At 72.0% G+C, this 56803-nt stretch carries 51 protein-coding genes and 3 pseudogenes; 24 read left to right on the top strand and 30 right to left on the bottom strand.

The features are described 5' to 3' along the window. Positions 1 to 600: class I SAM-dependent methyltransferase (locus tag QK442_RS32250; RefSeq protein WP_282697649.1), on the top strand; the 600-nt coding region annotated here is incomplete at its 5' end. A 305-nt stretch (positions 601 to 905) separates the two neighbouring features. Here QK442_RS32250 and murF read toward each other — a convergent pair. Beyond that, positions 906 to 2270: a UDP-N-acetylmuramoyl-tripeptide--D-alanyl-D-alanine ligase gene (gene murF / locus QK442_RS32245; protein ID WP_282697648.1), complete on the bottom strand. Its 1365-nt coding sequence runs from the start codon at positions 2268 to 2270 to the stop codon at positions 906 to 908. Beyond that, positions 2267 to 2908, bottom strand: a complete 642-nt coding sequence (locus tag QK442_RS32240; RefSeq protein ID WP_282697647.1) for a C39 family peptidase — start codon at positions 2906 to 2908, stop codon at positions 2267 to 2269. Before QK442_RS32240 ends, murF begins: the two co-directional genes overlap by 4 nt. A 225-nt stretch (positions 2909 to 3133) precedes the next feature. Between QK442_RS32240 and QK442_RS32235 the strand changes: the two genes are divergently transcribed. After that, positions 3134 to 3601 carry an NUDIX domain-containing protein gene (locus QK442_RS32235; protein WP_282697646.1) on the top strand — a complete coding sequence of 156 codons (468 nt, stop codon included), beginning with the start codon at positions 3134 to 3136 and terminating at the stop codon, positions 3599 to 3601. Between the two features lie 174 nt (positions 3602 to 3775). Then, positions 3776 to 3955, top strand: a pseudogene (locus QK442_RS32230) (hypothetical protein); the annotation flags it as partial. Positions 3956 to 4011: 56 nt separating this feature from the next. Here the strand turns inward: QK442_RS32230 and QK442_RS32225 are convergent. The 24 genes and pseudogenes from QK442_RS32225 to QK442_RS32110 all read right to left on the bottom strand — a co-directional run bounded on the left by QK442_RS32225 (position 4012) and on the right by QK442_RS32110 (position 31516). Continuing rightward, positions 4012 to 4353 (bottom strand): MazG nucleotide pyrophosphohydrolase domain-containing protein, encoded by a 342-nt coding sequence (locus QK442_RS32225; protein WP_282697645.1) that lies wholly within the window; start codon positions 4351 to 4353, stop codon positions 4012 to 4014. A 55-nt stretch (positions 4354 to 4408) separates the two neighbouring features. Next, on the bottom strand, positions 4409 to 5134 hold the full coding sequence (locus QK442_RS32220) for an NUDIX domain-containing protein (RefSeq protein ID WP_282697644.1): 726 nt from the start codon (positions 5132 to 5134) through the stop codon (positions 4409 to 4411). 162 nt (positions 5135 to 5296) lie between these two features. Continuing rightward, complete coding sequence (locus tag QK442_RS32215) at positions 5297 to 5791, bottom strand: GFA family protein (protein ID WP_282697643.1); 495 nt, start codon at positions 5789 to 5791, stop codon at positions 5297 to 5299. 30 nt (positions 5792 to 5821) lie between these two features. After that, on the bottom strand, positions 5822 to 6916 hold the full coding sequence (locus tag QK442_RS32210) for an NUDIX domain-containing protein (RefSeq protein ID WP_282697642.1): 1095 nt from the start codon (positions 6914 to 6916) through the stop codon (positions 5822 to 5824). Between the two features lie 70 nt (positions 6917 to 6986). Then, the gene (locus tag QK442_RS32205; protein ID WP_282697641.1) at positions 6987 to 7748 is read right to left on the bottom strand and encodes a PIG-L family deacetylase; all 762 of its coding nucleotides are present in this window, start codon (positions 7746 to 7748) and stop codon (positions 6987 to 6989) included. A 134-nt stretch (positions 7749 to 7882) separates the two neighbouring features. Further along, positions 7883 to 8485 (bottom strand): NUDIX domain-containing protein, encoded by a 603-nt coding sequence (locus QK442_RS32200; protein WP_282697640.1) that lies wholly within the window; start codon positions 8483 to 8485, stop codon positions 7883 to 7885. Continuing rightward, entirely contained in the window at positions 8482 to 9330 is an 849-nt protein-coding gene (locus QK442_RS32195) for a methyltransferase domain-containing protein (protein WP_282697653.1), read from the bottom strand. The genes QK442_RS32200 and QK442_RS32195 overlap by 4 nt, the downstream gene beginning before the upstream one ends. Continuing rightward, positions 9327 to 9827, bottom strand: coding sequence for a hypothetical protein (locus tag QK442_RS32190; RefSeq protein ID WP_282697655.1), 501 nt, complete (start codon positions 9825 to 9827; stop codon positions 9327 to 9329). Before QK442_RS32190 ends, QK442_RS32195 begins: the two co-directional genes overlap by 4 nt. A gap of 94 nt (positions 9828 to 9921) precedes the next feature. Next, positions 9922 to 10197, bottom strand: a pseudogene (locus QK442_RS32185) (methyltransferase domain-containing protein); the annotation flags it as partial. 458 nt (positions 10198 to 10655) lie between these two features. Next, positions 10656 to 12059 (bottom strand): MFS transporter, encoded by a 1404-nt coding sequence (locus tag QK442_RS32180; RefSeq protein ID WP_282697639.1) that lies wholly within the window; start codon positions 12057 to 12059, stop codon positions 10656 to 10658. Further along, complete coding sequence (locus QK442_RS32175; protein ID WP_282697638.1) at positions 12043 to 13083, bottom strand: phosphotransferase; 1041 nt, start codon at positions 13081 to 13083, stop codon at positions 12043 to 12045. The genes QK442_RS32180 and QK442_RS32175 overlap by 17 nt, the downstream gene beginning before the upstream one ends. A gap of 76 nt (positions 13084 to 13159) precedes the next feature. Beyond that, on the bottom strand, positions 13160 to 14629 hold the full coding sequence (locus tag QK442_RS32170; protein WP_282697637.1) for an NUDIX domain-containing protein: 1470 nt from the start codon (positions 14627 to 14629) through the stop codon (positions 13160 to 13162). A 69-nt stretch (positions 14630 to 14698) separates the two neighbouring features. Continuing rightward, positions 14699 to 16729: an ABC transporter ATP-binding protein gene (locus QK442_RS32165; protein WP_282697636.1), complete on the bottom strand. Its 2031-nt coding sequence runs from the start codon at positions 16727 to 16729 to the stop codon at positions 14699 to 14701. A gap of 211 nt (positions 16730 to 16940) precedes the next feature. After that, complete coding sequence (locus QK442_RS32160; RefSeq protein ID WP_282697635.1) at positions 16941 to 17810, bottom strand: endonuclease/exonuclease/phosphatase family protein; 870 nt, start codon at positions 17808 to 17810, stop codon at positions 16941 to 16943. Continuing rightward, positions 17807 to 18964: a hypothetical protein gene (locus tag QK442_RS32155; protein WP_282697634.1), complete on the bottom strand. Its 1158-nt coding sequence runs from the start codon at positions 18962 to 18964 to the stop codon at positions 17807 to 17809. Before QK442_RS32155 ends, QK442_RS32160 begins: the two co-directional genes overlap by 4 nt. 75 nt (positions 18965 to 19039) lie before the next feature. After that, positions 19040 to 21115 (bottom strand): methyltransferase, FxLD system, encoded by a 2076-nt coding sequence (gene fxlM / locus QK442_RS32150; RefSeq protein WP_282697633.1) that lies wholly within the window; start codon positions 21113 to 21115, stop codon positions 19040 to 19042. A 17-nt stretch (positions 21116 to 21132) separates the two neighbouring features. Continuing rightward, positions 21133 to 22401, bottom strand: coding sequence for a lanthionine synthetase C family protein (locus QK442_RS32145; protein WP_282697632.1), 1269 nt, complete (start codon positions 22399 to 22401; stop codon positions 21133 to 21135). Then, a complete protein-coding gene (locus tag QK442_RS32140; RefSeq protein WP_282697652.1) occupies positions 22398 to 25337 on the bottom strand; it encodes a lantibiotic dehydratase in 2940 nt (979 codons plus the stop codon). The genes QK442_RS32145 and QK442_RS32140 overlap by 4 nt, the downstream gene beginning before the upstream one ends. Before the next feature lie 239 nt (positions 25338 to 25576). After that, a complete protein-coding gene (locus tag QK442_RS32135) occupies positions 25577 to 25750 on the bottom strand; it encodes an FxLD family lanthipeptide (protein WP_282697631.1) in 174 nt (57 codons plus the stop codon). Positions 25751 to 26579: 829 nt separating this feature from the next. Then, positions 26580 to 27482: a hypothetical protein gene (locus QK442_RS32130; RefSeq protein WP_282697630.1), complete on the bottom strand. Its 903-nt coding sequence runs from the start codon at positions 27480 to 27482 to the stop codon at positions 26580 to 26582. Further along, the gene (locus QK442_RS32125; RefSeq protein ID WP_282697651.1) at positions 27479 to 29317 is read right to left on the bottom strand and encodes a glycoside hydrolase family 15 protein; all 1839 of its coding nucleotides are present in this window, start codon (positions 29315 to 29317) and stop codon (positions 27479 to 27481) included. The genes QK442_RS32130 and QK442_RS32125 overlap by 4 nt, the downstream gene beginning before the upstream one ends. A 59-nt stretch (positions 29318 to 29376) precedes the next feature. After that, on the bottom strand, positions 29377 to 29574 hold the full coding sequence (locus QK442_RS32120; RefSeq protein ID WP_282697629.1) for a DUF5999 family protein: 198 nt from the start codon (positions 29572 to 29574) through the stop codon (positions 29377 to 29379). Positions 29575 to 29773: 199 nt separating this feature from the next. Further along, positions 29774 to 30508, bottom strand: coding sequence for a hypothetical protein (locus QK442_RS32115; protein ID WP_282697628.1), 735 nt, complete (start codon positions 30506 to 30508; stop codon positions 29774 to 29776). A 543-nt stretch (positions 30509 to 31051) separates the two neighbouring features. Next, positions 31052 to 31516: an ATP-binding protein gene (locus tag QK442_RS32110; protein ID WP_282697627.1), complete on the bottom strand. Its 465-nt coding sequence runs from the start codon at positions 31514 to 31516 to the stop codon at positions 31052 to 31054. A gap of 276 nt (positions 31517 to 31792) precedes the next feature. On the opposite strand from QK442_RS32110, the gene QK442_RS32105 reads away from it, so the two are divergent. From QK442_RS32105 to QK442_RS32065, 9 genes are all read left to right on the top strand, one after another. Further along, positions 31793 to 33244, top strand: a complete 1452-nt coding sequence (locus QK442_RS32105) for a helix-turn-helix transcriptional regulator (RefSeq protein WP_282697626.1) — start codon at positions 31793 to 31795, stop codon at positions 33242 to 33244. Between the two features lie 33 nt (positions 33245 to 33277). Continuing rightward, positions 33278 to 34180 (top strand): phosphotransferase, encoded by a 903-nt coding sequence (locus tag QK442_RS32100; RefSeq protein WP_282697625.1) that lies wholly within the window; start codon positions 33278 to 33280, stop codon positions 34178 to 34180. Positions 34181 to 34345: 165 nt separating this feature from the next. Next, complete coding sequence (locus QK442_RS32095) at positions 34346 to 34843, top strand: ISAs1 family transposase (protein ID WP_282697624.1); 498 nt, start codon at positions 34346 to 34348, stop codon at positions 34841 to 34843. Beyond that, positions 34767 to 35216, top strand: coding sequence for a transposase (locus QK442_RS32090; RefSeq protein WP_282697654.1), 450 nt, complete (start codon positions 34767 to 34769; stop codon positions 35214 to 35216). Before QK442_RS32095 ends, QK442_RS32090 begins: the two co-directional genes overlap by 77 nt. 411 nt (positions 35217 to 35627) lie before the next feature. After that, positions 35628 to 36863, top strand: a complete 1236-nt coding sequence (locus tag QK442_RS32085; RefSeq protein WP_282697623.1) for a site-specific integrase — start codon at positions 35628 to 35630, stop codon at positions 36861 to 36863. Positions 36864 to 37043: 180 nt separating this feature from the next. Next, complete coding sequence (locus tag QK442_RS32080) at positions 37044 to 38324, top strand: alpha/beta fold hydrolase (protein ID WP_282697622.1); 1281 nt, start codon at positions 37044 to 37046, stop codon at positions 38322 to 38324. A gap of 44 nt (positions 38325 to 38368) precedes the next feature. Continuing rightward, positions 38369 to 39001, top strand: coding sequence for an MBL fold metallo-hydrolase (locus tag QK442_RS32075; protein WP_282697621.1), 633 nt, complete (start codon positions 38369 to 38371; stop codon positions 38999 to 39001). 58 nt (positions 39002 to 39059) lie between these two features. Further along, positions 39060 to 39839, top strand: coding sequence for an exodeoxyribonuclease III (locus QK442_RS32070; RefSeq protein WP_282697620.1), 780 nt, complete (start codon positions 39060 to 39062; stop codon positions 39837 to 39839). A 103-nt stretch (positions 39840 to 39942) separates the two neighbouring features. Then, positions 39943 to 40380, top strand: a complete 438-nt coding sequence (locus QK442_RS32065; protein ID WP_282697619.1) for a DUF6278 family protein — start codon at positions 39943 to 39945, stop codon at positions 40378 to 40380. Positions 40381 to 40786: 406 nt separating this feature from the next. On the opposite strand, the gene QK442_RS32060 is transcribed toward QK442_RS32065, so the two are convergent. Continuing rightward, positions 40787 to 42301 (bottom strand): CocE/NonD family hydrolase, encoded by a 1515-nt coding sequence (locus QK442_RS32060; RefSeq protein WP_282697650.1) that lies wholly within the window; start codon positions 42299 to 42301, stop codon positions 40787 to 40789. Between the two features lie 267 nt (positions 42302 to 42568). On the opposite strand from QK442_RS32060, the gene QK442_RS32055 reads away from it, so the two are divergent. Next, positions 42569 to 43810, top strand: a complete 1242-nt coding sequence (locus QK442_RS32055; protein WP_282697618.1) for a cytochrome P450 — start codon at positions 42569 to 42571, stop codon at positions 43808 to 43810. On the opposite strand, the gene QK442_RS32050 is transcribed toward QK442_RS32055, so the two are convergent. Further along, positions 43776 to 44510: a hypothetical protein gene (locus QK442_RS32050; protein ID WP_282697617.1), complete on the bottom strand. Its 735-nt coding sequence runs from the start codon at positions 44508 to 44510 to the stop codon at positions 43776 to 43778. The genes QK442_RS32055 and QK442_RS32050 overlap by 35 nt on opposite strands. Before the next feature lie 114 nt (positions 44511 to 44624). On the opposite strand from QK442_RS32050, the gene ggt reads away from it, so the two are divergent. Beyond that, entirely contained in the window at positions 44625 to 46439 is a 1815-nt protein-coding gene (gene ggt, locus QK442_RS32045) for a gamma-glutamyltransferase (RefSeq protein ID WP_282697616.1), read from the top strand. 6 nt (positions 46440 to 46445) lie between these two features. Here ggt and map read toward each other — a convergent pair whose 3' ends face one another. Continuing rightward, on the bottom strand, positions 46446 to 47213 hold the full coding sequence (gene map / locus QK442_RS32040; RefSeq protein WP_282697615.1) for a type I methionyl aminopeptidase: 768 nt from the start codon (positions 47211 to 47213) through the stop codon (positions 46446 to 46448). Between the two features lie 52 nt (positions 47214 to 47265). Between map and QK442_RS32035 the strand changes: the two genes are divergently transcribed. Further along, positions 47266 to 47517, top strand: a complete 252-nt coding sequence (locus QK442_RS32035; protein WP_282697614.1) for a helix-turn-helix transcriptional regulator — start codon at positions 47266 to 47268, stop codon at positions 47515 to 47517. A 127-nt stretch (positions 47518 to 47644) separates the two neighbouring features. Beyond that, on the top strand, positions 47645 to 47944 hold the full coding sequence (locus tag QK442_RS32030) for a hypothetical protein (RefSeq protein WP_282697613.1): 300 nt from the start codon (positions 47645 to 47647) through the stop codon (positions 47942 to 47944). 22 nt (positions 47945 to 47966) lie between these two features. On the opposite strand, the gene QK442_RS32025 is transcribed toward QK442_RS32030, so the two are convergent. Beyond that, positions 47967 to 48626 (bottom strand): NAD(P)H-binding protein, encoded by a 660-nt coding sequence (locus QK442_RS32025; RefSeq protein ID WP_282697612.1) that lies wholly within the window; start codon positions 48624 to 48626, stop codon positions 47967 to 47969. A gap of 66 nt (positions 48627 to 48692) precedes the next feature. Between QK442_RS32025 and QK442_RS32020 the strand changes: the two genes are divergently transcribed. The 8 genes and pseudogenes from QK442_RS32020 to QK442_RS31985 all read left to right on the top strand — a co-directional run bounded on the left by QK442_RS32020 (position 48693) and on the right by QK442_RS31985 (position 56310). Then, a complete protein-coding gene (locus tag QK442_RS32020) occupies positions 48693 to 49094 on the top strand; it encodes a helix-turn-helix domain-containing protein (RefSeq protein WP_282697611.1) in 402 nt (133 codons plus the stop codon). An 11-nt stretch (positions 49095 to 49105) separates the two neighbouring features. Then, complete coding sequence (locus QK442_RS32015; RefSeq protein ID WP_282697610.1) at positions 49106 to 49486, top strand: PPOX class F420-dependent oxidoreductase; 381 nt, start codon at positions 49106 to 49108, stop codon at positions 49484 to 49486. A gap of 140 nt (positions 49487 to 49626) precedes the next feature. Further along, a complete protein-coding gene (locus tag QK442_RS32010) occupies positions 49627 to 50889 on the top strand; it encodes a UL36 very large tegument protein (protein ID WP_282697609.1) in 1263 nt (420 codons plus the stop codon). A 218-nt stretch (positions 50890 to 51107) separates the two neighbouring features. Beyond that, a complete protein-coding gene (locus QK442_RS32005) occupies positions 51108 to 51947 on the top strand; it encodes a nitrilase-related carbon-nitrogen hydrolase (RefSeq protein ID WP_282697608.1) in 840 nt (279 codons plus the stop codon). Continuing rightward, positions 51944 to 53224, top strand: coding sequence for an aspartate aminotransferase family protein (locus QK442_RS32000; protein WP_282697607.1), 1281 nt, complete (start codon positions 51944 to 51946; stop codon positions 53222 to 53224). The genes QK442_RS32005 and QK442_RS32000 overlap by 4 nt, the downstream gene beginning before the upstream one ends. Before the next feature lie 66 nt (positions 53225 to 53290). Then, positions 53291 to 53767, top strand: a pseudogene (locus tag QK442_RS31995) (amidohydrolase family protein); the annotation flags it as partial. An 89-nt stretch (positions 53768 to 53856) separates the two neighbouring features. Further along, positions 53857 to 55248, top strand: coding sequence for a dihydropyrimidinase (gene hydA, locus QK442_RS31990; protein ID WP_282697606.1), 1392 nt, complete (start codon positions 53857 to 53859; stop codon positions 55246 to 55248). Positions 55249 to 55293: 45 nt separating this feature from the next. Then, on the top strand, positions 55294 to 56310 hold the full coding sequence (locus QK442_RS31985; protein WP_282697605.1) for a TIGR03842 family LLM class F420-dependent oxidoreductase: 1017 nt from the start codon (positions 55294 to 55296) through the stop codon (positions 56308 to 56310). Positions 56311 to 56803: the final 493 nt, after the last annotated feature.

Below are 56803 nucleotides of genomic sequence, written 5' to 3'. Positions count from 1 at the left end.
CTGATCGACCCCGTCCCCCGGCACCTCGACCAGGCCGCCGTCCATGCCCTCGGATGCACCACCGAACTCGGTGACGCCCGGCACCTCACCGCCGCCACCGGTTCCTACGACGCCGTCCTGCTGCTCGGGCCGCTCTACCACCTCACCACCCGCGCCGACCGCGTCCGCGCCCTCGAAGAAGCCGTCAGAGCGGCGAAGCCCGGCGCCCTGGTCGCTGCCGCCGGCATCAGCCGCTACAGCCTTCTGCAGGACTACACCGTGCACGCCGAGCTCACCCCCGAGCTCCTCCACGGCGAAGTCGCCACCGTCCTGCGCAGCGGCTCGTACGACGGCAGCCGCGGCTTCACCACCGCCTACTTCCACACCGCCGCCGAACTCGCGGCCGAGGCCGCCGACGCCGGCCTGACCCGGATCACCGTGACCGGGATCGAAGGCCCCGGCTGGGCCTACCTCCGCGCCGCCGAACGCACCGCCGGCGAGGCCCTCCACGACTCGCCGCTGCTGCCCGGCGCCATCGAGACGGCATGGCTTGCCGACGAGCATCCCGAGTTCGCCGACGCATCCGCGCACCTTCTCGTGACCGGACGGACCGAAGAATGAACCGCCCACGGGGCGACTTGCGGCGACGGGCGTCGTTCACTTCGGGCTGCCGGCCGGGCCAGGGGGGGGCACGGCGTCGGCCTCGGCAGGCGCGCGGCATGGCCGGTGCCAGCGGGACTCGTGCGTTACGCGGGACCGGGCGAGTTGGCCGCGTCCGACGGATACCGGGCTTCCGCCCGGCGATCCCTGCGTCGAACGGCAGACGATCCGGTCGGTGACGTTCTGGCGATCGTGGTCCGGTCGGGGCCGGCGGATGGCCAGCGGCACGCGCCTGGCTGAGGTGCTGCCGGGTGCCTGCCGCAGGTTCACGGGAGGAGCTGGGCGGCGATGGATTCCAGGTGAAGGGAGTTGGCGCCCTTGATGAGGAGGACGTCGCCGGGAACGAGGAGGTCGCGGACGGCGGCGGTAGCGGTGTCGGGGGTGTGCCGGTCGGGGGTACGGCCGGTGGCGGCTTGATAGGCGGTGGTGAGGGTGTGGGCGCCGTCGCCGGTGCCGATGACGATGAGGTGGGCGAGGTCGGCGCGGGCGGCGGCGTCGGCGACGCGGTGGTGCCAGGCGGGGGAGTGGCCGCCGAGTTCGGCCATCTCGCCGAGGACGGCGAGGCGGCGGCGGTCCTGGCCGACGTCGGTGAGGGTGTCGAGGGCGGCGAGGACGGACTCGGGGCTGGCGTTGAAGGCGTCGTTGATGACGGTGACGCCGTCGGGGCGGGTGGTGACGGCCAGGCGGCCTCCGGTGGCCATCGTGGCGCCGGACAGGGTGGTGGCGACGGTGTCGAAGGGCACGCCGGCGGCGAGCGCGGTCGCGGCGGCAGCCAGCGCGTTGGTGACGTTGTGGCGGCCGTAGACGGAGAGCTGGACCGGCGCGGTCCGGCCTTGGTGGTGGAGGGTGAAGGCGGGGCGGCCGTCGTGTGTGGTGATGCCGGTGGCGCGGACGTCGGCGCCGGGGGCGGTGCCGAAGAAGAGGGCCGGGCCGGGGTGGTCGTGGGCCATGACCGCTACGAGGGGGTCGTCGGCGTTGAGGACGGCGGTGCCGGTGGGCGGGAGGGCGCGCACGATCTCGGCCTTGGCCTCCGCGATGGCTTCGCGGGAGCCGAACTCGCCGACGTGGGCGGATCCGATGCCGAGGACGGTGGCGATGCTGGGCCGGGCCACCTCGCACAGGGCCTTGATGTGGCCCTTGCCCCGGGCGCCCATCTCCAGCACGAGGTAGCGGGTGTCGGGCCGGACGCTGGTGACGGTGACGGGGAACCCGATCTCGTTGTTGAAGGACGCCGGGGTGGCGACGGTGGGGGCGTGGGCGGCCAGGAGGTGGGCGAGGAGGTCCTTGGTGGTGGTCTTGCCCGCCGATCCGGTGATGCCGATGGTCAGGCCGGTGTAGCGCTGGTGGACGGCGCGGGCGAGGTCGGACATGGCGGTGAGGACGTCGGGGACGAGGACGGCCGGGACGTGGATCGGGCGCTGGGCGAGCGCGGCGAGAGCGCCTTGTTCGACGGCGAGGGCGGCGAAGTCGTGGCCGTCGCGGGCAGCGCCGGTCAGGCAGGCGAACAGGGCGCCGGGGGCGGGGTGGCGGGAGTCGAAGGCGAGCGGCGCGGTCACCACGGTGTCGGGGTCGGCGGTGTCGAGGGTGCCGTGGGTGGCGGCGGCGATCTCGGCGAGGGTCATGGGGATCATCGGACCGGCTCCTTGGTGTGTGACAGGACGACGCCTCGGCGGGCGTAGAAGCGGGGGAGGTCGGCCCAGGGGACGCGGTGGGCGTGCTGGCTGTGGCCGGGCAGGCCGGAGGGGTTGTTGATGTAGAGAGCCTCGGTGTCGGCACCGACGGAGAGGACGAGGTGGCCGCCCCGGGAGGGCGGCTCGGGGGGAAGCGTGCGGATGGTCTTGTGGACGGAGATGACGACGAGGGATCCAGCGTGGACGGCGTCGGCGATCTCGGTCTCGTCCAGGTCGGTGTGGATGGTGGCGGTGAGGGCGGTCCACCGGCGGGTGACGTACTCGGCGAAGGGCCGGTAGACGAGGCCGTGGACGGTGTCGCCGTCGCGTACGTAAGCCCCGGCGTCGCTCAGCTCGGACACGAGCTCCATGACGGGCGGGACGTGCTCGCCGAAGTGGTCGAGGGCCATGCGCAGGCAGGCGATGCCGCAGGTGCGGTCGGCCCAGAAGGCGTACTCGTCACGGTCGGCTGCGCCGGACTTCTGCCACAGGGGGTCGTCGCGGACTGACCTTGTCCCGGCGATGAAATCCGGGACAAGGTCCGGTGACTCCCACTGTGCGTAGTAGGCAACTTGATGGATCGTCGATCGCTCGGACATAGCGATCAGTGTGGCCCACAGCACCTGCGCCGGCCTGCGGTACGCGCGGCAGTGGCTACTGAACGGGCGGGCGACTGCAACTCCGACGTCTTGTCGATGCGGCAGCGTACTTCTATGAAGAACCCGCCGACTGCGGTGGGCCCACTGAGCTGCAGAGGTGTCCACCGCCACCAGGCGGCCCTTCGCCCGTTCTCTCCTGTACCGCCACCAAAAGGGACAAACGGCATGATCGAGATCGTCAAACGCAACGCCCGCGCCATCCTCCTTGACGGCGACGAGCTCGTCCTCATCAAGCGCACCAAGCCGGGCAGGGAGCCGTACTGGGTGTCCGTCGGCGGAGGGGTCGAGGCGGACGACGCGACCATCGAGGCGGCCCTGCACCGGGAGGTGTTCGAGGAGCTCGGCGGCAAGCTGAAGCGCGCCGAGCTGGTCCACCTGATCACCGACGAGCTGGAGGGCGGCGTCGGGGTACAGCACATCTTCGCCGCGCGCCTGGAGTCGATGGACCTGGCCGCGCGTACGGGGACGGAGTTCTCCAAGCCGGAGCGGGGCGGGTACGAGGTGGTCCGGGTGCCGTTCACTGCCGAGGCCGTCCGCGAGCTGAACCTGATGCCGCCGGAGCTCGCCGACTTCATCGCCGCGAACACAGACGCGATCACCTCCGTCCTCGACACCCCGATCCGCGAAGTGTGAGCGAGAGGAATTCCGTCTGTGGCTTTGTACGCGAGTCACCGCGTACAAAGCCACATGGCGCTGTCCCATCAGGACAGGGTGGCTTTTCACGGCCTGTCCGGAGTCGCGCAGGCCCAGCTTCCGGAGTACGCGAGTACCTGAGCGACACCGGTCGCTCTGCGGCTGATTCGGCACATGCCTCATGGGTCAAGCCCATGGGATGACGTGAAGTGCTTCCTTGACCCGAACTTGATGGGGTTGTCGTCGGACGTGAGTGTCCTGAATACCTTGGTGGAGGACTGGCAGGCGGTCTTTGACCCGGCGGATGTCGAGTGTCCGGACCTGCGGGTCTGGCCGACTGCAGATGTGTTGTCGACACGCTCGCGCTCCAGCAGGGCGACCGTCTCCGGGTGCCGCGGTTCGCGTACGGCTCATGGGGTGGGCGGATCGTCCACGAGCTGGGTGGTGATGCTGTTGCGAAGTTCGGCCATGGTGCGGCTGAAGGCCTCGAGAAGGTTCACCTCGTGCAGGTGCGCCAGGATGAGTACCGACCACAGGCAGTCGGCCAGTTCGTGCTCGAGCGCGGCTCGTCCGCCCGGCATGTCGCGGGCGCCGTCCGCGGCCATGACGAGTTTGGACAGGTCGCCCACGTCTCCCATGAAGCCGGTCATGAACTCGCCGCGCGTCCAGACCCGTCCTCGTTTTTTCTGGTTGAGCTCGTCGTACAGGGCGTGGATGTCGAGGGCCTGACGCTTCATCTCGGTGAAATCCATGACGGTGTGCTCCTTCGTGGGGTCGACTGTTCGCAGGTAAGGGTTTTGGCGAGGGTCAGTCCGTGAAGTACCGGTCGCACACCTGCGGCAGGTAGTCCGTGGTTGGACCGAGAGCGTCGGCCACGGCCGGGGAGGAGACGAAGGAGATCTCGTCGAGCTCCGGCCCGCCTGCCCCGGGGTAGGGCGGGACGTCGGCCTGTCCGGCGTGAAGGCGGCGCACGAGCGCGGCGGACACGTGCGGGCACAGGAAGTGGAAGCCGAGACCGCCGAACCGGCGGCTTCGGGTGAGCGCCCACAGCCGCAACCGGTCGTCGGAGACGAGAAGACCGGTCTCCTCGGCCAGTTCACGGGCAGCGTGCCGCCGCACCCCTGCCAGGTCCAGGAGTTCCCCGGCCGGAGGCGGTTCGACCGCGCCGCCGGGGAGAGTCCACCGGCCGGGAGCCGCGGTGGCAGCAGACCCGCGCCCGACGACGAGACCGTTCTCGGTGGGCACCAGGGCGGTGACGTACACGGACCCGGGTACCCGCTCGGCTGGCCACAGCCGGCGCAGGGCCCGGCTCCGGTACGTCATCCGCGCCCACCGCACCACCGTCCCGGCCCCGGTACGGTCGACGCCGAGACCGACGACCACGGGCCCGTCGAACGCGGCGGGGTTGAGCGCACGGGTCTCCGCCCACAGACGGTCCACTTCGCCCCGCTCCCACGGAGTGAGGCGCGGCGGCGGATGCTCGACGAACCTCACGTCGGGATCGAGGAACTCGGCGGCGGCAGGATCGGACATGCATTCGCCTTTCGGGGCGGTACAGCGGTGACGGAGCCTGTGGGTGCGGCCGTCCCCTTCGCAGAGGGGACGCCGCGTTGAATGGACGGCTACCAGGCGCCGGGACCGGCCGGTTCGGCGCCGGGCTGACGGCGCAGAGTGCCCGGCGGTGGTTTGAAGGCGTCATGGTGAGGCAGGTGCCGGGCAGAGCGGATCGGGAGCGAGGATGATGGTCATCCAGGGAACAGCCTCCTGCCGGTGGGAGTGCCCGACGGGGTCGGTGCCGCTGCGGTCGTCGAGGCTGAAGCCGGTGACCATGATCATGTCGGAGTCGTCGGCGATCGAGGCGAGGTGCGTCCCGCAGCGTGGGCAGAAGCCGCGGCGAAGGGTGGGCCAGGTCGCGTACCACGTCGGCTCGCCGCCGGGGCCGGTCCACGTCAGCCCGTTCTTGCCGAAGCCGACCCACAGGACTGCGGGGCCGCCGGAGATACGGGTCTCATGGGGGCATGAACACAAGTGCGGGTCGATCGGATCGCCGAGGACCTGGTAGGTGATGTGACGGCATTGGCAGTGCCCGGTCCGGGCGATCTCGGGTCGGGCGGACTTGGGCACGAGTTCGGGGGTGCGCGCGGTCTGGGCCTGAGCGGAGGACGGGTCGGGAGTAGGCGCGGTGTTCATCAGCTTCTCGATTCGCTGGAGGTGGGGGTGCTACCAGGAGGTGGGGCCGGGGAGTTCGGTGACGGGCTGGCGAGCGGACCGGGGAATGCCAAGCAGGGCGCGGGCCTGGTGGGCTGCCTGGAGCTGCTCGGTGGCGGACGGACCCCAGTCGAAGAGCTCCAGGGCCTGCTCCGGGGTGGCCAGGATCCGGATGTATGTGCGGCCGGTGGCCGGATCAACGGGGGACGGGCCGAGGTTCGTCAGAGCGGCGGCGTAGCGGACGCGGGCGCAAGGTGTTTCAGGATCGGACAGGTATCCGAGGTACTGGATGCCGGCCAGTTCGGCGGCGGCCTCCTCACGGGCCTCACGGACGGCGGTGGCCACGGGGTTGGCGTGCTCCTCGGGCTCCGGTGTGCCGCCGGGCAGGCAGGCCGTACCGGTGTCCGGTTCGAGGAGCACGAGGACACGCCCGTCCGGGGCGAAGCACCAGGCCCAGGACTGGCGGACCGTGAGGCCGTCGGGGACGGGGCGTGGGTGGAAGGGGAAGTGGTGGCGGGCTCGGGCGGTGCGCAGGACACCGACCCGGTCGAGGACGGTGGGGGCGATCGGGAGCCCGTCCTCCAGAAATACGGGGCCGGCGCCGGCGATGCGGGCGCGGAGCGCGGACAGGGCGCGGCGGGCGTCACCCGGAGACATCAGAGCGGGCAGGTCGGCCGGTTCGGCGAACTCGACGGTCTCGATCTCGCCCGGGCGGGGCCGGATCGCCGCGATCTGGTCCTCGTCCCAGACGCCGCCGTCGAAGACGTGCAGGAGCTCGCCGGGAAACTTCATGGCGGGGGGCGTGGGGCGGCCGGCGGGGGAGACCCAGTCGACAGCCAGCCCCTGGGTGACGGCCGCCGTGACGCCGAGCTCCTCTTCCAGCTCTCGGGCGGCGCCCTGGGCGGGGGACTCGCCTTTGTCGACGGCACCGCCGGACAGCAGTCGGGCGGGGCGGTAGGTCACGCGCTGGAGCAAGACCTGACCGCGCTGGTTGGTGATCAGGATGGAGGTGCCGGCCCACAGAGCGTGCGAGGCGCGCAGCGCCCCGTACGCCTCGTCCCTCATCGCAACGCCGGGGTGTTCGTCGGGCGCGGAAGTCGTGGTCATCTCTGTTCTCTCCGATCGGTGAGTGCTTGCCCGTGCGCGGTGAAGGGGTGGCCGGCACGGGGCCGGGGCGTCAGACGGTCAGCCGGTCCGGGGCGCTCTTCGTGGGGCCGGGGGTGAGGCGGGTGAAGTGCTCGGTCTGGATGATCCGGACGCGGTCGGCTTCGGGGACGCGGTCGAGGATGCCGGGCAGGGGCCGCACACGTGTGACTTCGCCGCGGTGCGCGAGGATCGCGCGCCACTTCACATCGGCCCACGGGGTGACGTCGACGCTGGTGGTCACGTACGAGTCCGGCACTGCGAGGACCGTCTTCCCCACGCCTTCGAGCAGCGGGCGGAGCGGGCCGACGCCGGACTCGGGGTGTGTGGCGGCATACAGCGCGGCCGGCTGCCACGGGGGGCCCGCTTCGGGATGCAGGTGGGCGAGGCCGGCGGCTTCGACGGCGAGCAGGGTGATCTGGTGGGTGCGTACGTGGTCGGGGTGGCCGGTCAACTGGCCGACCGCGTCGTGAGTGACGACGATCTCAGGCTTGAAATCCCGGATGTGGGCGACGAGGCGGCCGATGGCCTCATCGAGGGGAGCGTCGATGAGCCGGTGCTCACCGGGGGCCGACTCCGCGTTGCGGGCGTCGCCGTAGCCGAGCAGCCGCGGGACACCCGCGCCCAGGACAGCAAGGGTCTCCGCGAGTTCTGGCGCTCTTCGGCTGGCGGGGGCCCAGGTGGCGGTGACAACCGCTGTGCGGGCGCCGGCGGCGTGATGCTGGGCGAGGACGCCCCCGGCGAGAAGGGACTCGTCGTCCGGGTGGGCGAAGACAGCGAGCAGGCTGGGCTGCACGGGATCTCCAGGGCGGTCACGGTAGGGGGATGGGGAAGCCGGTGAGGTGCTAGGCGTGGCGGGCGAGGTGGGGAGCGAGGTCCGGGTGGCCGCCGCGCCCGGCGACCTGGAGGAGCTGGGTGAGCGCGACGAGTTCACCGGTCCGACCGTGCGGTGATCCGGCCCACCGCCTGCTCGGCGAAGGCCCGCACCTCCTGCGGGACCGTGCCGGGGCTGCCGGGTTCGGGGACCAGGACCAGCCGGTCGGCGTCCGGGTGATAGGCGATCGGGTCGCCGGGTTCCTGGAAGTGCACGGCCATCCGCGCACCGGCCCGGTAGGCGTCCAGCCCGGCCCGGCAGTACGCCACCATCGGCTCCGGCAGCTTGTCGAGCGCGAACCAGTCCATGGCGTCGCACACCTGGTGCTCCATGACCTTTGGGGTGCCATCCCAGCGCCTCACCTCGAAAAACACCCCAAGCCGGGCGGAGCCGGCGGGGGAACGGTGGTGCACCGTGACGGCCGCGCGGACATCCGCCGGATCGACCACGACACCCGCCTCCTCCCGGGTCTCGCGCACCAGGGCCGTGACGATGTCCTCCCACGGACCGTCCAGGTGCCCGCTGACCAGATGCCAGCAGCCGGCCGCGTACACGTCGCCGGCCCGTCGGGACAGCAGTACCTCGGGCCCGGCCGGGCTGTCGCGCAGGGCGATGAGGTGGACGTCGAGCGGCTCGGTGTGCCGCTGGGTGCCGGTCACGCGGCACCGCCGGGGCGGCGGGCGAGCAACACGGTGAACTCTGCGTCCTCCTTCAAGACGCCGCCGCGAGCGTGTTCTTGGAGGAGCCGGAGCGCGGCGGTCTCAAAGGCGTAGTGGTGGCCGGCGAAGAGGTCGGGCCGGGCGAAGCTGGTGGTGCGCAGGTAGCCGAGGACGTCTTCGGGTGTCCAGGTGCGGGCGACGGGGAAGCGGTGCTCGGTCACGTCGCTGAACGCCGAGTCGGCGAGGTCGTCCTCGTAGGGGCGGCCCGGTCCGGTGTAGGTGCCGCGGGTGCCTGCGCGCCGGTCGTCGCCGAGGTAGGTCTGGATCAGCTCCCGAAGGGCGGCCGTCCAGTCGGCCTGGTGGGTCCAGAGGCTGCCGTCTCCCATGATCGCCACGACGGCGTGCGGCGCGGCCACCCGGTCGGCCATGTCCAGGACTTCCGGGTGGGACATCCAGTGGAAGGCACGGCTGCAGGTGATCAGGGTGGGCGCTCGTCCGGGCGCGGAGGGGGCGAAGGTGTGCGCTTCGCCGGTGAAGGCGTTCACCGTGCAGGACCCGCGGACCGGTTCGAGCGCAGTGAGGGCCGTCTGGAGCATGTGCTGGTGCACGTCGACCAGATCAATGTGAACCAGTCGGCGCAGAACGGGCAGCAGCGCGCGGGGCACCTGTCCGGTGCCGGTGCCCAGGTCCAGCAGGACGGGGTCGGGTACGCCGTGCTGCGTGGCGGCCAGGAGGTGCACTGCGGCGTCCGGCAGGCCGGGACGGTAGCGGGCGTAGTCGGCGGCGGATCCGAACAGGGCATCGTCCGAGGTTGCCGCAGAGGCCGGCTGGTCGGGGCGGGTCATCGTGAATCTCCAAGAGCGTGAGGAAGTTGCCAGGTCAGGGCGCCGTTCGGGCTGGTGGCCTGCTGGACGTCGTCGGTGTCGAGGTGGAGCCGGTAGGCGGCCGGTTCGCCGGCCGCCCGCCAGCGGGCGGCGGCGTCCTGGATCTCCGCCCAGATGTCCCGGGGGCCGCAGGCCGTCACGTCCCACCGGCGGTGGCCAGCGGCTCGCACGCGCATCCACGACCCGCACTCGGGCGCGCCGATCGTCAGGTCCTCGGCGCCGAAGTGGCGCACCAGCCCGGGGTGGAGGTAGTCCAGGGCCAGCCACATGCCGCGCGCCGTGTCCGCCGGCGGCGCGACCCGGGTGCGCTGCGTTGACCCGTCGGCGGTGGTGATCGTGTCGCGGAAGGAGGCGGACAGGAACAGCCGGTCGAATCCGGTACCGGCGCGGTGCCCGAACTCGACCGCGCGCAGCTCCGCCTCCACCGTCCCGTCCGGTCGTTTGCCGATCACGGCCATGCCCGGCCATGCCCGGCCACGACGGCGACGACGTCCCCAGCGTCATCAGGGCGCGCCCGCCCGGCGCCAGCTGATCCACCAGAGCCGTCGGTACGCGGCGGACGGCGAAGGAGACGAAGGCCCGGTCGTACGGGCCCGCGTCGGGCCAGCCTGCGGTGCCGTCCCCGGTCACCACGGTCGGCCGGTAGCCGAGAGCGGCCAGGTGCTCGCGGGCGGCCGCGGTGACGTGCGGGTCGATGTCGAGGGTGACGACCCGGTCGTGGCCGCACACGAAGCAGGCCACCGCGGCGGTCACCCCGGCGCCGGTCCCGACGTCCAGGACGCGCTGGCCGGGTCGCAGGTCCAGGAGCTGGAGCAGGTCCGCGGTCATGCCCATCGTGCTCGACATCGCGGTCATGGCGCCGCCGCGCCGCGACCCGGTCGTACGGCCGAGAATCGGTTCGCCGTCGTGCTGGATGGCGACGCTGTCCCCGCTGTGGAGCAGCTCCAGCAGCTCGTCCCGGTCGGCCGGGCGGGTCCAGTCCAGCAGATCCCAGCGTGGCGGGGTCTCGTCCGGGGCGCTGCGCCGCACGTACGCCTGGGGCATCAGGATCTGGCGCGGCAGCGCGAGCAGAGCCTTGCGCACCGGGCCGGGGCGCAGCTCTCCGCTCTCCTCGAGCCGGGCGACCATCGCCGCCCGGGCGTCTGCGGCCCCGGAGGTGTCGTCGGCGGACTGCGGCGGCAGGAAGGGCGCGGTGGGCAGGGCGGGGTCGCTTCGCCCGTCGTGCTCCAGGGGTTCGGATGGGGCGGGCACGGCAGACGTCGCTACGGCGGCGTGCGGCACCTTGTTCACGGGGCATCTCCTCCGGGCGAGCGGTCGTGACGGTCGTCTTCCGTACGTGCGGGCGAGGGCACGGCCGGGGACGCCGTCCGCAGGGCGAGCGGCGATGACACAGGGGGTTCGGGGGCGCCGGGCCGGGCCGGGGGTGGGTCCGGCATGTGCCGCAGCGCGCGCAGCGGGGAGCGGACGAGGACGACGAGGGGGACGAGCAGCAGGAAGGTCCCGGCGGTCAGCGTGGGCCGCACCCCGATCCACGTTCCGAGTCCGCCGGCGAGCAGAGCGGCCACGGGGCGGGCGCCGGCCGTCAGCCACGTGCTCACGGCCTGCATCCGCGCCTGCATCCCGGCCGTGGTGATGATCTGGCGGATCGATCGCTGGGTGGTGCCTGCGGCACCGGCACAGGCCAGTTGCAGGAACAGCGCCGCTGCGATCGCGACCTGCCATCGAAGACCGGGGGAGGCGAGCAGCAGCGGGATCTGGGTGAGCGGGGTGATCGCGAGCGCGGTCAGCATCATCGGGCCCGGGCCCCACCGGCGGGCGAGGGCCGGGGCGGTGAGCGCCCCGGCGGCCGCGCCCAGGGCGCCCAGGCCGAGAACCACCCCGAAGGCGGTCGCGCTCATCGCAAGGGACCTGAGCAGGTACAGGGCCCACAGGGTGTTGAGCAGCCCGAGCGCGAAGGAGGTCGTGGCGTTGACCAGGGTCAGGGTCAAAAGCCGCTCATCGCCGCGCACGTACCGCAGGCCCTCGCCGATCTCCTCGCGCAGCCGACGGCTCTCCCGGCGGGCCCGGACGGGTTCGCGGGCCTGGATGCGGGCGGTGCATCCGGCGCTGACCAGGAAGGAGGCGACGTCTCCGAGTAGGGCTCGGGCGGGGCCGAGCACCGCGGTCAGCGCGGCGCCGAGGTGGCTTCCGGCGGTCGCGGCGATCGCGAACAGCGCCCCCACGCGGGCATTGCTGCGCTGGATCAAGGGCCGGTCGACGAGGCTGGGCAGGAGGCTGATGGCCGCCGCGTCGTGCAGGACGCTCGCCGCTCCCTGCACCACGGCGACGGTCATGAGCTGCGTCAGGGTCAGCGTGCCCAGCGCGGCCGACACCGGCACCGTGGTGAGCACCGCGGCACTGGCCAGGTCACCGGTGATCATCTGCCGGCGCTTGGAGTACCGGTCGGCGAGCGCGCCGGCGTGCAGGGCGAGCAGCGCGGGCGGGAGCTGCCCGAGGAACGCCAGCCACGCGACCTGGGCGGCCGTGGCGTCCAGGTGGAGCACGGCCAGTACCGGCAGCGCCATCTGGGTGATCGAGCTGCCGGCCACGCTCGCGGTCTGGCCGGTCAGGTACCGGCGGAAGTCCCGGTGCCGCCACAGCGAGGTACTGGAAGAAGCGGGCGTGGACGGGGACTCAGCGCAGGACGTCACGGAGCACCTCCTCGGCTTCCTCCAAGCGCTCCCACAGCACGCCCGCGGCCTCGTGCCGGGCGCGCCCGTACGCCTCCAGCGCCGGGGTGAGCGCGGCGGGGTCGTTCAGCGGCTCGGACAGGGGATAGACCGAGCAGGCCAGGTACCCGGCGGCGACGCGCGGCACGGCGAGGAGGTCCTCGGCCGCAAGCTCCGGGTTCGCGGCCCGGTAGGCGCCAACGGCGCGGGCCAGGCCGGGGATCCAGTCGTCCGGGCGGGTCAGCACGGTGCGCGGGTCCAGCGCGATCCGGCCGAGCTCCCAGGCGGCACTGCGATGCCCCGGGGGCCGGAAGTCGATCACCGCAGCGACGCTCTCATCCCGCAGCAACAGGTTGGGGGAGGCGAGGTCTCCGTGCACGACCTGCGCCGTCAGCGAGCCGGGCAGCTTCTCCAGGCGGGCCGCCACCTCAGGAAGAGCGGCAAGCCGCTGTTTCGCGGTCTGCGCGCACCAGGCGGCGAACCCTCCCGGAGCTGGCGGCACGGCGGCCCACCGTGCGAGGAGTTCCTCCAGCCGTCGCCCGGCCCGCGCGACGTCGCACACCTCGCGGGCCGCCACAGGGCGCGGCGGTCCGGCGGGGTGGCGGGCCAGCGCCCGGTGCAGACGGCCCACGGCCTCGCCCACCGCATCCCACCGGCCACCGAACAGCCCGCCCACGGCCGTCTCCGCGCCCGCGACGTACTCCGCCACGGACACCGACAGCCCGCCGGCCGACGCGATCACCTCGCCGGACATCGACCGCCACACGGCCGGCACCGGAACCCCGGCGGCCCTGGCCGCCCCACCCAAAGCCAGGGCCCGGCGCTCCTCGGCCAAGTTGGTCCCGCGCGGGTACGCCTTCACGAACCACCGCCCGCCTTCGCGGTCCTCGGCCAGGTAGTTACGGGTCACCGTTCCCGCCGGGCCCTCGACAACCGCGGTCGGCGTGATCCGGTACAGCAGCGTCAGGATCCCCGCCACGGCCATGCCGTCGGACTCGGCACTCATCCCGGCGCCCCCGACGGCGTCGGCCTGTGGACGGACGGGACTTGCTGTCCGTTCCCGATAGGTGTGCTCACCCTGCTCACCAGCCCAACTGGGAGTAGGGGCGGCCTTCGGCGATCGCGGCGATGGCCGTTCGGGTGTAGGGGACGATCCGGTCCGGCAGCTCATGCCGCGGCCACCACTTCCAGGTCAGGCATTTGTCGGGCTCAAGGACCTTCGGTTCCCCCTCCCACTGGCGGGCTTTGAAGACCAGCTGCATCAACGGCAGCGCACCGAGGGTGTCGACAACATGGACGACGTGTGCCAGTTCCACGTCCGCGGGTTCGATGATGAGACCGGTCTCTTCCCTTGTCTCGCGGACCAGGCAGGTGAGGGCGGACTCCTGCTCGCACCGGCCGGCGGGGTAGTGCCAGGTGTTTCCCGCGTACTTCGAGTTGGGGTGGCGCAGCCCGAGGAGCACCCGGCCTTCGGCGTCTTCGAGGTGGAGGTGGACTCCGATGCCGTTGAGCACGGTCCGGCTGCCACCGTCCCATACGGCGGGAGCCGCGGCCTGCTTGTTGTCCGGGGGATTCTCGGCCGCGTGCCGGAGAATGAGGTCTCGCGTCGCGGGGCTCAGGCGGAGCCGGTCCAGTACGTCGGGGGTGAACCACCGCAGCAGCACGCCCTCGCGCAGCCGGAGCCGGTCGGGGTTGCCGCGCCAGCGGCCCTGAAAGACCTGGACCGGGACGCTGAGGCCGTCGATGCTGGTGGCCTCCTCCACGGCGTACCGCTCCAGGTTCTCCAGGCGGATGTCGGGGACCTCCTCGGACAGCTCCCGCAGCAACGTGCCCTCAAGATCCTCGTCGTCGTGCGTGCGGCCCCCGCCGAGCAGGGCGAATGCCCCCGACTGCCAGATGATGCCGGGCTTGTGGTCGCGTAGATGGAGCAGGTAGCGGCCGGCCCCGTCGTGGATCAGTGCGGACGCGTTCACCGGCTCAGGCCGGCCGTCCAGCCGTGCCTGGAGGAGCTTCGTGCGCAGTGTCGGCGAGGTGACCTCAGGCATGGCGAGCCATTGGGCGCCGGACACCTCTTCGTTCTGCAGGGTGATCGCGGGCGGCTCGTCGCCAGCGAGGTAGAACACATAGCGGAAGTCGTAGTGCTGGTGGGCCAGTTCACCCTTCGAGGGGTTGGCGTCGATGCCGTGGACGTCGATGTCGACCGGCGAGCCGAGCGTCTGCCGGGCCAGGCACAAGGCCCCGGGCTGAATCCCCGCCTCCTCCGACACCTCGCGCAGTGCCGCGGCGAGCAGTGTGCGGTCGCCGGGCTCGACGTGGCCGCCGGGTGGAAGCATGAGGCCGTCGGTGGCCCGGTGTCGGATGTGTAGGACCCGGCGCCGGCGGTCGATGATGACGGCGCTGCACGTGACGTGACCGGGCAGCGTCGCCCGGGCGGTCACATCGCCGGTCCCCTCCAGTACGGTGAGCAGCCCGGCCAGGGCGTCACGCTCGTCAGGGTGGCGGCCGAGATACGCCTCGACGGTCTTGCGGATCGCGGAGGAGCTGGGTGACATGGGCGTCGTCTCGCCTTCGATGTAGGTGCGGGGTGCTGCGGGACCGGGCTGCGGAGGGCGTGCTGTGGGTCAGCTCGCCGTCTGGTGGTCGGACGGCTGGGCGCCGCGCGGGCCGGGAAGACCGGCCGCGGGCGCGAGCCCGTACTGGGCGGCCTGGGCGGTGAACATGCCCTGGTACAGGCCGCCCACGTGGGCCATGAGCTCGTCGTGGGTGCCGTCCTCGACGACGCGTCCTTGGTCGAGGACGTAGATGTGGTCGGCGTTCATGGTCGCGGCGAGCCGGTGCGTGACGAGCACGACCGCGTGCCCCTCCTCGGCCAGGGACCACAGTCCCCGGAACGAGGCGATCTCCGCATGGGGATCGAGGGCACTGGTGGGTTCATCGACCAGTAGGAACGGCGCCTGCCGGTACAGGGTTCGAGCAGATCCCAGCTTCTGCCACTGTCCGCCCGAGAGCTGGACACCGCGCTCGTAGCCCTTGAACACGATCGAGTCCCAGCCGTGCGGCAGGCCCTCGACCAACTCGAGCACGCCCGCCTCCTCGGCGGCCTTGCGCACACGGTCCATGTCCCGGGGACGGTCGCCGGCGCCGATGGCCACGTTCGCGGCGGCCGTCATCTCCCACTGCGGGAAGTGCTGATCCAGTATTCCGACGGCGCGGAAGACCTGGGCGCGGTCCGCCTCGCGGAGTTCGACCCGCTCACCCGACTCACCCACCCACCACACGTCTCCCTCGGCAGGGAGCAGAAGGCCCGCCAGTACCTTCGTGAGCGTGCTCTTCCCGGAGCCGTTCGCACCCACCAGGGCCGTCACCTTCCCCCGGGGCACCCGCACGCTCACGCCCTTCAGCGAAGGGCTGTCGGCCCCCGGGTAGGTGAAGGAAACTCCCTCCGCCCGCACCTCGAGCGGCGGGTCAGGCAGCGGCTTGCCGGAAGAGGGGATCGCGTTCTCCCCGGCGATCTTGATGGCGTCCTCGGTGTCGGTGAGGAACAACAGCTCCTCGTACAGCCGGTTGACCTGCTGCACCAGCGACGTGAGACGTGCCGTCGAGGTGCGGATGGCGATCACCGCCGTACCGCCGACAGCGAGCGGCAGACCACCGGACGCAAGCAGCCACCACAACACCCCGTAGCAGGCCAGCGACGCCACCCCGGCGAACGCTCCCGCGACCAGGTCCGTGGAAGCCTGTGCCCGGGCAAGGCGCCGTTGCTCCGCCTCCGTCTGCCGCGACATCTCCTCGTAGCTGGACAGCAGCTTCGTGCCGGCGGCGTGCACGCGGATCTCCCCGGCGGCATGCGGGCGGGTCAGGCAGGCCAGCAGGGAGCCGATCGCCCGCCGGTGGTCGATCCAGTTCAGACGGGACAGGTACTCACGGCGCGCGGAGCGGACCGCTCCCCACCCCTTGGGCAAGGCGATCGCCAGCAGCATCGGCAACAACGCCCAGTGCAGCGACGCCAGCACGACCGCGGCCGCCACCATGCCGATCACCACATTGCCCACGCCCACCGACAGCCGGAGCATGCTGCGGGCCGAGTCCGTTCCGAACCGCCCCGCCTCCAGGATCCGCTGGACCTCCGGCCGTTCGGTCGCCTCCACCTCCACACCGGTGACGGCCGTGTAGTACCGGGTGGAGACCGCCCGCTCCACCTGCGGTTCCAGCCGGCCCGACATTGCCGTCGACCACGCCGCCAGCACCGCGGTCGCCACCGCCGCGACGGCGAGCACCGCCAGCGACGGCAGCGCCTCGCGGAGCTTGTCCGCGGTCGGACCGTCGGCGAACAGCTGCGTGAGGACGCTGTTGACCGCCACCAGCCCCCAACCCGCCGTCACGCCCTGCCCGAGCTGCGCCGCCACCACCCCGGCGAGCGCCCGCCGGTCCGTCTCCCAGCCGGTATGCAGCACCATGCCCACCATGCGGGGCAGCGCCGCCGCCATGCGTCCGAACCCCAGCCGGGTCAGCGGCCCTTCGTGGCGGACGAAGGACTGGTCGTAGCGCAGCCGGCCGCCGTACAGCTCACGCTCGGCGTCCGAGATACCGGCCGTCGATGCGGCCTCCGGCGGTTTCGTGGTCTCATCGTTTTCTGGTTCGACCCGCGTCAATGTGTTCCCCCTCGGAGGTGTGATGGTGGCGTCGGCGTGTTCAACGACGCCGCCGCCATTTCGAACACGTGCTCTTTCGGACGGGTTGCGCACGCCGGGATTGAGCGCTTATCCGAAGGTGCGCAGTGCACCGACCCTTGCCGCGCAAGAGCACGAGGGCGAGACCGGGTTGGCCGAAACGCCGATGCTCGGTCGCTGCGGCCGTACGCGGTCAGCAGGAGTTCGCGGCCGATGTCTCCCCTCGCTTGTCCGAAGAGGCCGGCAGGCTCAGGTACAGCGTCATGACCGCGTGGTCGGTCAGACCTGCTTCGCGGGCCTGGTGGTGGTAGTCGCAGGCGAGAACCTGGTCCGCGTGGGGCGTGGAGACGAAGAGGTGGTCGAAACGGAAGCCGCCGCCGGTGCGCCCGTACCAGGAGTGGGCTCTCTTGTCGGGGTGCAGGTGGCGGAAGGCGTCGGTGAGGCCGGCGGCCTGGAAGGAGTCGTAGAAGGCGTACTCCCACGCGCCGAACACCGTGTGCGGGGGCTGGTGGCCGCGTTCGATGACGTTGAGGTCCCCGGCCACGATGACGGGCATGTCCGGGAAGACGGCGTCGAGCTTCGGCAGGGCCTCGGTGCCCGCCTCCTGGAAGGCGCGCTTGGCGACGTTGTGTTGCGCCTTGGGCCCGCGGGAGGGGACGTACAGGCCCAGGACGCCGATGTCGTGGCCGCCGGTGGTGACGCGGGCGGCCGGGGCCCGGTGGGGCGTGACGGCGACGGGGCTCTGGACCGGGTGGGCGTCGGCGGTGCGGCAGGCGATGACCGTGCGGTAGTCGGCTTCGGCCGGCTGCGGGGCGATCAGGGTGGCGTACCCGCGCTCGCCGAGCGCGGTGACGAGCGCGTCGCCGCCGTGGGTGGAGGACACCTCGGTGAAGACGGCGATGTCCGCGTTCGCCTGGGCGGCGACCCAGGCGGCCTGACGGCGGGAGCGGTCCGGGGAGGCGTGCTGGGCGTTGAACAGCAGCAGCCGCACGGCGTCGTCGGCCGGAGCGTGCGCGGGTTCGTCCAGGGTGATCAGGGAGAGCTGCTCGGCGGGGGCGCTCATCGGCCGGCGCCCTTCTCGTCGAGGAACGCCTCGCTCTGGGGCGTCTGCTGAGCGGGTCGTAAGGGCGCCACGCTTTCACGGATCACTCCGCTGCTGGCCCGAAGCGCCTGGACCAACCTGGCGGCCAAGGTCGGAGGGAGCCCTCCGTCGTCCAGCCCGCACGCGTGGACCAGGTCGCGGGCAGCGTTCGCTTTCCCGGGGGAGATCAGGTTGGTGAACCGGGGGTTGGCCAGGCACTCGCGGGCGGCGTAGCCGTCGGTCGCGGCCATGGTCCGGCGGTGGAGTTCCTCGGCGACGAGGCGTGCCGCGGGGCTGTCGGACGGGTCGAGGAGGTCCAGGACGGTCAGCCCGAGGCGTGTGTCGAAGACGGTCGTACCGATATCGGGTTCGCGCTGCACGTAGCTGTTCACCAGCTCGGGGAGCAGGTCGTCGACGGGGCGGTGGGCGGCTCGGCGGCACATCACGGCCAGGCAGGTGGTGATGGCGTTTTCCCAGGGTTCGCCGGGTTTCGTCTCGGCGACGAGGCCGGCGGCGTGGCCGGGGTCGGTGCCGAGGGCGGCGAGTACGGCGACCTGCCGGCCGTCCAGCATCCGCAGTCCGAGGCCGTGGTGTTTCTCGATGTGGGCCAGGGCCTCGGTCCAGCGGCCGGCGGTGGTCAGGGTGCGGGTGCCGTCGGCGAGGATCACCCGCCACAGCCAGGCGTGTACCTCGTTGCGGTCGGTGTCGCTGGTGGTCAGCTTTGCGGGGATGCGGACGCCTTCGAACTCGGCGGGGGCGGCGTTGCTGACGGCGTCGAAGAGGTTGAGGAGGCGGTGGCGGCCGTCGTCGGTGTTGCCGGCGCGGATCTGGAGGCGGGCGAGGTTGACGACGGGTTCGAGGGCTCGGATCGCGGTCATGCCGGGGAGGGGGGTGGCGTGGAGGTAGGCGGCGGCGTGCTGGTGGCACCACTGGCGGGCGAGGTCGGGCAGGCCGAGGTCGGAGGCGAGGAGCGCGGCCTGGTTGTAGACCGCGGACGCCAGGCCCTGGTCCGCCTTCGTCCGGGCGGTGGCGGAGAGCTCGACCAGGGCGCGCACGCGCTGGTCGAGCGGCAGGCAGGCGGGACGGAAACGGGAGATGAGGGGGAAGCGCCGGGCTATGGAGGCGTACGGGTCCATGGGGACTCCCAGGGAAGGGAACGCGGTGAGTTGGGGGTGCGGGCCCGCCGCCGGTCGGCGGGCCCGCACCGGGGGCTACTGCCAGGTGACGAGGACGCGGTTGAGCGGCGTGTCGAGGACGAACATGCCGGGTCGCTGGTCGATGGGGGGCGCGTCGAGCGGCAGGAGCTCGAAGGAGGCTTCCCGGCCGCGGTACTCGCGGTCCCAGGTGCGGATGGCGTCGGCGACCTGGGAGGCGAGTTCCTCGCTGCCGGGGCCGTGGCCGACGACGCCGAACTCCCAGAGCTTGCCGCCCTCGGGGGTCTTCTCGTCCAGCAGGCGCCGGGTGAGGTAGGTGAGCGCGCCCTTGTCCACGGCGGCCGTGGAGGAGGGGTAGGGGTCCTCGGTGAGCACGGTGCCCTTGGCGGTCTGGGGGAACAGCATGCGGATCAGGCCGGAGGGCAGGGAGCAGGAGACGAAGAGCTCCATCCACTCCGGGCTCTCCATGGCGCGGACCTTCATCCCGGTCCACTGCTCGGTTTGCGGCTGTTCCAGGACGCCGGCGAGGGCTTCGGCGTCGATCTGCTGCCCGGCGGGGGCCTGGAGGCGCACGGTGCTCTGCGTGGAGAGGGGGATGACGCGGCGGTCGTCGTCGGCGATGCCGCGCCGCAGCGGCATGAAGGTGTTCATCTGCGAGCCGGACGAGATCCAGCGGCCGTCGCGCTCTTGGTAGACGATGGAGCGCGAGACGCTGCCCTTGAGGCGCTGGGGGGTGACGAGCCGGCCGCCGGGGGCGAGCTGGTCGAGCCAGGCGGGCGGGATGCCGTGTGCGCCGACGGTGGCGATGATCCGGTCGTAGGGTGCGCCTTCGGCGTGGCCGAGGGCGCCGTCGCGGGTGAGGGCCTGGACGTTGGTGAAGCCGGTGTCGGCGAGGTGGGCGCGGGCGCCTTCGACGAGGTCGTCGTCAACGTCGATGGTGGTGACGTGTCCGTCCGGGCCGACGAGGTGGCCGATCAGGGCGGCGTTGTAGCCGGTGCCGGCGCCGAGTTCGAGGATGCGCTCGCCGGGCTGGGCCTGGAGCTGGTCGAGCATGAGGGCGACGACGCTGGGCTGGGAGGCGCAGGAGATCGACGTGCCGTCGGTGTCGTACTTGATGTTCACCGGCGCGTTGGCGTAGGCGTTGGTGAGCGGCGCGTCGGGGACGAACCGGTGCCTCGGGACCGTGCGCAGCGCGTTTTCGACCTCGGGGGTGCGGGCGTGGCCTTCGGCCTTGATCTGGTCGACCAGGGCGTTGCGCAGGCGCTCGGCGTCGGCTTCGGATGTGGTGAGCGTGTCGGTGTTCACCGCGCCGACGCTATCGGCGGCGGGGGTGTTCGCCTGGGTGGACGCGGTGTTGTCACTCGATCCCATGACTGCCTCTCGTGCGATGTGGAACAGGGTGTGCTGGTCTGCGGCAGGCAGGCCGGCACGGTTGGCGTGGAAGATCACGTGGTGGGTGATGACGGCGCGCAGACCGCGGGTCAGTGCGCCCTGCGCGGCGAGGTGGGCGAGGGTCGTGCCCGCCCGTTCGAAGGCGGCGATCCACTGCGCGTGGCCGTCCAGCGGCCCGCCGGACCGGCACAGGCTGCGCGCCTCGGTGGTCATCAGCTTCCGCATCGCCGGCAGCAGAGTCTCGGACAGGCCGGGTGCCGGGGTGCCGGGGCGCAGGGCGGCGGCGTTGCTCCACACGTCGCCCTGCTCGAACCAGTCGAGGTTCGCGGCGCGCATCATGCTGCTCAGCAGTAGGACGGCCGTCTCCGGGCGGTCCAGGTGTCCGGGGCCTGCCTGGTAGGCGAGGAGGTGGCGGCTGTCCTCGTGGAAGAGGTCGTGCGCGGCCGCCATGGCAGGTCGGCCGCCGAAGGCGTCCGTCTCCGGCTCGTAGATGCCGGTCGTCCAGGAGGACGCGATGCCGTCCGCGACCAGGTCGTCCAGCAGCGCCGTGACGGCCGGGGCGGGTTGGTCGGCCAGGTACCGCAGGGGCCAGGGCTGCTTGTTCATGAACCACCAGCCGCTGAGCTGCCGGTCGGCTTCCGCCTCGCGCAGGACGGGGGTGAGGCGGTCGGTGATGGCGGCGCGCGCGGTCTGCCGGTCGGGGAAGGTGATCTGGTGCTGCTGCCAGTGGTCGGCGGGCATCAAGGTCCTCTCGGAGGTCAGGCGATGAGCAGGAAGGCGTCCCAGTGGGTGTGGGGCGGGGCGGTACCGGAAGCGGCGAGGAGGCCGAGCCCGATGCCGGCGGCGCCGTCGAGGAGCCCGGCGCCGGCGGGGCCATCGACGAGTGCCGCGCCCGCGTCCTCGGGTTTCGAGCCGAGCGGCAGCAGGGTGGCCAGCAGGTCGGGCAGGACGGCGCGGAGCCGGTTCGCGGTTTCGGGTGCGGCGTCGGCGGCGGTACGGACGGTGAGGTGGGCGAGTCCGGCGAAGCCGTGGCACAGGCCAAAGTCCGTGGTGGCCCACAGCTGCTCGGGGTCGGTGAGAGCGTCCAGGAGGGCGTTCTCGGCGACCGCTCGGCGGGCGGGATCGCCGAGCGCGAGGGCGGCGAGCTGCTGGGCGCGCGCTATGCCGGCGGTGCCGTAGCACCACGAGGGACGCCGGGGAGCGGCGGGCGCGAGCCGGTTGGTGCGCAGCTCGTCGCGGGTGACCCAGTACGGCCAGGTCCGGCCTTGCGGGGTGGCGGTAGCCCAGCGGTCGAGCCAGGCCAGGATGGTGCGCAGGGCCTGGCGGTGGCCGCTGACCGTGGGGCCGCGGCGGGCGCAGAGCGCGAGCAGGGCCAGGACGGAGCCGATGCCGTGGGCCATGCCGGTGTTGCCGTGGCCGCCGGGGAAACGGTCGTCCGGCCGCCCGGAGGGCCCGGTGAGCGTCCACCACCCCGGCAGGGTGTCCCCTTCGTGGGTGATCGGTTCGGTCAGGCGTACGCAGTAGTCGAGGACCGATCGCAGGGCCGGGCCCGCCGGGTCGCGGCGCAGGAGGTAGCCGCCGAAGCCGGTCAGCCCGCGGATCGCGTCGAACTCGGCGAGCGCCGGGAGCTGCCCGGTGTCGATCCGGCGGTGCGCGGCGTCCAGGCGGCGCTGGACGTCGTCGAGGATCTGCCGGTCCAGCAGGGCGAGGTCGCGTGCGTAGGCGCCGGGAAGACCTTCGGCGGCGCAGGCCAGGACGTGCGCGAGCGCGGGGGCGCCGTAGAAGGGGTGGCTGTCGGCGCCGATGGTGAACGGCCGGCGGGTGGCGGCCGCGAGCCAGTCGTGGGCGCGCTGCCAGGGCCCGAGGCCAGCCGCGGCCCGCTCGATGTGCAGCAGAGCGATGCCGATCGGCCCGAGAGCAAGGTGCTGCCGGACGGTATCCGTGCTCACCATGGCGGGCGCGGTGTCGGGGTGGGCGAGCCGGTCGGCGATGCCCGCGGACAGGCCGAGGGCGGTGTCGTGGTTCACCGGGTCCTCCCGGGGCGGGCGTTGAAGGCCAGGGCGGTGGTGCGGGCGAGGTGGAGGCAGATCTCCTCCTCGGGGAAGTTGACCGCGACGTGCCGTACGAAGTGGGTGTGCAGCAGGGAGGTCAGGACGTCGTCCAGGGCGATGCCCTCGGTGTCCGGGCCCGGCAGGTGCTCGCGGTAGGCGGCAAGCGCGGCGGCACGGTCGGCCCAGCCCGCCACGATCGCCTCGCCGCCGGGGACGCTACGAAGCGCGGCCCAGTCGTCGTGCGGGTCGGCCAGGCGGACGGCCTCGGTGAACTGCGGCCTCGGGATCGGCTCCGGCGCCCGGTGCGGGATGTGGTCGATCAGCCAGCGCGCGCCGGCCTGCGCACTGCCGAGGAACGCCGAGGTGATCGCGAAGGTGTGGGCGGCCACCAGCGTGCGCTGCTGCGGGCGCCGGGGCTGGGAGAGCTGGGTGACGACGGCCCGTGAGTCCGCCCGGAACACCTCCTCGGCGGCGTCCCACGCGCTCCCGGAGCCCCAACGGCCCATCTCCCGGTAAGAAGTGGGGTACCGCAGATCCGCCAGAAGCCCGGCCGTGCGCAGTTCGTCGGCCCACGCACTCACCGTACGGGCGGCGTCCGCGAAGCCATCCGGGTCCGGCAGGGCGATGCGCAGGCGAAGGTGCTGGTCGGGGTCGCGGAAGCGGATGAACCACCACGGCGGCGAGCCGAGCTCCCGGATGAGTTCGGGGACGTGCTGGGCCAGCACGGCGTCCTGGCGGCGCAGGTCCCCGTACAGGGCGGCCAGCAGCACCGAGGACGCGCCCGGCGTCTGCGTCTGCGCCCGCGTGAGGGTGCGGGCCGGACTGGGCTGGGGCAGCGGCGGCCACACGGCGGACTGTGTCGCCTTGAGGGGGACGATGATGTCGTGGGCCCGGCCCTGGCTCCAGCCGTACGCCTGCGGCCCCGGCGCCTCGGTGAGCACCACGGCCGAGGCGCGGTTGAGGCGCCGGCGCAGCAGACTGCGGTGGGCGGCCTGGGCGAGGTCGAGGGAGAGGAGCCGGTCGCCCTGGACGAGCTGCACGTGCTGCGGCAAGCGCCGGCGGCTGCGCCACTCGCCGAGCGCGAGGTTCCATTCCGCCGTGGGCCGGTCCCGGCCGGGCAGGTCGGCCGCTTCCAGCCGCCACCGGGCCGGGCAGAGCACGATGCGGCCGTAGCGCAGGCGCGGGAGGAACGGCGCCGTCGCGGCAACTCCCCAGTCGAAGGTGGTCACCTGGGCGCACTGGCCGCGCGACAGCTCGGTGAGCAGCCGGGCCAGCGGCGGGGTGTGCTCGGTGAGGTTGAGCGCGTGCATGCCCACGGCCTCGATGCGACGGCCGAGAGCCGGGGCCGCCAGGTACATCCGGCGGCCGTCGCACGCCACCGAGAGATCGGCCGCAGTGAGCACACCCTCCTCGGGCGGCCGGTGCTCTTGCAGGCTGATCAGCAGCGGCAGGACGCGGGGGGTCCGGGTGACGTGCGCGGTGTCGGCAAGGAGCGGGGGGAAGGAAAGCTGGGCGGGGTCGGTGCCGAAATCGGCGGTGGGCAGGTCGGCCAGCTCCGCGACCAGCGCCTTACGCGCGGCGGGATCCAGGACACTGGCGAAGCGGCCGGTGCTCACCCCGGCGCCACGGGACACGCTCGTGACCTCCACGATGAACCGGCCGCGCTGCACCTCTTCGACGCTCGCCGCGTGCAGCCGCACGCCGACCTCCAGGTGCGGCGGCACCCGCGGATCCTTCGGCCCCACGCCCAAGGCGTCCACCATCTCGTCGGTGAGCACCACCTCGTCGTGCCCGTCGAGCGCGGCAGTCTGAGCGAGACGGACCAGCACGTCGTCGCGAGGGGAGATCCGACGTCGGCGGGCGTCGGCCGGAGCCCCGGGGTAGCCGTCGGGGTAGCCGATGCCGCTGTCGGCGACGACATCGAGGAGGGGCACCATCGTGCCGATGCCGTACCGCTCGTAGAACCGCTGGTGGTACTCACCCAGCCCGCGCCCCCCGTACGGGCGGGCGCTGAGCCGGGTGAGGACGGTGGCGGCCCGCTCGACCTCGCGCGCCACTTCGTCGGGGAGCCGGAGGTGTGCGTCGAGGCGGAGGTCGAGCGCCAGCGGGTGGCGGCGAAGGCCCGGTACCAGCCGCCGCATCCGGGCGGCCACCGCCTCCCGGTCATCCGCCGAGGCGCACTTCGGTAGCGCCGCGTGGACGGCGCGGAGCTCGTCGATCGTCCCGGCGAGCGGGGCGAGGGTGCCGGCCTGGGCCGCGTCGAGCTGGGCGAGGACGTAGCCGAGGGCATCGGTCTCGGTGGCTGGCGCCTGAAGGTTCGTGATCAGCACGCGCCGCCGGATCAGCCCTGCCAGCAGGCCATGGACCCGCTCGGGCATCACGCCGGGAAACTCCGCGCCCAGCTTCCCGGCCAGGTCCTCGAACCGGACCGGTGTCCCCGCTGTGGCAAGGACACTACGCACCGGGGCGGACAGCTCGATCGACGCCTCCACCGCCCGCTGCCCGTCGTCCTGATACGGGACGATCAGGTGCCCGTCCCGTACGAAGGCCGTGCTGTTCACGACGACGGACAGCCACGGCAGCAGCTCCCCGCTCTTCTCCAGTTGCTCGACCAGCCGGGACAGCCACTCGGCGCCGGCCCGCGCGACGACCACATGGCCCGCGCCCCAGACGGCATCCGTCCGGTCGCCGAAGGCGGCGGTGGTCACGCCGGCGAACAGGCCGAACGGCGTGGCCCGGTGCCCTGCCCGCAGCAGGTAGCGGGCCAGGGAGAGCCCCACGCGCCGCACGTCCCGCCCGGAGGGAGCCCGGGACGTGCACAGGGCCTCGACCTGGGCCTCCAGGTCCGCACTGGCGTGCCGTACGGCCTCGGCCAGAGCGGCGTCACTCCAGACGGCGCGCACCCACGCCAGCCGACCGGCGGTGACGTCTTCCTGGCCGGCGGCACGCAGGGGCCGGTCGTCGAAGTCCGGGAAGGGGATCTCGGCCGTGGTTGGTCGTGCGACGGCGCGAACGAGGGCGATCGCCCCGGCCCGGAATGCCGGTGGTGCAGTCACGAATGCCTCCTGGAGCCGAGAAGAGGTAAGGGGGGACGGTGCCGCCACACCATCGGCGTGGCGGCACCAGCCAGGGTCGAGCCGGATGGCCCAGCTCAGGCGACGTTGGTGGTGCAGGCGCCGCAGGTGGTGCCGCAGTTGTCGTCGGTCAGGTTGGTCAGCCCGGCGGCGTCGGAGACCTCCAGCAGGCCGACGTTCAGGGTGAACCCGTCCTCCTGAGCCACGGACTCCTGGACCTGGGTGGTGCTCTGCGCGATGTTGCGCGTCATGTCAACTCCTCGTCGATAGTTGGGTGTTGCTGACTTGGTGGTGCTGCCAGAAGCGGGAGGCCGGAGCGTAGCCGGAGGGCTGGCTCCGTCCGCCGGGTTCTGGCCAACCCGATGCGAAGCCGCGGCGGGAAGCTCTTCCGATCTCACCTGGACAGGCGGGCCGGGGCGGAGGGGCGGCGGCGCAGGGGGCACGCCGTCGGCGCCTACCTCGTAACACTGCTGCTCGCCGGACGGGCCGGCGGAGGGAGGGCCGGACCCCACAGCCGGGCCCCGCCTCGCCGGGGCTGAGGACCGGCACCGGCCCGCCCGGCGCGGTGAACAGCCGTAGCGGCCTGCCCTGGCGGGAGCGGCCGATGGTCTGCAGCGAGCAGAGGTCCGGGCGCCTGTCCGCCAGACCGTGCCGGGCTCGGGCAGGGGCGGCGGCCGGGCGTTGATGAAGTTCGCCGCGGGGCGGGGAAGAACGGCAGACGCAGGAAGGCTCTCCGAAGAGCAAGACGGGCCGGAGGAACGGAGCGCGAAGGCGCTCTGCGTGGCGGTGGAGGAAGCGCTCACGCCGTCCACCCCCGCCCGGATCCACCGGAGCCAGGTACTGCTGTGGCACTGGCCGGCGAGAGCGCCGGCTGCTCTTCGGCAGGTACTTGGTCCGGGACCGCGGTGGCCGGGCCGAGACCGCGGACAGCGCCGGTCTCGTGCGCGACGACGTCCCCGATCAAGACGAGGCCGGCCAGGTTCGCCCCGATCAGGACGAGGCCGGCGGCACGGCCGCCCTGCGGCTCCCGGCGCCGATGCCGACGGCTCTTCGCCGGGTTGGCGGGTAAGGAGAAGAGGGTCATGGCGTTCCTCCGTCGGACAGGAGGTTCCAGGCGAAGCCGAGCGCGACGAGGTGGGCCTCGGTCCGGGCGCCGCACCGCAGCCGCAGCTCGTCGACGTGGTCGAGGAAGCGGCCAGGGGGACGCAGTTCCTCGGGAAGCTCGTCCTCTCCGGCGAGGCCGGCGAGGACTTGCAGGACGATGAGGTCGAGCGGGGCGAGGTCGGGGGCGAGCATGGGGGTCGGCGGCGGCGGGAGATGACCGCCGGTGAGAAGGGCGGCGGCCTTCCGGGCGGCGGTGGGCGCGCCGAAGAGACGGCCGAGGCGGTTCAGGTGCTGGCGGACGGTCCCGATGGGCCGGTCCAGCGACTGGGCGATCTGTTCGTCCGACTCCCCGACAAGAAGCAGTCGGCCCACCGCCAGCAGGGCCGGGGACAGCGGGCGCGGCCGGACCAGGGCGGCGATACGAACCGGCGCCGCGGTGGCGGGGAGCGCCCTGCCCGCAGCGGGGGCGCGGACGGCCGGAGGAAGCGGGCCGGTCAGGATCCGGTGCAGATCGTCGGCGGAGGTGACGCCCCGGCCGGGGAGCGCGGCCCAGTGGACGTCCCGTCCGCTGGTCGTGGCCAGCGGGGGGATGCCTATGGGGGTGCCGTGCGGCATGACGCGGGCCCCGGTACCCCAGCGGCCGGGCGGGACGGACCCCGGCTCCAGGAGGAAGTGCCAGGTCTTGGTGGTGTGGTTGGCGAGGACCGGACCCGAATGCGGTCCCAGAGCGGCCAGTGCCGGCTGGGCGAGGTCGGCGTGGACGCGGACGGCGTCGAAGTCCTGCCCGCAGGGGACGGCGATCGTCTCGCTGGTGCGGGGCAGCCAGCCCGGCATGTCCCACAGGCCGAGGAGCGAACGTGCCTGGGTACGGGGCGTCACGATTCCGCTCCCGTCGGGCCGGGCGCGGCGGCGTCACCGGTGGTCGCGGCGCGGATCCTCGTCGTCGCGTTCAGGTGGGCGATGTGGCTGAACGCCTGGGGGAAGTTGCCGAGCTGACGGCCGACGCCCGGGTCGTACTCCTCGGCGAGCAGGCCGAGGCCGTTGCGTACGGCGAGGAGGCTGTCGAGGACGGCGTCGGCCTCGACCGGGCGGCCGATCAGCGCGAGGCACTCGGCCAGCCACCCGGTGCAGATCAGGAACCGGCCCTCATCACCGGGGAACCCGTCGGGGCCGACCGTGTTGCCGGTGGTCCGGTAGCGCAGGACGAAGCCGTCATCCGTGGCCAGGTCGCGCTGGACCGCCTCGACGGTGCCGATCACCCGCTTGTCGTCGGCGGGCAGGAAACCGGAGAGCATGGCGTGCAGAAGGGAGGCGTCCAGCTCCGGCGAGCCGTAGGACTGGGTGAAGGTATTGCGCTCGGCGTCGTAGCCCTTCTCGCACACCTCGGCGTGGATCGCCGCGCGCAGCGCCCGCCACCGCTCCAGCGGCCCGTCGGCGTGGCCGGCCTCGATGAGCAGGACGGCGCGGTCGACGGCCGTCCAGGCCATGATCTTGGAATGGGTGAAGTGGCGCCGGGGCCCGCGCACCTCCCAGATGCCGGCGTCGGGCTGGTCCCAGACCTCCTCCAGCTCCGCGGCGAGGGCGACGACGACGGCGCCGATCCGCCGGACCCAGCTGGGGTCGGCGAGCGCGACCTCGTAGAGCACCTGGGCGAGTTCGCCGTAGACGTCGACCTGGAGCTGGGAGGCGGCGCCGTTGCCGACGCGGACCGGCGCCGAGCCCTCGTACCCCGGAAGCCAGGGAAGTTCCCGCTCGGGCAGCTTCGTCTCGCCGCCGACCCCGTACATGATCTGCCGCCGTCCGCTGGCGGTGCTGCCGGCCTGCACCATCCAGCTGACCCAGGCGTGGGCCTCGCGCAGATAGCCGAAGGAAGCCAGGGCGCCGATGGCGAGGGCGCCGTCCCTCAGCCAGGCATAGCGGTAGTCCCAGTTGCGGACACCGCCGATCTCCTCGGGCAGGGAGGTGGTCGGCGCGGCCACGATCGCTCCCGTCGGGGCATAGACGAGCGCGCCCAGGGTCAGCAGGGAACGGACGACCGATCCGCGATCCGGTCCGGTATAGGCGCAGCGGACCGCCCAGTCCTCCCAGAAATCGAGAGTGAACTTCAGCAGCACGTTGCCGACAGGCGCCGACGGAGGGCTGCCCACGCCTTCTTGCCAGGCGAGGACGAAGGCGAGCGTCTCGCCCTCGGTGACGGTGAAGTCGGCGACGAGGTCGGCACCATTGAGGTGGACGGGTACGTCGGCGTCGAGCCACAGCCGGGCGGCGCCGTGCTCGCCGGGGAGGTCGATGGCGTGGCGCCCGTCGAAGCCGGTGATGCGGGAGACGGTGTGTCCGTAGTCGGGGCGGGCCCGCAGCAGCGACCGCATGGTCACCCGGCCGGCGAGTCCGGTCACGCTTCGCACCAGGCGCGGTGCTCCACCGCCGGGCACCATGAAGTCGGAGACGACAGCGGTGCCGGTCGCGGTGGCCCACCGGGTCTGGAGGATCAGCGAGTTGCCCGCGTACCTGCGGTGGGAGGCGGGTACTTCGGCGCCCTCCATGAGCGAGGCGGGGGCGATCTGCCAGAAGCCGTGCTCGGCGGTGCCCAGGAGGCGGGCGAAGACGGCGCCGGAGTCGAACCGCGGCATGCACAGCCAGTCGATGGAGCCGTCCCGGCGGACCAGGGCGCTGCCGCGCTGGTCGCTCAGCAGGCCGAAGTCCTCGATCCTCACGCCGGGTACCGGCGTCCGGCCGACCGTGCGCTGATGGGGGAGAACGGCGGCGGGGGCGGTCACGCGGCCACCGCCGGGGCCATACCGCGGTGCGGCGCGATGATGCGGCCGTCGGGCAGCAGCTCGCCGGTGTCCTCGAAGAGCACGACCCCGTTGCACAGCAGGGTCCAGCCCTGTTCGGGGCGGCTCGCGATCGGCTTGGCCGCTTCCCGGCCGGGGGAGCTGGCGTTCGGGCACGCCTGGGGGTGATCACACATGGTGGGTCCTCAGAAGACGGGTATAGGGAAAGGGGGCCGGGGGAGCCGGTCTCATCAGGCGGTTCGGTTGCGGTAGCCGACGGGCCCGGCGGCCGGTCGCCGACGAAATCGCGTGTCCGACGCTGACCGGTTTCGCACCTCCGCGGGTCGCAAGAGGGGGTGCCCGCCCGGCAGCCGCTGTCAAAGAGCTGGGAGGTCCTTACGGCGTCTCCCGCAAGGTGCGGGCGAGCGCGTTCGTCAGCAGTTCGGTCTGCTCAGGCGTCAGCGGCCCGACCTCCAGGATTTCCTCGTGGCATGTGTTGCACAGCGCGCCGCGGGAGGGGTAGGCGGTGACCTGCACGGGCTTACCACCGAGCCGGCTCTTCAACAGCTGAGCGAAGCGGTCGGCGAGCCCGTATAGGGCGATGCCGTGGGTGTGCAGTTCCTCGTCGGGCTCGCCGAGAGCGATGCACACCTTGCGGACGTCGTCCAGGGTGAGACGAAGGTCCCACACCTGTCCGCCGCTAGCGTCGACTTGGTCGGCGTAGAGGAAGGAGTGAGCGGACAGCAGCCGCACCAGCTCGCGCACCAGGACGGTCAGCCTCGGCATCTGGTCGAGAACCAGGTGCATCAGCCGTTCCACGTCCTCGGCGCGGACCAGGGTTGTGACGACACCAGGAGAGAACGGGTCGGTGCGTCGTTCGACCTCGGCTGTGATCCCGGCCGCGGCCAGTACCTTGCGGACGGCCCCGAGCGAGCCTTCGTCGTCAGCGTCCGTGCGGGGAATCCCGAGGATCTCGCCGCGGTCGGACAGCACCTTCACGCGGGCGGAGAGGTCCCGCGTCACGATGTGGCGACCGGGGGCGTGAGCCATCACGTCGCGCAGACGCTCTGTGGCGTCCTGGAGCTGCGCACCCTGATGCTGCGGTGCGGGGATGTCGGGAGAGTCGGTCATGGCAGGCACCGTGGTTCGGGAAGCGGGACGGAGGAGTCGGGAGAGACGCTGTCCGCCGACCGCGAGGAGCCCGAAGACCACCAGCACGATCAGGCCGACCGGACTCGGAGGAGCCACGTAGCTCTCCTTCGCGGGGATGGACGATGGATGGTGTCCCTCCGCCGGGCGATCGGATGCACACGGGGGATGCGTCACCGGGCATGCCCGGCGGAGGGGGTGCAGGGGAAGGTGGGGCCGGCCGCCTCTGTTCGGGGTCGGGACGGACCACTCGGCGGCCGGGGCACCGCACACTCCTGTTGGCGCGGTACCGCCCCTCACCCGCTTGATACGGATCGCCGGACGAGGGGCCCCGGTCTGGAGTTGCCAGCCGCGGAAACCAGCGGTGGCGGACAGTTCGCCCTCCCGGGCAGCCTGCCTTCGTCCTCGCGTAGAGGCGGTCGACCGAGCCCGGGCTCGGCATCACGTCGTCGATGCCGTCGCTGGCCACGGATCGCGCGAGCGAGGTCTGGAGCCGCTTCAAGGCGGCCTCGTCGGCACGTGCGATCAGCACGCCCGCTCCTGGGGGTGAGTCGAAAGGCGGGCCCAGGTGGTGCGGTTCTCGTTGTGGGTGCCCCAGTCGCAGGCCAGCCGCGTTACCAGGAGAAGGCCCCGGCCCCCCGTTTCCGTTCCCCCGGCCGTCTTGAGGCGGGCTGGCTTCGAGTTTCCGTCGGTGACCTCGACCAGCAGCGCGTTGCCGGTGTGCTCGATGCGCAGTCCGACAGCCTTCTGGGCGTCGACGCCGCCGCCGTGCAGGATCGCGTTCGTCATCAGCTCGGACACGATGAGGACCGCGTCGTCCGCCACCGCCGCGGGGATACCGCCCCACCGCTCCATCGCGCCCGCCGCGACCCGTCGCGACATCTTGACGTACGCCGGCTCGCTGGGCAGGAACACCTCGACGGTGTTCCGGAGCGGTGCGGCGGGCGACGACGAGCGTCCGGCGTTCTGGGGGAAGTGCTCCTGTGCCATAGGGGACTCCTCAGGAGTGTGAGGCGACGGCAGTGGTCGTGAGCAAGCTCGAGCTGGGCGCGGAGGTACCCGCAGGCTCACGGACCAGGACCTTCAAGTGCCGTGGCCTGCGAGCGGCGTGTTCTCGGGAAGCCCGAGGAGGGCAAGAGTTGCCGTCGTGGGCCAGGGGCGGCAACCGTGACGGTTCACGTAAACGTGGCGGGTCTGCGTGACGCTTCACGTATTTCCGGGGCCGTGCTCGACGGAGTCACGATTTCTTGACACGGAGCGGACAGCATGTCGCTACGCTGGTGGGCGAGTTCGAAGGGAACCGACTTCATGCGACGTGGTCCTGAACCTCATGGCCCCTCCTGCGCGAGGCGGTTACGCGAGAGCGGTACCGAACGCGGACACACAACCGACGAGATCGCCCGCACGATTCACGCGCACTGCTTCGTCTCCCCCCTGCGCGCACAGCGTCTGGCCAGGGGCCTGACCCTTGCCGAAGCGGCAGACCGGATCCGCGAGCTCGTCTCCGACCTGGAAAAGGCCCCCCGCGTCACCGTGGAACAGCTGCGGCTCTGGGAAACGGGAGGACATCAGCCGATTCGCTCCACCGTGCTCGTGCTCGCCGCCTTCTACGGCTGCTCGCCGGGCGATCTGGGTCTGGACGAGACCGAGACGGTTGCCGCAGTCGCCCTCCGGGCAGAGCCCCGGCACGAGCACCGCGCCGAGGTCATCGCCATGCCCGTCACCGGCGAGCGGATCCCGACGGCCGCCGACCATCTCTCGCACAGGGTCGACGCCGCGCGGCGTGCGCTCGACCGCACCCTCGCCTCCGCGACGGTCACCTCCAATCAGCTGGACCACATCGACGAAATGGTCCTTTGGGCCAGCCAGGAATACATCTCCACCCCGCCGGCCCTGATGCTTACCCGCCTTCTGGACCTCCTTGCGGAGGTCGAGGGGCTGGCCGCATGCCGACAGCCGGCCGCAGTCCAGGTCCGGCTCTCGGAGCTGACCGCGATGCTCTCCACGCTCACCGCCGACGCGCTCATGAAGCTCGGCGACCTCACACGGTCGCGATCCTGGTACGCCACAGCGCGTACCGCTGCGGACGACAGCGGAAACGCGGAGCTTCGAGCGCGTGTCAGGGCTCAAGCCGCGATGTTGCCTTTCTACTACGGTCCGATCGCCCAGGCGGTGAATCTGTGCCGGGAGGCCAGGGTGATCAGCGGCAAAGCGCGAACCAGCGCCACGCACGCCTTCGCGGCAGCAGCGGAGGCTCGGGCCCTGGCCAAGCTTGGCGCCGAGGCCGAGGCCGATGACGCCCTGCGCTACGCGACGAAGGCATTCGAACAGTTCGGCGGGGACTCGGCGGACGACGCCTTCGCCTTTCCGGCGCGCCGCTACCTGCTCTACAGAAGCGGGACGTTGACCGCTCTCGGGCGCACACGTGAGGCACGCCAAGCCCAGGAGCAGGCACTCGTCCTCTACCAGGACAAGACAGGAATCGATCCCGCCCTCCTCCGGCTTGAAGCAGCCATCTGCTACGCGCGGGACCGAAGCCCTGACGAAGCGTTCCAGCTGGCCGGCGCCACGTTCCTGCGGATGGACCCCGCCCACCGCACACCCATCGTGGAAGAACGAGCCCGCGAGGTCGTAGAGGTCCTTCCACCGGCGATACGGACAAGCCGAGCGGCACGCGAGCTTCTCGAGATCATCGAGCTTCCGCCAGGCCGGATGTGACAGAACGCTCCCTCGTCGGTAAGCCTGTGCGACATGACAATCACGCCGGCCCCCGGTGGGTTCGACGAGTCCGAGATGTACCAGGTACTAGAGCGCGCCTGCGCGAAGGCCGGCCTCGACAGCCGCGATGCGCGCCTCCTGCGCGGGCACACCAATGCGGTCCTCCTCCTGAAGAAGGAGCAGGTGGTGGCCAAGATCGCCCGGAAGGGAACCGACGTCGAGAGCGTCGCGCGCACAGTCGCCTTCGTACGATGGCTCATCGAAGCAGACTTTCCCACCGTCTCTCTCCACCCCTGCGATCAACCGCTGATCGTCGACGGGCACGCTGTCACCTTCTGGACCTACCTGCCGCAGCCCGAGTACCCCGTGGCGGCCGGGCAACTGGCCGGACCCCTCAAGGCGCTCCACTTGCTGCCCCCACCCCCGATCACCCTTGCCGAGCACGACAACATCCGCGCGATCCGCCGCTCTCTGGCCGCGATCACATGCCTCCCCGCCGCAGCCATCCGATACATGGAGGAGGAGGCGGATCGACTCGAAGAGGAATTGCGGCACGTCCGGTTCGCCCTTGCCCCCGGGCTGATACAAGGCGATCCTCAGCACCGGAACGCGCTGCACACCACCGACGGAGCTGCGGTGCTGTGCGACTGGGACACGGTCGCCCAAGGCCAGCCGGAATGGGACCTCGTCACGGTCGAAGTCCACTGCCGGCGGTTCGGCTACGGTCAAGCCCACTACCAGACATTTGCGGACACCTATGGGTGGGACATCACGAAAACCACTGGATACCCGGTTCTGCGTGATATTCGCGAACTACGGATGATCAGTACTAACGCGCGGAAAGTTCGACATGCTCCCAGAACTTTGAGTGAGATCCAGCGGCGGATCGACGGTCTGAGGAGACGGGATGGGCAGCTCTCCTGGAGCATCCTTTAGGGCTTGCTGGGAAACAGGAAGTGGCTTCCGGCTGTGGGGCTCGTTGTTCTGGTATGGGAGACCGGAGGGGAACGAGGACTGGGGCTTCGGCGTAGTCGTGTGACGCCGGTTTCGTGGCGATCTGTCATCGAGCAGTCCAAGGAGGTCCCGGGCCTGCCGGCGCACGTGCTGGACCAGGTCGGCGCCCGTCCCGATCTGATCCTGCCCGGACGGGCCCTGCCCGCCGAGACCACCGTCCGCCGGCTGCTGGCCCACATTGACGGCGACGTGCTGGACCGGGTGGTCGGGCGCTGGCTGGCGGATCGCCATCCGAAGCCGACGGGGACGGCCGCACTGCGTGGTCTGGCCGTGGACGGCAACAGCCTGCGCGGCGCGGCGAAGGCGGAAGGCTGGAAGATCCACCTGCTCGCTGTGCTGGAGCGCACCACCGGCCTGGTCCTGGCTCAGTTGGACGTCGGCGAGAAGACCAACGAGATCACCTGCTTCCAGCCGCTGCTGGACACCGTCGCCGGCCTGGTCGGGGCCGTGGTCACCAGCGACGCGATGCACACTCAGCGTGAGTGCGTCGACTACCTGCTGGGCCGGGGTGCCCACTACATGCAATCGTCAAGGGTGTCGGCCACGGCCGCTCGGAGATCCGGCGGAGCAAGGCCGCCGCCGTGAACAAGCTCCTCTTCCCCGGCTCCTGCCAGGCCGTCCAGATCAAGCCCGCCGCACCGACCGCAAGGCCGGCAGGGCCACCGTCAAGACGGTCCACGCCGTCACCAGCCTGTCCGCCGAGCAGGCGACCCTGGCCCAGCTCGCAGAACTCGTCCGCGACCACTGGACGATCGAGGCCCTGCATCGCGTCCGGGATACCACCTTCGCCGAGGACGCCTCGCAGCTGCGGACCGGCAACGCGCCGCGCGCGATGGCCACCTGGAGCAACCTCGCCATCGGAGTCCTCCGGGCAGCCGGAGTGAAGAACATCGCGGCCGGTTTCCGCTGCAATGCCCGCGATCTCCGTCGCCCGCTCGCACTCCTCGGCCTCGAGTGATCACAAAACGGGCGTCACGCGACTGCGCCGAAGCCCTGTGCAGTCCCCCTTGCATGCAGGGTGAATTCGCCCACGGCAGACGCGTAACTCCCGTCCCGGACTGGAAGGTTCTCCGAAAGCATGTCAACGTACAGCGTCCCGGAAAACATCGAGTCCGTTTTACTCCGGGGCGAGACGAACGGGAAGGGGTATCGCAGGCGCAGGCGCAGGCGCAGGCGCAGGCGCAGGCGCAGGCGCAGGCAATGCGCGGCGCGGAACATACAGCAAAATTCCCGGTTAGCCTAACCGGGAATTTTGTGGATTATGGACCTCGCGCGCTCCAACCGCTTGGCGGTGGACCTGGAGCGAATTGCGACGTGAGGACGCTGTCCGGCAGGACGGCCGAGCCGGTGAACAGGTGATCAGTCCGTCATGGGCGTTTTCGCCGCTGAAGGAGGAGGAGTAGCACTGTCCGATCCGATCAAGAAGCTCCCGCCGAACGCAAAGGGGGAGGTTCGATACCGGTTCGTGGTCGATGTAGGGATCAACCCCGAAACTGGGAAGCGTAGGCAGCTGACCCGGACGTTCGCCAAGCTGAAGGAGGCGCGGGAGGAATACGCGCGCCTTACTCACCGTCGCGATGAAGGCAGCTTGGTGGCGCCCAGCAAAATCACACTGAACGAGTGGCTCGACCAGTGGCTGGCCATGAAGGCGGAGGACCTGGAAGAAACCACCATCTACAACTACCGGATCACCCTGGACCGAGTCCGGGGAAAACTGGGTGCGATCCGCCTCCAGGAACTCACTGAAGAGGCGGTGGAGGATTGGATGCGCTGGGCTCTGAAGCACGGGCGCGTGCGTGGCGGTAGGACTGGTACGCCGCTCGGAGTGACCACCGTGGACATGAGTCTCGCTCGGCTGAAGGACGCTCTGAACCGAGCCGTCACACGCCGGCTGGTGCCCATGAACGTGGCGGAGCACGTGACCATTCCGCGGAGGGTACGCAAGGAAGAACGGAGGAAGAAGCAGGAGGCGAAGCCCTGGAACGTCCATGAGGTCCAGATGTTCGTCCACGGGATCAGGGGAGAGCGGCTCTATGCTCCGCTGCTGCTGTCTCTGATGGGGCTGCGTCCGGCGGAAGTGTGCGGACTCCGTTGGGAAGACGTCAACTTGGACGACGCCAAGATCGTGGTCGCCAACACCCGCACAATGATGGGTAACCGGCACGTGGTGGAGAAGGACACCAAGTCCATGGCCGGAGAACGGGAACTTCCGTTGCCGGCTCCGGTGCTGGCTGGGCTGAAGGCGTTCCGTACTCTCCAGGCCAGGGAAAAACTGGCGCTGGGAGAGGCATACCAGGACACCGGCTACGTCCTGGTCCACGAGACCGGCGAGTCCTTTACGATCAGGCAGCTTCGCCGACGGGCGTATCGGCTCATGGACCTCCTTCATCTCCGTCGGGTGCGGCTCTACGACGCCCGTGCGTCGTGCCTCACTTACCTGGCGAACAAGGGCGTCCCGGACCATATCCTCGCTCGGTGGGCCGGACACACGAGCGTGAACACCACCAAGAAGTGGTACGTGAAGCCGGACGTGGAGGATCTTCGTGGAGCCGCCGTCGCGTGGGGCGGTCTGCACGGGATCCATCAGACTGATGGGCAAGTGTGAACCGGGTGGTCTGCTTGTCGCACGTGCTCGTCCACCCATGGCGCGGTCTGCCGCGAGCCGGTGTCCGAGCGTGCCGACCGTACGGTGGGGCAGCGTCGGACTGTCGGGGCGAGCGGGTCAAGAGTCACTGAGCCCGACCCGGCGATGTGAGAGATCGTGAGAGATGAGAGGGTCTGGCGGGTGAGCGAGACATCGACGAACACCCTGCAATACCGCGTTGACGGGCAAGAACACGCTCCGGTCCTGGTGCTGGGCCCTTCACTGGGTACCACATTCCACATGTGGGACCGTCAGATCCCGGAGCTGACCCGGGACCGGCGGGTCGTCCGTTTCGACCTGCCCGGACACGGCGGCGCCCCCGCCCAGCCCTTCACCTCCGTCGCGGAGCTCGGCGACCGGCTCCTCGCCACCCTCGACGCCCTCGGCGTCCAGCGCTTCGGCTACGCCGGCTGCTCCCTCGGCGGCGCCGTCGGCCTCGACCTGGCCCTGCGCGCCCCGCACCGGGTCGCCTCGCTGGCCCTGGTCGCCACCGCGCCGCGCTTCGGCACCGCCGACGAGTTCCGCCAGCGCGGGGTCGTGGTCCGCACCAACGGCCTGGAGCCGATGGCCCGCACCGCGCCCGAGCAGTGGTTCACCCCGCACTTCGCCGCCAACCAGCCCGCCATCGTCGACTGGGCCGTCCAGATGGTGCGGACCACCGACGCCGCCTGTTACGTCGCCGCCTGCGAGGCCCTCGCGGTCTTCGACGTCCGGGCCGCCCTCGGCAGCATCGGCGTGCCCGCCCTCGTCCTGGTCGGCTCCGAGGACCGGGTCACAGGACCCGCCGAGGCCCGCACCCTCGTCGCCGGCATCGCCGACGCCAAGCTGGCCGTCGTCCCGGGCGCCTCCCACCTCGCCCCCGTCGAGCAGCCCGCCGCCGTCACCGACCTCCTCCTGGAGCACTTCTCGGCGACCGGCCACGACACCGGCGGCCTCCACGCCGTCCCGCCCGTCCCCGGGCCGGCCCCGGCCCCCGCCGAGCCGGTCCCCGCCACCCCTGTCGTCCCGGCCGTGCCCGAGGAGGCCGAGGAGCCGCCGGCGGGGCGCCCCGACCCGTACGAGAAGGGGCTCGGGCTCCGGCGGGAGATCCTCGGTGACGCCCATGTCGACCGGGCGCTCGCCGACGCGGACGCCGCCGACTTCCAGGAGCTCGTCACCCGCTACGCCTGGGGCGAGGTCTGGGCCCGCGAGGGCCTCGACCGGCGCACCCGCAGCGTCGTCACCCTGACGGCCCTCGTCGCCGGCGGGCACCGGGAGGCGCTCGCCGACCACACCCGCGCCGCCCTGCGCAACGGCCTGTCGCCCGCCGAGATCCGCGAGATCGTGCTGCACACCGCCGTCTACTGCGGCCTGCCGGCCGCCGAGACCGCCCTCGGCACGGTCGGCCGCGCCATCGCCGAGGAGACCACGCCCCCGGCGTAGCCGACGCCCGCGCCGGGCCCGCACGCCCGGCGTAGGGTGAGGCCGTGAAGCTGACGAAGAAGTCCCACGCCTGCGTCCGGCTGGAGAAGGACGGGCGGACGCTCGTCCTCGACCCGGGGGCGTTCACCGAGGAGGACGCGGTGCTCGGCGCCGACGCCCTCCTCGTCACCCACGAGCACCCGGACCACTTCGACGAGGGCCGGCTCCGCGCCGCCCTCGACGCCAACCCGGCCGCCGAGATCTGGACCCTGCGCAGCGTCGCCGACCAGCTCACGGCCGCCTTCCCCGGCCGGGTGCACACGGTCGGGCACGGCGACACCTTCACCGCCGCCGGCTTCGACGTCGAGGTCCACGGCGAGCTGCACGCCGTGATCCACCCGGACATCCCGCGCATCACCAACGTCGGCTTCCTCGTCGACGGCGCCGTCTTCCACCCCGGCGACGCCCTCACCGTCCCCGGCCGCCCGGTGGACACCCTGCTGCTGCCGGTCATGGCCCCGTGGAACAAGATCTCCGAGGTGATCGACTACGTCCGCGAGGTGCGGCCCCGCCGGGCGTACGACATCCACGACGCCCTCCTGACCGACCTGGCCCGGCCGATCTACGACCGGCAGATCGGCGCCCTCGGCGGCACCGACCACCAGCGGCTCGCCCCCGGGGCCTCCGCCGACCTGTGAGCGCCGGACCGTGAGCGTGGTCCGGGCCGCTGTCGGTGCCCGCCAGTAGGCTGGCGCCATGCGCATCGCCACCTGGAACGTCAATTCGATCACCGCCCGGCTGCCCCGCCTGCTGGCCTGGCTGGAGAGCAGCGGCACCGACGTGCTGTGCATCCAGGAGACCAAGTGCTCCGCCGAGCAGTTCCCCGCCGAGGCCCTGCGCGAGCTGGGGTACGAGTCGGCGGTCAACGCCACCGGCAGGTGGAACGGCGTGGCCCTGCTCTCCCGCGTCGGCTTCGAGGACGTCGTCACCGGCCTGCCCGGCGGCCCCGAGTACGAGGGCGTGCAGGAGCCCCGCGCGGTCTCCGCGACCTGCGGCCCGGTCCGCCTCTGGTCGGTCTACGTGCCCAACGGCCGGGAGATCGCCCACGAGCACTACGCGTACAAGCTGCGCTGGCTGGAGGCGCTGAAGGCGGCCGTCGGCGAGGACGCGGCCGGCGAGCGCCCGTTCGCCGTGCTCGGCGACTACAACATCGCCCCGACCGACGACGACGTCTGGGACGTCTCCCTCTTCGAGGGCGCCACCCATGTCACCGAGCCCGAGCGGGCGGCCCTCGCCGGCCTGCGCGGGACCGGCCTCGCCGACGTCGTCCCGCGCCCCCTCAAGTACGACCATCCGTACACGTACTGGGACTACCGCCAGCTCGCCTTCCCCAAGAACAAGGGCATGCGCATCGACCTGGTCTACGGCAACAAGCCCTTCACGGAGGCCGTGAAGGACAGCTACGTGGACCGCGAGGAGCGCAAGGGCAAGGGCGCCTCCGACCACGCCCCGGTCGTCGTCGACCTGGAGCTCTGACCAGCGGGTCCGTTCGGCCTCCGACTGCCGCTGCGCGGGCGGCGCACGACGATCTCCGCGTGCCGGGTGGTGGACCGGCAGGTGACGGTGCGACGCTGTTTCGATGAACATCCCGTTTCTCGACCACTGGCGCAGGCGGCACGAGCCGGAGCGGGCCCCGCTGGCCGCGGCCTTCGACCGCGATCCCGAGGGCGTGGCGGAGCTGCTCGCCGAGTGCGAGCTGCTCCGCGCCCGGGTCGAGGCGGCGGGCGTCACGCTCGACGACAGCCCGCGCTCGCTCCAGGAGCTCGACCAGCTCCCGCCGCGCTGGCGTGACGACGCCGAGGAGCTGCCCTGGTTCGGGAACGACGCGGGGCTGTACCTCGGCACCGTCGTCGTGCGGAACGTGCCGGGCGCCCGCTGGCAGGTCTGGCCGAACGGCGGTCCGGTCGTCGTCCTGGAGTCCGGCCGCGAGATCCCGGTCGTCGAGTACGGCATCGAGTGGGCGATGACCGGGGCGCCCGAGCTGTCCCAGGTGTACGCCGAGGCCGCCGAGCGGTGACCTTCCGCCTGCCGTAAATACGGCTAATACCTACTTGCACCTTTCATGCGTGTCGGGCGTGAAGTCCCTTTTTGTGATGGATAGTTTGCGCTGTCTCGACACACCGCACACACCGCACCGGCACACCGCCGGCAAAGGGGGCAGGGCAGCGCATGAGCGTCTATCCGCTGATCGGACGGCGTGACGTCGTCTTCCCGGTCCTGGAGGGCCGAGCTTGCCGGCTCGGTCCGGGAGGGCCGGGATCGCGAGTGGAGCGCGCCCTGGGTCGCGCGCCGGGAGCGCCGCGACCCCCGCACGAAGGGGGTGGACGTCGCTCCCGCCGCACCGGTGATCACGCCGCCGGGCCGCGAGTGACCCCCGTACGGGCCCCCGCACGGGCCTGAAACCGGCCCGGCAGCAGCCGGGATCACTCCTTCCGCAACGGCACCGCCAGGTACGAGGGATCGGACCCGGGGGAGGAGAAGGTCAGCTGCGCGCCGGCCGGGTTGTGCTCGATGTACAGCGGGTCGACGGTGTCGACGACCAGCGCGAGCCGGTGGCCCGCCGGTACGTCGTAGGCCGTGGAGAACAGCTCCAGGTCCACGGCGAACGGCCGCCCCGGCGTCCTGTCGTGGAAGGTGTACGGGGCGTGGGACACCAGCTTGCCGATGCCGAGCGGGCCCACGTCGTAGAGGTACGCGACGAAGGTGCCGCTCCCGGCGGTCGGGGTGACCGTGGTGTGCAGGACCGGTGTGCCGCGCACCGCGGCCCCGGAGCCGTAACGGCCGGACTGCCAGACGGCGGCGAAGGAGCGGGGGAGCAGCGGCACGGAGACGGCCGGCGGGGTCTGCGCCAGCTGGTCGAGCAGGTTGGTGAGGAGCACGATGCCGCCGTTGGCGCCGGAGTCCACGTTGGCCCAGAGATGCTCGGGGTCGTCCAGGGCGATGCGGTCGCGGTGCGCGTTGACCGCCTTCCAGTCGGCGTAGCCCTCGTAGCCGCCGTCGGAGCGGGGCTTGAGCCGGACGGGCGGCTCGCGGTCGATGCCGTTGTCGACGCCCTTCAGATACCGGTCGAACCAGCGGTGGGCGCTGGTCCAGGTGTCGTTGGGCAGACCGAGGAGGCCGGTGGCCTCGGCGGTGGCGTGGTCGCCGGGGCGGAACTCCAGCCGCTTGGGGCCCTTCAGCTTCTCGTAGAAGCTCGCGTACTGGTTGGGCGGGAAGATGGTGTCGCCCCAGGCGTTGCCGAGCATGACGGCGGTGCCGTTGGCGTTGATCCGGTCGAGGTTGGTGGCGGCGGACCGCTGCTTCCCCCAGGCGATCATCTCGTCCTCCTTGTCCAGGTCGGACGAGAGGAAGTCGCCGAGAATCCGCTTCAGTTCGGGCCCGGGACGGCCGGTGAGGTAGGCCGCGCCGCCGAGCAGGGCGGCGGCCTGGAGGTGCTGGGTCCGCCCGCTGTAGATGGACTCGATGAGGTCGGCCCAGCCGCTGAGCGCGGCGACGGCCTTCACCCGGGGGTCGTGGGCGGCGGCGAGCAGGCTGATTCCCGCGCCGTAACTCACCCCGGCCATACCGACCTTGTCCGGGTCGGCCGGGGTGTTCGCGAGCGCCCAGTCGATCACCTTGGAGGCGTCGGCGACGTCCCTGGGGCCGGCGGTCTCGATCTCGCCGCCGGACTGCCAGAAGCCGCGCGAGTTGTAACTCACCACGACGTAACCGGATTCGGCGAGCTTCTGCGCCTGCGCCAGGTACTCGACCTGGGGCATGGCCCAGCTGGTGGGCAGGACGATCACCGGGTGGCGGACGGAGCCGTCGGCCCCGGCGGGGGTGACGACATTGGCCTTGAGGACGGTGCCGCCGTCGCCGGCGATGTCCACGAACCGGATCGACGTGCCGCTCTCGGCGGCCTGGGCGGCGGGGGCGACGGACAGCGCCGTCCCGGCCACCAGCGCGGCCGAGACGGCGAGGGCCGGGGAAGTACGCACGGGCCACTCCTCGATGGGGGGTCACTGGTGGGGAGCAGTGAGGTGGCCCGACGGTAACCGCGAGGGGCTACCCGTGGTAACCGGTCGGTAAGTTACGTGCGGGTAACGATTGGCGCGACGGGTGCGCCGGGCGTGAGGGGGGCGCCGGCGGGCCCGGCGTGAGGGAGAGGGACGGGGGAGGGCTCGGCGTCATGGACACGCGCCGGCTTCTGCTCCAGGCTGGGGCCCGTGGAGCAGCCGCCGAACCTTCCCGACGTCTTCGACCCGCGCGTCCACGCCGCCGGGCCGCCGCACGACGCCTTCCGGGGGCTGCGCGACCGGGCGCCGGTCGCCTGGCAGGAGGAGCGGGCGGTGCTCGGATGGCCCGCGGGTACCGGCTTCTGGGCGGTGACACGGCACGCCGACGTCGTTCGGGTGCTCAAGGACGCGGAGACGTACTCCTCCTGGCTCGGCGCCACCCAGATCCGCGACCCCGACCCCGCCGACCTGCCCTTCATCCGCCGCATGATGCTCAACCAGGACCCTCCGGAACACGGAAGGCTGCGGAGGCTCGTCAGCCGGGCCTTCACGCCGGGGCGGATCGAGCGGTTCGAGGCGACCGCGCGCTCACGCGCCCGCGAGCTGCTGCGGGCCGCCCGGGCGGAGGGCGGCGAGACCGATCTCGTACGGGCCGTGACCGACGACTACGCGCTCCTCAACCTCACCGACCTGCTCGGCGTGCCCCCGGGCGACCGGCGGCTGCTGCACACCTGGACCGAACGGGTCATCGCCTACCAGGACCCGGACGAGCCGCCCGTCCTCGACGCCGACGGACGGCCGGTCAACCCCCGGTCGCCCGCCCGGCTCGCCGAGATGTTCGCGTACGCCCAGGAGCTGGCCGCCTACAAGCGCGAGCACCCCGCCGACGACCTCATGACCGCGCTCGCCACCACCGAACTCGCCGACGCCGAGCTGGAGATGTTCTTCTTCCTGCTCACCGTCGCCGGGAACGACACCGTGCGGTCGGCGGCCCCGGGCGGGGTGCTCGCGCTCTGCGGGGACCCCGGCGAGCAGGGCAGGCTCTGGAAGGGGGAGGTGTCCGTGGAGAGCGCCGTGGACGAACTCCTGCGCGTCCACCCGCCGGTGATCTCCTTCCGCCGCACCGCCGCGCGGGACACCGGACTGGCCGGGGTGCCGATCGCCCGCGGCGACAAGGTCGTCGTCTTCCACGTCTCCGCCAACCACGACGAACGCGTCTTCCCCGACCCGCACCGGCTCGACCTCGGTCGCCGCCCGAACCCGCACGTCTCCTTCGGCGACGGCCCCCACGTCTGTCTCGGAGCCCACTTCGCCCGGATCCAACTACGGATCTTCTACGAGGAGTTGCGGGACGTCTGTGCGGGTGTCGAGGCCGCCGGGGAGCCCCGCCGGCTCGTCTCCAACTTCATCAACGGGGTCAAGTCGCTGCCGGTGCGGCTGCGGGAGCCCTGAGCGCCGCCCGCGTCACGTCGGCCACCAGCTCGACGACGTCGGGGCCGTACGCCTGGGAGCTGACGACCCTCAGGAGCAGGACGAAGGAACCGTCCGGACCGTACGTGCCGGCCAGCGCCTTGTGGCGGCGGGCCAGGTACCGTGCCGCGGCCTGGTTGGTGACCGCGGCCTGGCCGCACAGCAGGAACACCGGCCGGCCGCCCTCGCCGAGGGTGAGGCGGGCGAGGACGACGTACTCGCTGACGCCCCACTCCGGGCGGTAGGTCTCGCCCGCCACGGTGATCATCCCCCGGTCCTCGGGCGGCTCCTGCTCGACGTTCATCGTGAGCCCCGGCAGGAGATTCGGCAGATGAGCGGCCATGCGGCGATTCGAGAACGGCCCACCGATGCAGAATTCTGCCGTCTCCCCGAGGCCCTGACGTGCCGTGTCGTGCTGCACGATCCGGGGCCGCGCCCCGCAGTCCTTGATCAGTGCCGAGAGTTCGAGCAGCGCCGACACGTCGGTGGCGTGCACCCCGCGCTCGCTGCCGGCCAGGCGGTTCACCACGAGCAGGCACTCCGAGCCGGAGGGCAGTCCGAAGAACGCCTGCTTGCGGCGGAGCCGCCGCCGCCACGCGTACGTCCGGGTGAGCCATCCCAGCGACGCGCTGACACCGGTCGCCAGCACGCCGAGCACGATGTTGCGCAGGTCCTCGTCCATAGGGGCGCATGCTAGCGGCGGCCGGGTGACCGTTCGAGGGGGCCGGAAGGCGCTCCTGACGTCGGGACGGACAGAAGTTACGCTGCGTGGACGGTCATTGACGGGAGGTCAGGGATGCGTCGCTCCGCTGTGCGGTACGGGGTGGTCGTGGCGGCCGCCGCGACGGTGCTCTCGGTGGGAGCCGCGGCCCCGCCGCTCGTACGGACTCCACCGGCTCCACCGCCCGCGCCGGCGAAGGTGCCCGTGGCGGTGGGGCACGGCGGTGCCGTCGCCAGTGTCGACGCCGACGCCAGCGCCGCCGGCATCGAGGTCCTGCGGCAGGGCGGCAACGCGGTCGACGCGGCCGTCGCCGTCGCCGCCGCCCTCGGCGTCACCGAGCCCTACTCGGCCGGCATCGGCGGAGGCGGCTACCTCGTCCACTACGACGCCCGCACCCGTACCGTCCACACCGTCGACGGCCGGGAGACGGCTCCCGCCTCCGCAGACACCGGCCTCTTCCTGGAGAACGGCGCGCCGATCCCCTTCGCGGAGGCGATGACCAGCGGACGCGCCGTCGGCACCCCCGGCACCCCCGCCACCTGGAAGACCGCCCTCGACGCCTGGGGCAGCAAACCGCTGCGCACCCTCCTCGCCCCCGCCGAGCGGCTCGCCCGCGAGGGCTTCACCGTGGACGCCACCTACCGCGCCCAGACCGCCGCCAACGAGGCCCGCTTCCGCGACTTCCCGGCCTCCGCCGCGCTCTTCCTGCCCGGCGGACGACTGCCCGAGGTCGGCTCCGTCGTGAAGAACCCGGACCTGGCGCGTACGTACGCCCTCCTCGCGGAGCGGGGCGTCGACGCCCTCTACCGGGGGCCGCTCGCCCGCGACATCGTGGACACCGTCCGCACCCCGCCGGTCCGCGAGGGCGCCGAACGGACCGTCCGCTCCGGCGACCTGACGGAACGGGACCTCGCCGCGTACCGCACGGTCCGCCGCGCGCCCACCAAGGTCACCTACCGGGGGCTCGACGTCTACGGCATGGCCCCGTCGTCCTCCGGCGGCACGACCGTCGGCGAGGCCCTCAACATCCTGGAGACCGGCGACCTGGCCGCCGCCTCACCGGGGCGGTACCTCCACCGCTTCATCGAGGCGAGCCGGATCGCCTTCGCCGACCGCGGCCGCTGGGTCGGCGACCCGGCCTTCGAGTCCGTGCCCGTCCGGGGCCTGCTCTCCCAGCGGTACGCCGACTCCCGGGCCTGCCTGATCCGCGACGACGCCGCGCTCACCAGCCCGCTCGCGCCCGGCGACCCCCGCAGCCCGGTGCCCTGCGCCACCGGCGGGCGGGCGGCGCCGACGACGTACGAGGGCGAGAACACCACCCATCTGACCGTCGCCGACAAGTGGGGGAACGTCGTCGCCTACACCCTCACCATCGAGTCCACCGGCGGCAGCGGCATCACCGTGCCGGGGCGCGGCTTCCTGCTCAACAACGAGCTGACCGACTTCTCCTTCGCCCCCGCCGACCCCGCCGTCCACGACCCCAACCTGCCGGGGCCTGGCAAGCGCCCCCGCTCCTCCATCTCCCCGACGATCGTCCTGGACCGCCATGACCGGCCGGTCCTCGCCCTCGGCACCCCGGGCGGCGCGACCATCATCACCACCGTCCTTCAGACCCTCACCGGCTTCCTCGACCGGGGCCTGCCGCTCGTCGAGGCCATCGCCGCGCCGCGCGCCAGCCAGCGCAACCAGTCGGCCACCGACCTCGAACCGGCGCTCTGGAACAGCCCGTTGCGATCCGAGCTCGAAGCCCTTGGGCACGTCTTCCGGCAGAACCCGGAGATCGGGGCGGCCACCGGTGTCCAGCGCCTCCCCGGCGGCCGCTGGCTCGCCGCCGCGGAGACCGTCCGCCGGGGCGGCGGCTCGGCGATGGTGGTCCGCCCCGACCGGTGAGCCGGTCTAGGGGGCGGTCAGGACGCGGGGGCCCGCCTCCGTGACGGCGACGGTGTGCTCGGCGTGGGCGGCGCGGGAGCCGTCGAGGGTACGGACCGTCCAGCCGTCCCGCGCCGTGTAGTGCTCGTCGCCGCCGCCCCCGACGAGCATCGGCTCGATGGCCAGGACCATGCCGGGCCGCAGTCTCGTCCCGCGCCCCGGCCGCCCCTCGTTGGGCACGTCGGGGCCCTCGTGCATGGCGCGGCCGACGCCGTGTCCGCCGAAGCCGTCCGGGATGCCGTACCCGGCCCTGCGGCAGACCGTGCCGACCGCGTGCGCGATGTCCCCGATCCGGTTGCCGACGACCGCCGCCGCGATGCCGGCGGCCAGGGCCTCCTCGGCGGCGCCGATCAGCCGGGTGTCCTCGGGGCGGGCGCGGCCGACGGTGAAACTGACCGCCGCGTCCCCCACCCAGCCGTCGAGGCGGGCCCCGCAGTCCACCGAGACCAGGTCGCCGTCCCGGAGGACCGTCCCGTCCGGGACGCCGTGCACGATCGCGTCGTTGACGGACACGCAGAGGACGCCCGGGAACGGGACAGGGGCCCAGGCCGGGCGGTAGCCCAGGAAGGGCGAGTCCGCACCGGCCTCGGCCAGGACCTCCCGTGCCGCCCGGTCGAGCGCGGCGACCGGCACGCCGGGCGCCGCCAGCTCCCGGGCCGCCGCCAGGGCGCGGGCCACCACGCGGCCCGCCTCGCGCATCGCCGTCAGGTTCTCTTCGGTCTTGATCTCCACCATTCCCATTACTATACCGGTATAAGAATCGGTTCGGGCGGGTAGAGTGGACCGCATGGTGCGCACCCCCCTCACCCCCGAAGAGCGCGAGCGCGGCGAGCGGCTCGGGCGGCTGCTGCGCGAGGCCCGCGGCGAGCGCTCGATGGTCGAGATCGCCGCGGCGGCCGGCCTGTCCGCCGAGACCCTCCGCAAGATCGAGACCGGCCGCGCCCCCACCCCGGCCTTCTTCACCGTCGCGGCCCTCGCCGGCGTCCTCGACCTCTCACTGGACGAGCTCCTCGTCCGCTGCGCGCCCCTGCCCGCCTGAGACAGGCGGACGCCCCACCCCCGGTGGCTCCCGCGCGGGCACGGGAGGACGCTGGAAGTGAGGACGTCCGGGTGGACCGAGGGCCCGCCGCGCCGAGCCCCCGCCCGGCCGGGAAAGGGGCCGCGTCATGCGCATGCTCATGAAGGTCGAGATGAACACCGAGGCCGCCAACGACCTCATCAAGCAGGGCGTCGTCCCGGAGCTCATGCAGGAAGCACTCGGACGCATCCGCCCCGAATCCGCCTACTTCACCGTCGAGAACGGCTGTCGCACCGCCTACCTCTTCTTCGACCTGAACGAGCCCTCCGACCTGCCCGCCCTCGCGGAGCCGTTCTTCATGCGGCTCGGCGCCAGGATCCACTACTCGCCGGTGATGAACCAGGAGGAACTGATCGAGGGCCTCGGCTGGCTCGGCGGCCAGGGCTGAACCCCCCGGCCCGGTCGGGACGTCAGACCGAGACCGCGAGCTGGACCCGACTGTGGCGGGGCGCCTCGATCTCGTCCAGCAGCGCGAGCGCCAGATCGGCGTGCGCGATCCGGCCGGACCCGTCCAGGACCGTGCCCACCGCCGTCCGGTAGCCGCCGGTGGGCTCGGCCTCCGGGTTCAGGTCCAGCGGCGGCACCACCATCAGCCAGTCAAGCTCGGGCCCGGCCCCGTCCGTCAGCAGCTCGAACTCCACGACGTGGCCCTGCGCGAAGGCCCGCCACTCCGCCGGGAAGTCCGGCGCGTCCATCAGCCGTGCCCCGGAAGCGGCTTCGAGGGTGGTGGCGATCCCCAGGGTGACGAGCCGGCCCACTCCGGCCGCCGTGAGCCCGGAGACCAGCGCCTTCGCCGTCGCCGCGAAGTACTCCTCCGACGGCACGTCGAGGCGGGCGGAGGCGTGCACGGCCGCGTCGTGCCCACCGGCGAGCACCGCCACCGACTCCGGGTCCGTCACGTCGCCGCGTACGACCTCCACGCCCGGCCGGCCGAGGTCCGGATGGCGCGCCGGGTCCCGCACCACCGCCGTCACCCGGTGGCCCCGGGCCACCGCCTCCGCGACGGCCGCCCGGCCCACGCGACCGCCGGCCCCGAACACGATGATCTTCTTGCTGGTGTCGTTGTCCATGACCGGGACGGTAGGACAGGGGGATCCGGTTACTTCAACGGTACCGGCGCGGCTACCGTCGGCCCCATGAGCGAGAAACCATCGGGCGAACAGCCCCCGATCAACGTCCGGTTCGACGACCCGGACTGCGCCGACGGTGCCGTCCAGCCCTTCCGCGTCGGCGACAAGTGGACCGGTGTCGTGCTGCGCTGCCTGGAGGACGGGGCCGCACGCCGCTTCGGCGAACTCCGCGCCGCCCTCCCCTGGATCACCCCCAAGGTCCTCACCGAGACCCTGCGGTCCATGGAGCGCAGCGGCTTCCTCGACCGCACCGCGTACGACGAGAACCCGCCGCGCGTCGAGTGCGCCCTCACCCCGCTCGGCCGCTCGCTCCTCGGCCCGCTCGACACCGCCTGCGCCTGGTCCCGCGCCCACGGCGCCGAGATCGGCGACGCCCGGGCGGCGTACGCGGGGGACCGCCCGGCGTAGGCTCGCAGGCCATGACGACCGAAGAGCTGCGGCGCGGCCGCTACATCAGCCTCACCACCTACCGGAAGAACGGGACCGGGGTCGCCACCCCCGTCTGGTACGCCGTCGAGGACGGGCGCGTGTACGTGTGGACCCGCGCCGACTCCTGGAAGGTCAAGCGGCTCCGCAACAACCCCGAGGTCGAACTGGCCCCCTGCGACGTGCGCGGCAACGTCCCCGAGGGCGCGGCCCGGATGCCCGGCACCGCCCGGATCGTCGAGGGGGAGGAGCTGCGCCGCATCCGCAGGCTGCTCTCCCGCAAGTACACCTACCAGTTCTGGCTGGTGGACCTGCCGGCCACGATCGCCCGCCTCGGCAAGCGGCCGCACACCGGGATCGTCGTCACCCTGTGATCCTCATCCCCCGAGGGGCTGATGTGGTCCCCCGGGCACCGAAAGGAAAACGGTCCGTAGCCGTCCCGTAACACGGATGCGGTGCAATGCCCTGCGGCGGACCGGAAGGTTCCCTTCGAGCGCGGGGCAGGTGCGAGCACATGACGGCCACTCACATTCCGCCGGAGATGACGGAGTTCACCCACTGGCTGGGCGGACTCGCCGCCCGCGCCGAGACGGCCGGCGGCTGGTGGGGCGTCTTCGCCGCACGGGACCCCGAGGGCCTGCGCGCCTGTCTCGACGGCGCCGAACTCCTGCCCTGGGACGTCGTCGAGTCCCTGCTCCAGGACGCGGGGGAGGCCCCGGAGCGGGGGCGGGAGCTGTACGAGGCCGCGGCCCGCGTCCACGACCGGCGGCCCGGCGGCGGCGAGGCGCTGGCCGCGCGCCGCGAGCTGATGGAGCGCGAACGCCGCCACGCCGAGGCCCGGATCGGGGAACTGGAGCGGCGGTTCCGCTCCCACCCGGCCCCGGACCCCGCCGAGGCGGCCCGCCTGGAGCACGACATCGCCTGGGCCCGCGACGACCACGCCCGCGCCACCGCCCGGCTCGTCGACCTCACCGACCGCCTCGACCGGCTGTACACGGCCGCCCCGCCGGACGGCGGGGGTGCTGCTCCCGTGCCGGAGCGGCGGCGTCCCCGCGGCGCCCGGTACGCCTGGACCGCGGACGCCGTCGAGGGGCCCGCGCCCACCGCCGTACCCGACCTGCCGGTCGGCGGGGCGGAGCCGCGCGGCGCCCGGTTCCGGGGCCGTACCGACTCCGCCCCCGACTCCGCCCCCGAGTCCGCGCCCGTGTCCGCGTCCGCCCCCGTGTCCGCCGTCCCGGACGGGGCCGAGGAGGCCGCCCGGGCCGCCAACGCCGTCCACGCCCTCCAGCGGCTGCGGGCCCAGGGCCGCAGCGGCGAGGCGCACGTGCTGCTCGTCGAGGCGCTCGGCGGGCCGCCCGCCCGACTGCCCGCGCTCGCCCGGGAGCTCCACCGCGCCGGGCTCGGTGCCGACTGGGGCACCCTCCTGTGGGAGGCCGCCTCACTGCCGTCCGAGCGGCTGGCCGCCGTCGCCGGAGCGCTCGCCGACGCGGGCCGCGCCGACGACTGCGAGCAGCTGCTGCGCCAGGGTCTGGCCCGGCCCGTGGAGGAGCTGGCCGGAGCCGTCGCCGTGCTGGCGGCGGAGGGCCGCGAGCGCGAGGCGCACACCCTGCTCACCTCCTTCCTCCGGGTCCGCACCGCCGAGGAGGCGGCCCGACTCGCCGCCGTGGACCCGGCGCTGCTGATGCCCCGGCTCGGCGCGGCGGCCCGCGCCCTCTCGCCCGCCGACGACCGCGCCCTGCGGCACGCGCTGCGGGTCGGCGGCGTCCTCGGGGACTGAAGCCCTCGCGAGCACCGAAAGCGGATCCGTACGATCAGGGACCACCCGCCACGTGTCGGTACGTGTCCGACGTGGACCAGTCGGGTATGAAACATGATCGACTCATCTGCTTCGCGGCAGTGGTCTTGCTCCGGGGTGTGACGGGGCTTACGTTCTCTTCCTACGCACCGTGTCTACGGGCGTAGAGGCTCTCTGACGCCGCGCCGAAGGAGCTGCTCATGACCGTCGTACGCGCCGCACTCGTCCAGGCGACCTGGACCGGCGACACCGAATCCATGATCGCCAAACACGAGGAGCACGCCCGCGAGGCGGCCCGGCAGGGCGCCCAGGTGATCGGCTTCCAGGAGGTCTTCAACGCCCCCTACTTCTGCCAGGTCCAGGAGCGCGAGCACTACCGCTGGGCCGAGCCCGTGCCGGACGGCCCCACCGTGCGGCGGATGCGGGAGCTCGCCCGCGAGACCGGCATGGTGATCGTCGTCCCCGTCTTCGAGATCGAGTCCGAGGGCTTCTACTACAACACCGCCGCCGTCATCGACGCCGACGGCAGCTACCTCGGCAAGTACCGCAAGCACCACATCCCGCAGGTCGAGGGGTTCTGGGAGAAGTACTACTTCCGCCCGGGGAACGCCGGCTGGCCGGTCTTCGACACCGCTGTCGGCAAGGTCGGCGTCTACATCTGCTACGACCGCCACTTCCCCGAAGGCTGGCGCCAACTCGGCCTCAACGGAGCCCAGTTGGTCTACAACCCCTCGGCCACCCACCGCGGCCTCTCGTCCTACCTCTGGCAGCTGGAACAGCCCGCCGCCGCCGTCGCCAACGAGTACTTCGTCGCCGCGATCAACCGCGTCGGCGTCGAGGAGTACGGCGACAACGACTTCTACGGCACCAGCTACTTCGTCGACCCCCGCGGCCGCTTCGTCGGCGACGTCGCCTCCGACAAGGAGGAGGAACTCGTCGTCCGCGACCTCGACTTCGGCCTCATCGAGGAGGTCCGGCGGCAGTGGGCCTTCTACCGCGACCGCCGCCCCGACGCGTACGACGGGCTGGTGAGTCCGTGAGCAGCCTGTACGCCCGCCACCGCGCCGTCCTCCCCGACTGGCTGGCGCTCTACTACGACGAGCCGATCGAGATCACCCACGGCGAGGGCCGGTACGTCTGGGACGCCGAGGGCCGCCGCTACCTCGACTTCTTCGGCGGCATCCTCACCACCATGACCGCCCACGCCCTCCCCGAGGTCACCAAGGCGGTCGCCGAACAGGCCGGCCGGATCATCCACTCCTCCACCCTCTACCTCAACCGGCCGATGGTGGAGCTCGCCGAACGGATCGCCACCCTCTCCGGCATCCCCGACGCCCGTGTCTTCTTCACCACCTCCGGCACCGAGGCCAACGACACGGCCCTGCTCCTCGCCACCGCGTACCGCCGCTCGAACCAGATCCTGGCGATGCGCAACAGCTACCACGGCCGCTCCTTCTCCACCGTCGGCGTCACCGGCAACCGCTCCTGGTCGCCCACCGGCCTCTCCCCGCTCCAGACCCTCTACGTGCACGGCGCGGTCCGTTCCCGGGGCCCCTTCGCCGGGCTCACCGACGAGCGGTTCACCGAGGCGGCCGTCGCCGACCTCGAAGACCTCCTCGGCCACACCCACCGGGTCGCCGCCCTCATCGCCGAACCCGTCCAGGGCGTCGGCGGGTTCACCTCCCCGCCCGACGGCCTCTACGCCGCCTTCCGCCGCGTCCTCGACCGGCACGGCATCCTCTGGATCTCCGACGAGGTGCAGACCGGCTGGGGCCGCACCGGCGACCACTTCTGGGGTTGGCAGGCCCACGAACAGGCCGGACCGCCCGACATGCTCACCTTCGCCAAGGGCATCGGCAACGGCATGTCCATCGGCGGCGTCGTCGCCCGCGCCGAGATCATGAACTGCCTCGACGCCAACTCCATCTCCACCTTCGGTGGTTCACCCGTCACCATGGCCGCGGGCCTCGCCACCCTCGGACACCTCCTCGACCACGACCTCCAGGGCAACGCCCGCCGTGTCGGCGGACTCCTCATCGAGCGGCTCCGCTCCGCCGCCGCGGGGGTCGACACCGTCCGCGAGATCCGCGGCCGCGGCCTCATGATCGGCATCGAACTCGCCGACCCCGTCACCGGCCGGGCCGCCCCCGAAGCCGCCTCCACCGTCCTGGAGACGGCCCGCGAGAACGGCCTGCTCATCGGAAAGGGCGGCGGCCACGACACCAGCGCGCTGCGCGTCGCGCCCCCGCTCTCGCTCACCGTCGCCGAGGCCGAGGAAGGCGCGGCGATCCTCGAACGAGCCCTGAGATCCCTCTAGTTCGCGGGAAATCCGCAGGAAGATCACAGACAGTTCGCAGGGAGCAGCCCGCAGGAAGGAACCCCCGTGAGCACCCGAACCCTCATCCGGGGCGGCCTCGTCGTCACCGCCTCCGACGAGATCCACGCCGACGTCCTCGTCGAGGACGGCCGCATCGCCGCCCTCGCCGCCCACGGCTCCGAAGCGGCGGCCGGCTGGACCGCCGACCGCGTCCTCGACGCCACCGGCCGCTACGTCATCCCCGGCGGCGTCGACGCCCACACCCACATGGAACTCCCCTTCGGCGGCACCTTCGCCTCCGACACCTTCGAGACCGGCACCCGCGCCGCCGCCTGGGGCGGCACCACCACCCTCGTCGACTTCGCCGTCCAGTCCGTCGGCCACACCCTCCGCGAGGGCCTGGACACCTGGTACGCCAAAGCCGACGGCAACTGCGCGATCGACTACGCCTTCCACATGATCATGTCGGACGTGAACGAGTCGACGCTGAAGGAGATGCCGCTGCTCATCCAGGAGGGCATCACCTCCTTCAAGAGTTTCGTTCGGCCGCGTGACCAGGGGTTTTCTAGCGGAGTAGATCGTGCGACGGGTGGTGGCGTGATCGACAGGCGGCGTGAAGGGACTTCTGGGGCATGACTCGGACTCTGATTACCGGCGGTCTTGTGATCACGGCCGCGGACGAGATGCACGCGGACGTGCTGATCGAGCACGGCCGGGTGGTTGCGTTGGCGGCCCCGGGAAGCCAGCAGTGGACGGCGGACCGGGTGATCGACGCGTCGCAGAAGTACGTGATCCCGGGCGGGGTGGACGCGCATACGCATATGGAGCTGCCTTTCGGTGGCACGTTCGCGTCGGACACGTTCGAGACGGGGACGCGGGCGGCCGCGTGGGGCGGGACGACGACGATCGTGGATTTCGCGGTGCAGTCGAAGGGCGAGTCGCTGCACGCCGGCCTGTCCGCCTGGCACGAGAAGGCGGACGGGAAGTGCGCGGTCGACTACGCGTTCCACATGATCATGTCGGACGTGAACGAGTCGACGCTCAAGGAGATGCCGAAGCTCATCGAGCATGGGATTTCCTCGTTCAAATTGTTTATGGCCTATCCGGGGGTATTTTTTTCGGATGACGGGCAGATCCTGCGGGCGATGCAGGTGGCCGGTGACACGGGCGGGTTGATCATGATGCACGCGGAGAACGGCATCGCGATCGACGTCCTGGTGGAGCAGGCCCTGGCCCGGGGCGAGACCGACCCCCGCTTCCACGGGGAGGTACGCAAGGCGCTGCTGGAGGCGGAGGCCACCCACCGGGCGATCCAGCTGGCCCGGGTGGCGGGCTCCCCGCTCTACGTCGTGCACGTCTCCGCGCAGGAGGCGGTGGCGGAGCTGGCGGCGGCCCGGGACATGGGGCTGCCGGTCTTCGGCGAGACCTGCCCGCAGTATCTCTTCCTGTCCACGGACAACCTGGCGGAGCCGGACTTCGAGGGCGCCAAGTACGTGTGCAGCACCCCGCTCCGGCCGAAGGAGCACCAGGCGGCCCTGTGGCGGGGGCTGCGGACCAACGACCTCCAGGTGGTCTCCACAGATCACTGCCCGTTCTGCTTCGTCGGCCAGAAGGAGCTGGGCCGCAGCGACTTCTCCAGGATCCCCAACGGCCTGCCGGGGGTGGAGAACCGCATGGACCTCCTCCATCAGGCCGTCGTTGACAGGCACATCTCGCGGCGGCGCTGGATCGAGATCGCCTGTGCGACGCCGGCGAGGATGTTCGGCCTGTACCCGCAGAAGGGCACGATCGCCCCTGGCGCGGACGCCGACGTCGTTATCTACGACCCGCACGCCACGCAGACGCTGTCCGCGGATACCCATCACATGAACGTCGACTACTCGGCGTACGAGGGGAAGGCGATCACCGGGCAGGTCGAGACGGTCTTGTCCCGGGGTGAGGTCGTCGTAGACCAGCGGAAGTACACGGGGCACGCGGGGCACGGGGTATTCGTGCCGCGCGGTCTTTGCCAGTACCTGGGCTGAGCAGCCCGGAATCTCGTCGCACCGATTCGAACTGGAGGTCCCCGCGTGGACTTCGGACTCGTCCTGCAGACCGACCCGCCCGCCTCCGAGGTCGTTGGGCTGATGCGCCGGGCGGAGCGCAACGGATTCCGCTACGGCTGGACCTTCGACTCCGCCGTGCTGTGGCAGGAACCCTTCGTCATCTACAGCCGCATCCTTGAGCACACCACCAAGCTCCACGTCGGCCCCATGGTCACCAACCCGGGGACACGGACCTGGGAGGTGACCGCCTCCACGTTCGCCACTCTCAACGAGATGTACGGCAACCGCACCGTCTGCGGCATCGGCCGCGGCGACTCCGCCATGCGCGTCGCCGGCCGCAAGCCGAACACCCTGGCCCGCCTCGGCGAGGCCATCGAGGTCATCCGCGACCTGGCGGAGGGCCGCGAGGCGCAGGTCGACGGCAACCCGGTCCGGATCCCGTGGGTGAAGAACGGCAAGCTGCCGGTGTGGATGGCGGCGTACGGGCCCAAGGCGCTGGCCCTGGCCGGGCAGAAGGCCGACGGCTTCATCCTCCAGCTCGCCGACCCGTTCCTCACCGAGTGGATGGTCAAGGCCGTACGGGAGGCGGCGCGGGAGGCCGGCCGCGACCCCGACGCCCTCACCATCTGCGTCGCCGCCCCCGCGTACGTGACGGCCGACGACTCCCCGGCGGCCCTGGCCCACGCCCGCGACCAGTGCCGCTGGTTCGGCGGCATGGTCGGCAACCACGTTGCCGACCTGGTCGCCAAGTACGGCGAACACTCCTCGATGGTCCCCGAGGAGTTGACCGCGTACATCAAGGACCGGCAGGGCTACGACTACTCCCACCACGGACGCGCCGACAACCCCGACACCGCCTTCGTCCCCGACGAGATCGTCGACCGCTTCTGCCTCCTCGGCCCCGCAGAGGCCCACATCGAGAAGCTCCGCCACCTCAAGGACCTCGGCGTCGACCAGTTCGCCGTCTACGACATGCACGACAACCGCGAGGGCACCATCGACGCGTACGGCTCCGACATCATCCCCTCCCTCAACGCCTGAACTGGCCCCTCCCTTACGGCCCTTCCGAAACATCCCTGTCGATCGAAACTGGGAAGGGTTTCGCCGGCCATCGCCAGCACCCCGCGGTGGCCAAGCGCATGCGTAGAGGGCCACATCGGAGTTGAACACCTTGCGGTCGTCACCTTGCGGGCTGGGAACGGTTTCCAGAAGGCCGCATCCGGGTTGGTCGGAGCCGCGTGTGCAGCCCGCTCTGGTGATCGCGAGGTGGTGCCGGCCCACCGAAGCAAGAGGGCAGAGGTCCAGCACCTTCCCCTACCGCAGGCTCGTTCTGCGCGGCTGTCCCCTTTCCCGACCCTCTCTAGTGCGGTATCAGGCAGCATTGCCGCTGCTGCCAGACTGCTCTGGGTGCCGAGGGGCGAGATCGTCGAGCCGAGGGTGGACCGCAACGCGGGCCAGGGCCGTGTCAGGGCGTGCCGACCGAACGGACCCGTAAATGTCATGCTTGGCAATGCTCCGATCGAGTTAAGGCGTG

It is taken from the genome of Streptomyces sp. CC208A (assembly GCF_030010625.1).
GTDB lineage: Bacteria > Actinomycetota > Actinomycetes > Streptomycetales > Streptomycetaceae > Streptomyces.
The sequence above is the reverse complement of the archived record's forward strand: the minus strand, read 5'-3'. Positions and strand labels throughout refer to the sequence as shown.

What these genes read in the sequence shown, in the direction of transcription:
- murF (WP_282697648.1), bottom strand. Translation starts at nt 2,270, where the DNA reads ATGATCCCCATGACCCTCGCCGAGATCGCCGCCGCCACCCACGGCACC.
- QK442_RS32240 (WP_282697647.1), bottom strand. Translation starts at nt 2,908, where the DNA reads ATGTCCGAGCGATCGACGATCCATCAAGTTGCCTACTACGCACAGTGG.
- QK442_RS32235 (WP_282697646.1), top strand. Translation starts at nt 3,134, where the DNA reads ATGATCGAGATCGTCAAACGCAACGCCCGCGCCATCCTCCTTGACGGC.
- QK442_RS32225 (WP_282697645.1), bottom strand. Translation starts at nt 4,353, where the DNA reads ATGGATTTCACCGAGATGAAGCGTCAGGCCCTCGACATCCACGCCCTG.
- QK442_RS32220 (WP_282697644.1), bottom strand. Translation starts at nt 5,134, where the DNA reads ATGTCCGATCCTGCCGCCGCCGAGTTCCTCGATCCCGACGTGAGGTTC.
- QK442_RS32215 (WP_282697643.1), bottom strand. Translation starts at nt 5,791, where the DNA reads ATGAACACCGCGCCTACTCCCGACCCGTCCTCCGCTCAGGCCCAGACC.
- QK442_RS32210 (WP_282697642.1), bottom strand. Translation starts at nt 6,916, where the DNA reads ATGACCACGACTTCCGCGCCCGACGAACACCCCGGCGTTGCGATGAGG.
- QK442_RS32195 (WP_282697653.1), bottom strand. Translation starts at nt 9,330, where the DNA reads ATGACCCGCCCCGACCAGCCGGCCTCTGCGGCAACCTCGGACGATGCC.
- QK442_RS32190 (WP_282697655.1), bottom strand. Translation starts at nt 9,827, where the DNA reads ATGGCCGTGATCGGCAAACGACCGGACGGGACGGTGGAGGCGGAGCTG.
- QK442_RS32175 (WP_282697638.1), bottom strand. Translation starts at nt 13,083, where the DNA reads ATGAGTGCCGAGTCCGACGGCATGGCCGTGGCGGGGATCCTGACGCTG.
- QK442_RS32170 (WP_282697637.1), bottom strand. Translation starts at nt 14,629, where the DNA reads ATGTCACCCAGCTCCTCCGCGATCCGCAAGACCGTCGAGGCGTATCTC.
- QK442_RS32160 (WP_282697635.1), bottom strand. Translation starts at nt 17,810, where the DNA reads ATGAGCGCCCCCGCCGAGCAGCTCTCCCTGATCACCCTGGACGAACCC.
- QK442_RS32155 (WP_282697634.1), bottom strand. Translation starts at nt 18,964, where the DNA reads ATGGACCCGTACGCCTCCATAGCCCGGCGCTTCCCCCTCATCTCCCGT.
- fxlM (WP_282697633.1), bottom strand. Translation starts at nt 21,115, where the DNA reads ATGCCCGCCGACCACTGGCAGCAGCACCAGATCACCTTCCCCGACCGG.
- QK442_RS32135 (WP_282697631.1), bottom strand. Translation starts at nt 25,750, where the DNA reads ATGACGCGCAACATCGCGCAGAGCACCACCCAGGTCCAGGAGTCCGTG.
- QK442_RS32120 (WP_282697629.1), bottom strand. Translation starts at nt 29,574, where the DNA reads ATGTGTGATCACCCCCAGGCGTGCCCGAACGCCAGCTCCCCCGGCCGG.
- QK442_RS32115 (WP_282697628.1), bottom strand. Translation starts at nt 30,508, where the DNA reads ATGACCGACTCTCCCGACATCCCCGCACCGCAGCATCAGGGTGCGCAG.
- QK442_RS32110 (WP_282697627.1), bottom strand. Translation starts at nt 31,516, where the DNA reads ATGGCACAGGAGCACTTCCCCCAGAACGCCGGACGCTCGTCGTCGCCC.
- QK442_RS32105 (WP_282697626.1), top strand. Translation starts at nt 31,793, where the DNA reads ATGTCGCTACGCTGGTGGGCGAGTTCGAAGGGAACCGACTTCATGCGA.
- QK442_RS32100 (WP_282697625.1), top strand. Translation starts at nt 33,278, where the DNA reads ATGACAATCACGCCGGCCCCCGGTGGGTTCGACGAGTCCGAGATGTAC.
- QK442_RS32085 (WP_282697623.1), top strand. Translation starts at nt 35,628, where the DNA reads ATGGGCGTTTTCGCCGCTGAAGGAGGAGGAGTAGCACTGTCCGATCCG.
- QK442_RS32070 (WP_282697620.1), top strand. Translation starts at nt 39,060, where the DNA reads ATGCGCATCGCCACCTGGAACGTCAATTCGATCACCGCCCGGCTGCCC.
- QK442_RS32065 (WP_282697619.1), top strand. Translation starts at nt 39,943, where the DNA reads ATGAACATCCCGTTTCTCGACCACTGGCGCAGGCGGCACGAGCCGGAG.
- QK442_RS32050 (WP_282697617.1), bottom strand. Translation starts at nt 44,510, where the DNA reads ATGGACGAGGACCTGCGCAACATCGTGCTCGGCGTGCTGGCGACCGGT.
- ggt (WP_282697616.1), top strand. Translation starts at nt 44,625, where the DNA reads ATGCGTCGCTCCGCTGTGCGGTACGGGGTGGTCGTGGCGGCCGCCGCG.
- map (WP_282697615.1), bottom strand. Translation starts at nt 47,213, where the DNA reads ATGGTGGAGATCAAGACCGAAGAGAACCTGACGGCGATGCGCGAGGCG.
- QK442_RS32035 (WP_282697614.1), top strand. Translation starts at nt 47,266, where the DNA reads ATGGTGCGCACCCCCCTCACCCCCGAAGAGCGCGAGCGCGGCGAGCGG.
- QK442_RS32030 (WP_282697613.1), top strand. Translation starts at nt 47,645, where the DNA reads ATGCGCATGCTCATGAAGGTCGAGATGAACACCGAGGCCGCCAACGAC.
- QK442_RS32025 (WP_282697612.1), bottom strand. Translation starts at nt 48,626, where the DNA reads ATGGACAACGACACCAGCAAGAAGATCATCGTGTTCGGGGCCGGCGGT.
- QK442_RS32020 (WP_282697611.1), top strand. Translation starts at nt 48,693, where the DNA reads ATGAGCGAGAAACCATCGGGCGAACAGCCCCCGATCAACGTCCGGTTC.
- QK442_RS32015 (WP_282697610.1), top strand. Translation starts at nt 49,106, where the DNA reads ATGACGACCGAAGAGCTGCGGCGCGGCCGCTACATCAGCCTCACCACC.
- QK442_RS32010 (WP_282697609.1), top strand. Translation starts at nt 49,627, where the DNA reads ATGACGGCCACTCACATTCCGCCGGAGATGACGGAGTTCACCCACTGG.
- QK442_RS32005 (WP_282697608.1), top strand. Translation starts at nt 51,108, where the DNA reads ATGACCGTCGTACGCGCCGCACTCGTCCAGGCGACCTGGACCGGCGAC.
- hydA (WP_282697606.1), top strand. Translation starts at nt 53,857, where the DNA reads ATGACTCGGACTCTGATTACCGGCGGTCTTGTGATCACGGCCGCGGAC.